Source organism: Phycisphaerae bacterium, assembly GCA_041652575.1.
Classification (GTDB): Bacteria; Planctomycetota; Phycisphaerae; order Sedimentisphaerales; family UBA12454; genus UBA12454.
Map to the genome: position 1 here is coordinate 1 of JBAZHC010000003.1, position 57671 is coordinate 57671.

At 44.4% G+C, this 57671-nt stretch carries 51 protein-coding genes, 1 tRNA gene and 1 pseudogene (1 of these 53 running past the window's edge); 21 read left to right on the forward strand and 32 right to left on the reverse strand.

Going from position 1 to position 57671, the window contains the following annotated elements; genetic code table 11:
* Nucleotides 1–160: 160 nt before the first annotated feature.
* From WC496_02910 to mdh, 4 genes are all read right to left on the reverse strand, one after another.
* Nucleotides 161–826 carry a hypothetical protein gene (locus WC496_02910; GenBank protein MFA5291965.1) on the reverse strand — a complete coding sequence of 222 codons (666 nt, stop codon included), beginning with the start codon at nucleotides 824–826 and terminating at the stop codon, nucleotides 161–163.
* Nucleotides 823–1665, reverse strand: a complete 843-nt coding sequence (locus tag WC496_02915) for a hypothetical protein (protein MFA5291966.1) — start codon at nucleotides 1663–1665, stop codon at nucleotides 823–825. The genes WC496_02910 and WC496_02915 overlap by 4 nt, the downstream gene beginning before the upstream one ends.
* 78 nt (nucleotides 1666–1743) lie before the next feature.
* A tRNA-Leu gene (locus WC496_02920) sits at nucleotides 1744–1827 on the reverse strand.
* A gap of 81 nt (nucleotides 1828–1908) precedes the next feature.
* Nucleotides 1909–2841 carry a malate dehydrogenase gene (gene mdh, locus WC496_02925; protein MFA5291967.1) on the reverse strand — a complete coding sequence of 311 codons (933 nt, stop codon included), beginning with the start codon at nucleotides 2839–2841 and terminating at the stop codon, nucleotides 1909–1911.
* Between the two features lie 343 nt (nucleotides 2842–3184).
* On the opposite strand from mdh, the gene WC496_02930 reads away from it, so the two are divergent.
* Nucleotides 3185–3523, forward strand: coding sequence for a PadR family transcriptional regulator (locus tag WC496_02930; protein ID MFA5291968.1), 339 nt, complete (start codon nucleotides 3185–3187; stop codon nucleotides 3521–3523).
* Nucleotides 3524–3775: 252 nt separating this feature from the next.
* Here WC496_02930 and WC496_02935 read toward each other — a convergent pair whose 3' ends face one another.
* Genes WC496_02935 through dinD form a run of 4 tightly spaced genes read right to left on the reverse strand, consistent with a single transcriptional unit; the run spans nucleotide 3776 to nucleotide 6426 of the window.
* On the reverse strand, nucleotides 3776–4855 hold the full coding sequence (locus tag WC496_02935) for a FliA/WhiG family RNA polymerase sigma factor (protein MFA5291969.1): 1080 nt from the start codon (nucleotides 4853–4855) through the stop codon (nucleotides 3776–3778).
* A gap of 2 nt (nucleotides 4856–4857) precedes the next feature.
* Complete coding sequence (locus WC496_02940; protein MFA5291970.1) at nucleotides 4858–5565, reverse strand: hypothetical protein; 708 nt, start codon at nucleotides 5563–5565, stop codon at nucleotides 4858–4860.
* On the reverse strand, nucleotides 5552–5716 hold the full coding sequence (locus WC496_02945) for a hypothetical protein (protein MFA5291971.1): 165 nt from the start codon (nucleotides 5714–5716) through the stop codon (nucleotides 5552–5554). The genes WC496_02940 and WC496_02945 overlap by 14 nt, the downstream gene beginning before the upstream one ends.
* A gap of 23 nt (nucleotides 5717–5739) precedes the next feature.
* On the reverse strand, nucleotides 5740–6426 hold the full coding sequence (gene dinD / locus WC496_02950) for a DNA damage-inducible protein D (protein ID MFA5291972.1): 687 nt from the start codon (nucleotides 6424–6426) through the stop codon (nucleotides 5740–5742).
* 687 nt (nucleotides 6427–7113) lie between these two features.
* Between dinD and WC496_02955 the strand changes: the two genes are divergently transcribed.
* A complete protein-coding gene (locus tag WC496_02955; GenBank protein MFA5291973.1) occupies nucleotides 7114–7683 on the forward strand; it encodes an HNH endonuclease signature motif containing protein in 570 nt (189 codons plus the stop codon).
* 69 nt (nucleotides 7684–7752) lie between these two features.
* On the opposite strand, the gene WC496_02960 is transcribed toward WC496_02955, so the two are convergent.
* On the reverse strand, nucleotides 7753–9396 hold the full coding sequence (locus WC496_02960; GenBank protein MFA5291974.1) for an Ig-like domain-containing protein: 1644 nt from the start codon (nucleotides 9394–9396) through the stop codon (nucleotides 7753–7755).
* A gap of 338 nt (nucleotides 9397–9734) precedes the next feature.
* On the opposite strand from WC496_02960, the gene WC496_02965 reads away from it, so the two are divergent.
* The 4 genes from WC496_02965 (at nucleotide 9735) to WC496_02980 (ending at nucleotide 14776) form a co-directional block, all read left to right on the forward strand.
* Nucleotides 9735–10307 (forward strand): response regulator, encoded by a 573-nt coding sequence (locus tag WC496_02965; protein ID MFA5291975.1) that lies wholly within the window; start codon nucleotides 9735–9737, stop codon nucleotides 10305–10307.
* 30 nt (nucleotides 10308–10337) lie between these two features.
* The gene (locus WC496_02970) at nucleotides 10338–12398 is read left to right on the forward strand and encodes an ATP-binding protein (protein ID MFA5291976.1); all 2061 of its coding nucleotides are present in this window, start codon (nucleotides 10338–10340) and stop codon (nucleotides 12396–12398) included.
* A 673-nt stretch (nucleotides 12399–13071) separates the two neighbouring features.
* On the forward strand, nucleotides 13072–13707 hold the full coding sequence (locus WC496_02975) for a hypothetical protein (GenBank protein MFA5291977.1): 636 nt from the start codon (nucleotides 13072–13074) through the stop codon (nucleotides 13705–13707).
* A 220-nt stretch (nucleotides 13708–13927) separates the two neighbouring features.
* Nucleotides 13928–14776, forward strand: a complete 849-nt coding sequence (locus WC496_02980) for a hypothetical protein (GenBank protein MFA5291978.1) — start codon at nucleotides 13928–13930, stop codon at nucleotides 14774–14776.
* A 29-nt stretch (nucleotides 14777–14805) separates the two neighbouring features.
* Here the strand turns inward: WC496_02980 and WC496_02985 are convergent.
* Nucleotides 14806–15908, reverse strand: a pseudogene (locus WC496_02985) (aminopeptidase).
* A 139-nt stretch (nucleotides 15909–16047) separates the two neighbouring features.
* Here WC496_02985 and WC496_02990 point away from each other — a divergent pair.
* Nucleotides 16048–17010 (forward strand): AEC family transporter, encoded by a 963-nt coding sequence (locus WC496_02990; GenBank protein MFA5291979.1) that lies wholly within the window; start codon nucleotides 16048–16050, stop codon nucleotides 17008–17010.
* Between the two features lie 363 nt (nucleotides 17011–17373).
* On the opposite strand, the gene WC496_02995 is transcribed toward WC496_02990, so the two are convergent.
* Both WC496_02995 and WC496_03000 read right to left on the reverse strand, forming a co-directional pair.
* Nucleotides 17374–17673 carry an antibiotic biosynthesis monooxygenase gene (locus WC496_02995; protein MFA5291980.1) on the reverse strand — a complete coding sequence of 100 codons (300 nt, stop codon included), beginning with the start codon at nucleotides 17671–17673 and terminating at the stop codon, nucleotides 17374–17376.
* 4 nt (nucleotides 17674–17677) lie between these two features.
* Nucleotides 17678–19054, reverse strand: a complete 1377-nt coding sequence (locus WC496_03000) for a Gfo/Idh/MocA family oxidoreductase (GenBank protein ID MFA5291981.1) — start codon at nucleotides 19052–19054, stop codon at nucleotides 17678–17680.
* Between the two features lie 158 nt (nucleotides 19055–19212).
* Here WC496_03000 and WC496_03005 point away from each other — a divergent pair, with 158 nt between their 5' ends.
* A complete protein-coding gene (locus WC496_03005) occupies nucleotides 19213–20022 on the forward strand; it encodes an SDR family oxidoreductase (protein ID MFA5291982.1) in 810 nt (269 codons plus the stop codon).
* A 2-nt stretch (nucleotides 20023–20024) separates the two neighbouring features.
* Here WC496_03005 and WC496_03010 read toward each other — a convergent pair whose 3' ends face one another.
* From WC496_03010 to hflX, 4 genes are read right to left on the reverse strand one after another with little or no spacing between them, the layout of a single operon-like run.
* Nucleotides 20025–21149 carry a PilT/PilU family type 4a pilus ATPase gene (locus WC496_03010; protein MFA5291983.1) on the reverse strand — a complete coding sequence of 375 codons (1125 nt, stop codon included), beginning with the start codon at nucleotides 21147–21149 and terminating at the stop codon, nucleotides 20025–20027.
* Between the two features lie 33 nt (nucleotides 21150–21182).
* Nucleotides 21183–21632, reverse strand: a complete 450-nt coding sequence (locus tag WC496_03015) for a hypothetical protein (protein ID MFA5291984.1) — start codon at nucleotides 21630–21632, stop codon at nucleotides 21183–21185.
* A 23-nt stretch (nucleotides 21633–21655) separates the two neighbouring features.
* A complete protein-coding gene (locus tag WC496_03020) occupies nucleotides 21656–22651 on the reverse strand; it encodes an NAD(P)H-dependent glycerol-3-phosphate dehydrogenase (protein MFA5291985.1) in 996 nt (331 codons plus the stop codon).
* A 41-nt stretch (nucleotides 22652–22692) separates the two neighbouring features.
* Nucleotides 22693–24015: a GTPase HflX gene (hflX, locus tag WC496_03025; GenBank protein MFA5291986.1), complete on the reverse strand. Its 1323-nt coding sequence runs from the start codon at nucleotides 24013–24015 to the stop codon at nucleotides 22693–22695.
* Between the two features lie 284 nt (nucleotides 24016–24299).
* On the opposite strand from hflX, the gene WC496_03030 reads away from it, so the two are divergent.
* Nucleotides 24300–24461 carry a CxxC-x17-CxxC domain-containing protein gene (locus WC496_03030; GenBank protein MFA5291987.1) on the forward strand — a complete coding sequence of 54 codons (162 nt, stop codon included), beginning with the start codon at nucleotides 24300–24302 and terminating at the stop codon, nucleotides 24459–24461.
* A 109-nt stretch (nucleotides 24462–24570) separates the two neighbouring features.
* On the opposite strand, the gene WC496_03035 is transcribed toward WC496_03030, so the two are convergent.
* Nucleotides 24571–24756: a hypothetical protein gene (locus WC496_03035; protein ID MFA5291988.1), complete on the reverse strand. Its 186-nt coding sequence runs from the start codon at nucleotides 24754–24756 to the stop codon at nucleotides 24571–24573.
* A 254-nt stretch (nucleotides 24757–25010) separates the two neighbouring features.
* Between WC496_03035 and WC496_03040 the strand changes: the two genes are divergently transcribed.
* Nucleotides 25011–25991, forward strand: a complete 981-nt coding sequence (locus WC496_03040; protein ID MFA5291989.1) for a S24 family peptidase — start codon at nucleotides 25011–25013, stop codon at nucleotides 25989–25991.
* Between the two features lie 102 nt (nucleotides 25992–26093).
* Nucleotides 26094–27227: a TRAM domain-containing protein gene (locus WC496_03045; GenBank protein MFA5291990.1), complete on the forward strand. Its 1134-nt coding sequence runs from the start codon at nucleotides 26094–26096 to the stop codon at nucleotides 27225–27227.
* 97 nt (nucleotides 27228–27324) lie between these two features.
* Here WC496_03045 and WC496_03050 read toward each other — a convergent pair whose 3' ends face one another.
* From WC496_03050 to ispG, 3 genes are all read right to left on the reverse strand, one after another.
* Nucleotides 27325–27504 (reverse strand): hypothetical protein, encoded by a 180-nt coding sequence (locus tag WC496_03050; GenBank protein MFA5291991.1) that lies wholly within the window; start codon nucleotides 27502–27504, stop codon nucleotides 27325–27327.
* Between the two features lie 19 nt (nucleotides 27505–27523).
* Entirely contained in the window at nucleotides 27524–27985 is a 462-nt protein-coding gene (locus WC496_03055; protein MFA5291992.1) for a YbhB/YbcL family Raf kinase inhibitor-like protein, read from the reverse strand.
* Nucleotides 27986–28396: 411 nt separating this feature from the next.
* Nucleotides 28397–29455, reverse strand: coding sequence for a flavodoxin-dependent (E)-4-hydroxy-3-methylbut-2-enyl-diphosphate synthase (ispG, locus tag WC496_03060; protein MFA5291993.1), 1059 nt, complete (start codon nucleotides 29453–29455; stop codon nucleotides 28397–28399).
* Nucleotides 29456–29554: 99 nt separating this feature from the next.
* Between ispG and WC496_03065 the strand changes: the two genes are divergently transcribed.
* The 5 genes from WC496_03065 to WC496_03085 are packed head-to-tail and all read left to right on the forward strand — an operon-like array spanning nucleotide 29555 to nucleotide 34197.
* On the forward strand, nucleotides 29555–30406 hold the full coding sequence (locus WC496_03065) for an alpha/beta hydrolase (protein MFA5291994.1): 852 nt from the start codon (nucleotides 29555–29557) through the stop codon (nucleotides 30404–30406).
* A 1-nt stretch (nucleotide 30407) separates the two neighbouring features.
* The gene (locus tag WC496_03070; GenBank protein MFA5291995.1) at nucleotides 30408–31355 is read left to right on the forward strand and encodes a helical backbone metal receptor; all 948 of its coding nucleotides are present in this window, start codon (nucleotides 30408–30410) and stop codon (nucleotides 31353–31355) included.
* Nucleotides 31336–32124 (forward strand): ABC transporter ATP-binding protein, encoded by a 789-nt coding sequence (locus WC496_03075; GenBank protein MFA5291996.1) that lies wholly within the window; start codon nucleotides 31336–31338, stop codon nucleotides 32122–32124. The genes WC496_03070 and WC496_03075 overlap by 20 nt, the downstream gene beginning before the upstream one ends.
* Nucleotides 32121–33107, forward strand: a complete 987-nt coding sequence (locus WC496_03080) for an iron ABC transporter permease (protein ID MFA5291997.1) — start codon at nucleotides 32121–32123, stop codon at nucleotides 33105–33107. The genes WC496_03075 and WC496_03080 overlap by 4 nt, the downstream gene beginning before the upstream one ends.
* A 46-nt stretch (nucleotides 33108–33153) precedes the next feature.
* Nucleotides 33154–34197: a 3-deoxy-7-phosphoheptulonate synthase gene (locus tag WC496_03085; protein ID MFA5291998.1), complete on the forward strand. Its 1044-nt coding sequence runs from the start codon at nucleotides 33154–33156 to the stop codon at nucleotides 34195–34197.
* Here the strand turns inward: WC496_03085 and cysK are convergent.
* Nucleotides 34192–35079 (reverse strand): cysteine synthase A, encoded by an 888-nt coding sequence (cysK, locus tag WC496_03090; protein ID MFA5291999.1) that lies wholly within the window; start codon nucleotides 35077–35079, stop codon nucleotides 34192–34194. The genes WC496_03085 and cysK overlap by 6 nt on opposite strands.
* 135 nt (nucleotides 35080–35214) lie before the next feature.
* Between cysK and lepB the strand changes: the two genes are divergently transcribed.
* The gene (gene lepB / locus WC496_03095) at nucleotides 35215–36717 is read left to right on the forward strand and encodes a signal peptidase I (GenBank protein ID MFA5292000.1); all 1503 of its coding nucleotides are present in this window, start codon (nucleotides 35215–35217) and stop codon (nucleotides 36715–36717) included.
* Between the two features lie 7 nt (nucleotides 36718–36724).
* Here the strand turns inward: lepB and WC496_03100 are convergent, their stop codons facing one another.
* From WC496_03100 to WC496_03140, 9 genes are all read right to left on the reverse strand, one after another.
* The gene (locus WC496_03100; GenBank protein ID MFA5292001.1) at nucleotides 36725–38392 is read right to left on the reverse strand and encodes a response regulator; all 1668 of its coding nucleotides are present in this window, start codon (nucleotides 38390–38392) and stop codon (nucleotides 36725–36727) included.
* Nucleotides 38352–38825: a response regulator gene (locus tag WC496_03105; GenBank protein ID MFA5292002.1), complete on the reverse strand. Its 474-nt coding sequence runs from the start codon at nucleotides 38823–38825 to the stop codon at nucleotides 38352–38354. The genes WC496_03100 and WC496_03105 overlap by 41 nt, the downstream gene beginning before the upstream one ends.
* 44 nt (nucleotides 38826–38869) lie before the next feature.
* Nucleotides 38870–39304 carry a response regulator gene (locus WC496_03110; protein ID MFA5292003.1) on the reverse strand — a complete coding sequence of 145 codons (435 nt, stop codon included), beginning with the start codon at nucleotides 39302–39304 and terminating at the stop codon, nucleotides 38870–38872.
* 161 nt (nucleotides 39305–39465) lie between these two features.
* Nucleotides 39466–41760, reverse strand: coding sequence for a PAS domain S-box protein (locus tag WC496_03115; protein MFA5292004.1), 2295 nt, complete (start codon nucleotides 41758–41760; stop codon nucleotides 39466–39468).
* A gap of 7 nt (nucleotides 41761–41767) precedes the next feature.
* On the reverse strand, nucleotides 41768–42886 hold the full coding sequence (locus WC496_03120; protein ID MFA5292005.1) for an ABC transporter substrate binding protein: 1119 nt from the start codon (nucleotides 42884–42886) through the stop codon (nucleotides 41768–41770).
* Between the two features lie 44 nt (nucleotides 42887–42930).
* On the reverse strand, nucleotides 42931–44865 hold the full coding sequence (locus WC496_03125; protein ID MFA5292006.1) for an ATP-binding protein: 1935 nt from the start codon (nucleotides 44863–44865) through the stop codon (nucleotides 42931–42933).
* Nucleotides 44865–45479 (reverse strand): YfiR family protein, encoded by a 615-nt coding sequence (locus tag WC496_03130; GenBank protein MFA5292007.1) that lies wholly within the window; start codon nucleotides 45477–45479, stop codon nucleotides 44865–44867. Before WC496_03130 ends, WC496_03125 begins: the two co-directional genes overlap by 1 nt.
* 248 nt (nucleotides 45480–45727) lie before the next feature.
* Complete coding sequence (locus WC496_03135; GenBank protein MFA5292008.1) at nucleotides 45728–47959, reverse strand: TonB-dependent receptor plug domain-containing protein; 2232 nt, start codon at nucleotides 47957–47959, stop codon at nucleotides 45728–45730.
* A gap of 459 nt (nucleotides 47960–48418) precedes the next feature.
* Entirely contained in the window at nucleotides 48419–48676 is a 258-nt protein-coding gene (locus tag WC496_03140; protein MFA5292009.1) for a hypothetical protein, read from the reverse strand.
* Between WC496_03140 and WC496_03145 the strand changes: the two genes are divergently transcribed.
* From WC496_03145 to rpsU, 4 genes are all read left to right on the forward strand, one after another.
* Complete coding sequence (locus tag WC496_03145) at nucleotides 48633–50792, forward strand: TonB-dependent receptor plug domain-containing protein (GenBank protein ID MFA5292010.1); 2160 nt, start codon at nucleotides 48633–48635, stop codon at nucleotides 50790–50792. The two genes, WC496_03140 and WC496_03145, sit on opposite strands and share 44 nt — an antisense overlap.
* Before the next feature lie 311 nt (nucleotides 50793–51103).
* Nucleotides 51104–53446 carry a TonB-dependent receptor gene (locus WC496_03150; protein MFA5292011.1) on the forward strand — a complete coding sequence of 781 codons (2343 nt, stop codon included), beginning with the start codon at nucleotides 51104–51106 and terminating at the stop codon, nucleotides 53444–53446.
* Between the two features lie 131 nt (nucleotides 53447–53577).
* Nucleotides 53578–54729 carry a radical SAM protein gene (locus WC496_03155; GenBank protein ID MFA5292012.1) on the forward strand — a complete coding sequence of 384 codons (1152 nt, stop codon included), beginning with the start codon at nucleotides 53578–53580 and terminating at the stop codon, nucleotides 54727–54729.
* Nucleotides 54730–54817: 88 nt separating this feature from the next.
* Nucleotides 54818–55006, forward strand: coding sequence for a 30S ribosomal protein S21 (rpsU, locus tag WC496_03160; GenBank protein MFA5292013.1), 189 nt, complete (start codon nucleotides 54818–54820; stop codon nucleotides 55004–55006).
* Between the two features lie 59 nt (nucleotides 55007–55065).
* On the opposite strand, the gene WC496_03165 is transcribed toward rpsU, so the two are convergent.
* Together WC496_03165 and WC496_03170 are read right to left on the reverse strand one after the other, a co-directional pair.
* Nucleotides 55066–56886, reverse strand: coding sequence for a glycoside hydrolase family 15 protein (locus WC496_03165; protein MFA5292014.1), 1821 nt, complete (start codon nucleotides 56884–56886; stop codon nucleotides 55066–55068).
* On the reverse strand, nucleotides 56876–57671 hold the final stretch of the coding sequence (locus WC496_03170; protein ID MFA5292015.1) for a bifunctional alpha,alpha-trehalose-phosphate synthase (UDP-forming)/trehalose-phosphatase. It continues 1373 nt past the right edge of the window; only the last 796 of its 2169 coding nucleotides appear in the window; its start codon lies beyond the right edge, outside the window; it ends in the stop codon at nucleotides 56876–56878. The genes WC496_03165 and WC496_03170 overlap by 11 nt, the downstream gene beginning before the upstream one ends.

The window sequence follows — 57671 nt, forward strand, 5'->3', positions numbered from 1 at the left end:
AATAATTCATTATACCAAATTTACCATTAAAAATGGCAAAATATAACAGGACAATATATATATATATACCGGATACTGATTCTTTTGTCAAATAAAAATCGGCAAAAATAACCTCTATATTTTACTATTCACCCGTTCTTCGTATTTAGCATTCTCTGTTTTAAAGTTTCCAGTCCGAAGCGCCTTTGACTAATTTGTTCTGGATGACCATACCGACAAAGGTCGTGAATATCAGTATCGCAGGCATAAACCAGTTATATTCATTGACAAGCGAATATACGAAATTTCCATCTTCAGTCTGAAATCTTTCATACAAACGCGCCAGTGCGAGCAGCCCCATAATTATCAGCATTGCCCCGCCCAGGCTCGTAAAAAGCATAACGGAAATTCTGAAGACTATGAATGAAATCATTCCGCCCGCCACAACGCCTATTATAGCTCCCGCCCAGATATATTGCTGAGGCAGTCCGAGAGCATACCAGACGCAGCTTGTTATTATTCCGCCTGCCACTGCACCCAGCGCGCTTACCGCCCAGTGCATAAGCGGAACCGAAAGAACCGCCAGCAAAATAAGGCCTGTAATGCCGCCCCAGAGGATAGAGCCGATTCTTTCGCCGAGCTGCATACCGGCAAACAATCCTACCATTCCGAAGGAGACGACCGCAAGAACTTTAAAGATTCGCCAGCCGTATATGAGATAGACGGCGCCGAAAGAAACCGCTACGAGCGCTTCGAGCCAGCTCAGCTTGACTATCTGTTCCCATATTACATCCATCGGCATAATCTGAGTTTCACTCGTTTGGGCAAGTACAAAAAGCATATTCATTTTTTATCTCCGTCTTTCTTGTCCGGCATATTTTCTTTAGTCTGTTCCGCTACCGGCGGTGAAAGAACAAGCTGCACTATAGAACCAAAAGCTGCCATAACTGCCAGGACCATTATATAGAAATGACTTTTTTCCGCGATATAATTTACAGGTTTCGAACCCTTATAAAAAAGCAGCATAATCATTCCTGCGAAAATAACCGCTGAACCCAGCGAAGAAGAAACAACCGCGATAAATGTTCGCGGTATTATAAAGGCGGCGAAAGCCGCGGCGAGCATCACAAAGGCCGCCGATGCAAAAGCCCCTGCCGAAGACGATTTAATATCATCGAATATTTTAGCCATAACATATGAAGCCATTTGCCTTGTTATATCAGCCGCCTGCGGCGGACTTATAACGATATCCCGCTGTTCGTATTCCGGCCATCTCGGGCAGTAACGCTGCGACAAAATGTCTTCTTCCGTCGGTTCTTGTAAGCTGTTCAGATATTCGATATCGCTGTATTGTTTTGCTCTAAGATTTGTCGATATTACGACAAGGACAATAACAGCGGCCGCAGAGGCCCCGAAAATTCCCAGCATAACTTTTTCAATCAATGCTCCGATTACGGTTCCGATGAGTATCACAGCCAGGACAATTCCCGTACTATAACTGCCGATACTTACTGCCAGCGCAGCGAAAAATCCGCCCCCTGCCAGAGCGCCAAGTATTTTTCGCCATCGAAGTCCTGCCAGCCAGACACAAAGCCCCACTATGACTACAACGATTCCCGGGACAGTCAGAATTCGGCTGTCAAACTTTTCAGCAAGACTTTGGTAGTATTCAAGTGCTTCAAACATAATTACGGTATAGTTATTATCGGTTTTTGGGGTTTAAAGTCTTGAATTTAGGCAATTTCGGGGGAAAGGATAATTAAATGCGGATGAGAGGAGTCGAACCTCCAAGAGCGTAAGCTCACAGGTACCTGAAACCTGCGCGTCTGCCAATTCCGCCACATCCGCAAAGTTTATCCGTAATGCTGTAGCGGGAAACACTTTAGCAAATTAAGCGCTGCGGTCAAGCAAAATCACGCCTGCGGCGGCCTAAATGAATTTCTGGAGTATTTTTACCAGTTCTTTGACGTGCTCAACCGATACGGCAAGCTCGGTTTTCTCCTTTTCGTTAAGGTCAAGCTCGATGACTTTTTCGACTCCGCCGGCACCGAGAATCGCCGGAACACCGACAAAACAGCCGCCGACATTATACTCCTTATCGCAATAAGCACAGCAAGGCAGGACTGTCTTTTTATCGAGCAGAATAGCCTCGGCCATTTTGACCGCCCCTGCCGCCGGTGCGTAAAATGCGCTTGTGCCCATCAGATTGACGACTTCGATGCCGCCCATTCTTGCCCTCTGAACCATTGCCTCAATCGACTTCTCGTCAATAAGTTCGGTAATCGGTATTCCTGACACCGTAGTAAATCTCGCCAGCGGAACCATATCATCGCCGTGTCCGCCCATCAAAACACACTTAATATCATTAACGTTTACGCCGAGTTTTTCGGAAATGAAGTACGCGAATCTTGCAGTGTCCAGCGCCCCTGCCATTCCCATTATCTTATTCTTTTCAAAACCGCTTATCATCGCCGCGGCGTTTACCATCGCGTCAAGCGGATTGCAGACGACTATGATAAAACTGTTCGGCGAATATTTTACGATTTGCCCCGTTACGCTTTTGACAATCTCAGTATTTTTAGCCAGTAAATCGTCTCTGCTCATACCCGGCTTTCTCGGCATACCGCTTGTTATTATTACGACATCGCTTTCAGCCGTTTGTGCCCAGTCGGTTGTACCTGTAATTTTGCCGCCGTATCCGCACAGACTCGACGCCTGTGCCATATCGAGAGCCTTTCCTTCGGCAAGACCTTTGACAATATCAATAAGTACGATATCGCCAAGCTGCTGCTGTGCCGCCAAAAACGCCGTTGTCGCTCCGACATTGCCTGCGCCCGCTACGGTAATCTTTTTTTGTTTCACGTTTGCCTCCGTATTTAGCAGCCACCAAGGCACTAAGACACAAAGAAATAATACATTAAATAACTTCGTGCCTTTGCGTCTTCGCGACTACGGTTAAGAGTTCATCTTATCATACTTATTAGTTATTTCAACATTTACATGGTTTTAATTTTTACCACCGAGCCATCCGCCGTCGCTACGAGCTATGGCGGACAGGCAGAACTCACAGAGAATTCAGACACAGATAATTCTGGAAAAAGCTTGATTTGCTCCCGAAAGGTACTATGCTCGTATGAAGTATACTACATACGAGCATAGATACTAGTTAATTTTGATATAAGGCTAAAAATGAAGGAGTTGTTGTATGGATTTTAATAACTGGATAACGCAGCTTCGCAAGGGGCTGCTGGAAATGGTGACAATTAATGTTCTGCAGAACGGGAAAATTCATGGTTATGACATAGTACAGAAACTTAAGCAATTAGACGGCCTTAAAATCCGTGAAGGTAACATTTACAGGATTTTAGTAAGACTTAGAGTAGACGGGATTGTTAAAAGCAGCGATGCAGGCACTGAGGGCGGGCCACCAAGAATATATTTCGAACTGACAAAAGAGGGCCGAAATATTTTAGAGAAGATGAATGATCACTGGGATACCGTAAAAAAAAGCATTGAAACGGTACAAAAAAGAAAAATCAAATAAAAGCCAATAACAGATGCGGGATGAAATTACGATGAGAATCTGTAAAAAGATTAAATTATACCCACTATACTCGTATGCAGTATACTGCATACGAGTATAGTAGCTGAAGATTTTATATATATGGATTTAAGATTAAAAATTGCAAATTTAAGAAAAATAACGTCGCCGGCACGGCGACGGCTAAACACGATGAGATAGCCGAAGTGCACAGGGTAACCTCCGCCTATTTATTTCCAGAGGTAGCCTTCGTTTTTAAAAGTCCTCTTTTCGAGTATTCATAGATATTTTTAGACGTGCTATAATAGACGAATGCATTTGTGCAACCCTTGATTCAGACAAATCAAGGACTGACCCTATTTGTTTTATTGTCATTTCTTCATAATAATATAGGATAAGAATCTGCCGTTCGGCCTTGGTTAGGTCTTTAGTTAAAAAACTCTTAAGATCACGTTTTTGAGCTTCGACCATCGGATCTTTGTTTTTCTTGTCCTCTATGTCAATCTCGCAAATATCATTGTCGCCCTCAGCGTCAAAACTATTGATCAAAGGCACCATGCCAGCAGCAGTTGCATCCAACTGAAGACGATGAAACTCCTCTATGTCTATCTTAAGCTCTTTGGCGATTTCCTGTTCTGTTGGAAGTCTGCCGAGGTGTGCCTGAAGCGTTCTCATAGCATTTCCAAGCAGATGAGCACTGACCCTTGTGCTGCGCGGAACCCAATCCATACCCCGCAGTTCATCGAGAATAGCTCCCCTTATACGCGGTGTACAATAAGTTGCGAACTTTACTCCCCGTTTGGGGTTGAAAGCATCAATTGCGTCCATCAAGCCAAATATTCCAGCGCTAACAAGGTCATCGATTTCAACTTTATCCGGCAATTTGACATACATACGTTCCGCCGTGTACTTGACCAGCGGTAGATAATGTTCCATCAGTTTGTTGCGTAGCTCTTCAGACCGTTCCTTAAAGAATTTTTCCCATACTTTTTCTATTGAATCAAGTTGGTCTGCCGTGCAGTTTAGGGCTTCCTCACTCTTTGCCTTAATTTCTCGTATAAGTAAAGGATTCGTTTCATACTTTGATGGACCAGGGATAATACCAAGTCGCCGGGCAAATTGTCTTCCATCTGGTGATAGCACCCAACCTTTATCTCGTTTTCTGACTAATCCATGCCCTTCTATTAATGCAAGCAGTTCTTCTCCCACTTCAATTGTTGGTTTTTGGTCCATACAAACATCAGCAAACCATCTACACAAAGAAAGATCGCTAAGTATAAGCGCTTCTAAACCATATTTATCATAAGTATCTAAACTGGGAAATTTTGTTTCCATGGCTAAGTAATTGCTCCCTTAAGAAGATTTCTTACATATACTTTCCTTCTTAATTTTTGCGTTATATCTTCTGCTTTTTTTACTATTTTATCGGGAAGATCATTAACATTATAAAGTTGCACATCAGAAACTTTCCTCATTCTTTCCCAATCTTGCCCAGTAAGTGATTCTTTGATTTTTGAATACATCTCTTCTTCTACAAAGATAATTGCTTTCTGTGCGAAACAAGGATTATCTATCATGTCATTCATTAATATATCTCGTTCACTTTGAGTTCCTCTTGTTCTATAAATCATTATAATGACATGCGCCTCTTGGGCTTGCATCACAATTTCTGCTAAAAGCTCATCACTCCATGCTCCACTTTGTATGCTCAACTCTTCTGGAAAAAATGCGCCATGTCCTAAAGCTTGGAGTTTATCTCGAATATTGCATCTGGTTTCGTATTCAATTGTACCATCATTACTTGGTCCCAGAATTAAAATGCGCAACGGATATGTCTCTCCTTCTCTTCTCCTTTGATTGAGTGTAGACCAGATGTTTTCTAAATATTTGCTTTGATCTTGCATATAAAAGTAATAAGGGACGGTTACCTGTTTTTCTTTTTCTCTTATGGCTTTCAGTTGCCTTCTCAGGGCATCTCGACAAATTATAGCCATAAAAATCGTGAAATCAAAGGGGAAAAGAAATCCGGGGTTATTTTTTTTCATTTTGCTCTGCGATAAGGCCTTTTGCGGTTTGGTCGTCCAATTGCAGCTTCGGTTTAACGCTTTTAATTCGTTTTTTAACCTGTTTTATATGCTCGGCAGGAGGAATACTCTCCGGCATAGTTCCGCCGATACGCTTTATCGCATCCCGCACTTCCCTGCCAACATTTTTGTGCGTTAAAATCGCTTTTCCTGACTGCTTACTTTCTCCTTTTGCAGTTTTTCACGGGTCTGAGTCATTCTAAACTGGTTGGCGGCTAATTCAGTTGTGTTCATCCTGTCCATCAGGTTTTCTTTTTTATCAATCCCCTTAGATTTCTTGATGTCCTCAACACCTTTGCCGGCGTAGAGGCCTTTATAACCCGCATCGTGAAAAACGCCGAACATTTTATTCTGAACGCCTGCGTTTCGAGCTGCGCCGGACAATGCCCTGAATTCTTCGGACACCTGCTTTCTTATTTCCAGTCTTTCCATATCGGCGGTCAGAATGTCCGAAACTTCCTGTCTGCGGGTTTGAACGGCAAAGTATTTCTGGGCGGCGGCAATTTCCTCTTTGCGAGGGTCGCCGTTTTGGGCGATAAGATAACAGGCAAATCTGGAAAGGTGGTAATCAGCAACTTCCTGAACAGCCCCTTTTCCGCCCACGATCGGTTTGCCAGCGCCGGCAAAGTGATAATCGGGCTCATTTCCTGATTGACGGCAGGACATAATCGCTCTTTTTATGGCACCTTCAAACCGCCGCCATTGGGCATAGCCCAGCGAAGGCTGTAATTCTCTTGCGCTCCAGTATTCGGCGCCGAATTGATTGATTTTCTTTAGTTCCTCAAAGGATTTATGGCCATTTACCGGCAAATTATTATTCATAATATTTTCCTCTATATCCTAAAACAATGTTTTCATACCGCGGCAAATTATAGCGTTAAAACTCGTGAAATCAAAGGGGTTAAAAGTATGAAAAGTAAGAAAAGCGTGAAAAGTGAGAAAGAAATAGACCCTTCGACAAGCTCAGGGTGACTCTTTTTTTACGAAAAAAGTGTCAATTATCGGTTTACCGGCGCCGGCAAAGTGATGGTTTGATTAAGCAAAAAGGAACCTGCCGAGTAAATCGGCAGGCTTTTGGAAAATCGAAAAAGACGAACCCTGCCAAAGTGTTGGCAGGGCTAACCGATTTAATCATAATTTTTTTTATAAAAAAATGGGTTTTTATTTGACTTTTATTAGAAATATGGTAAAATACCCATATAGTTAGGCGAAAAGTTAATATTTCACGTAACTCCTTATTTTTACGTAGAATAAGCGAATAATCGCATTCCAGATTATTCCATTCCTGAATTTAAATCCGCAATTTTTTCAAGAGGAATCACTCCGTTGATAGAAAAATACTAAATCCAAATCACGCCGAAGGCGGACAAGTATCTAAATTTGAAACAACTTCAAATAACAAAAATTAACCAAACAAAAGCTCTGCCATTTATGGCAGAGCCAACCCCCCCGGCACCCGCCTTCGATAAATCTACGGACGGACAGGCAGGTCCGGGGGCTAAATAAAGCATGATTAAGAAACACGATTATTTAATAAGAAAAGTGGCGGGACGAGAAGTCAAACTCGATGCGGAAGATTTCTATAATCGGAAAATTCTAAACTCCACCCTTCTAATCACCGAGACAGGACGAGTAAATGTTCGAAACAGAAAGACAAGGAAAATCACTTCTCTGGCAAGAGTTATTCTTAACCCCCCAAAAGGACAAGTAGTTGACCATAAAAACAGAAACCCCCTCGATAACCGCAAATGCAATTTGCGAATCGTAACCAATCGACAAAATATGCTAAACCGCATACTGGAAAATTCAACAGGGTTTATAGGCGTCAGTATAAAAAGAACAAAAACAAAGAACAATGAACCAGTTTACTACGCCAGATATTCGAACGGAAGTAAAATGGTAAGTTTCCGCAGCCCATTAACGAGAAACGGACTGATACTTGCCGCGATGGCGAGAGACAAATTCATAATACTAAACAGCGATGAAGAATACGCCCCACTGAACTTTCCAATATTCAAGAAAGAGCCATTTAAAAGTATTTTATTGAAAAGCGATTTGCAGGCAATGAAAAGAATTTAGCCACTAAGACACCAAGACACAAAGATTATAATATAATTCAAAAAACTTAGCGCCTTTGTGTCTTCGTGGCTACTGCTTGGAATTTATCTCTTCACTTTTTGTTATCAGTTCTTCATCTATTTCCGTGGGGATATTATCTTCGGTTATCACCGAAAAAACAAGAACAAACGGCCTGCACATTTTGCCTGAAGCGCTGCGAAGGGCCGGTTTTAAATTTTTTGCGTCTTTTACGGCATCCCCGCCGTTAAAGGCAATCGCATAAACTTTACCCGGCTCCAGCGCAACCGGCAGCGTCCACTGTTTCCCTGACGAATCGAAAGACGGCGCACCTGTCGCCTGCGGCAATGCCCCCGGCGAAAACGAAGAATAAAACCAGCTCGACGTATCCATCGGTTCGCTGAATGTAATTGTTATTTTGTCGAATTCGAAGTCAACATCTTCAGTAAACATTTCCGGCTCTGAGCCGGTAATCGTAGGTATTTCAGCCGGCTTGTCTGCCCTGCGTTTCGCTGAGCCGGAACGAATGTCCTGAACCATTTTAAGCGACCGCAGTGCGGCGATTCGCTGCGATGGGAAATTCGCCAGCACATATTCGAACTGCTCGATGGCATCATTGCTGTCGCCAATCTCGAAAAGACACATACCCTTGCGGTAATGGGCATGGGCAAGATATTTCGGCCCGGCTTGGCCATCTGCGATTATTTTCGAATAGATTTCAGAGGCCGAGGCGTATTCGGACTTGGCTTCCAATGCGAGCCCCCTGCGTAATCGCACACTTATATCATCATAACCCACTTTGTACTTCGGCAGTGCCTTTAGCGGCTTATCAGTGTTTTCATTCGGCCCGGATTCAGTTTGGCTTTCTCTCTCCGTCGATTCGAGTCTTTCCATAATACGGAGGTATTCTTTTTGCGCATTGGTTTTTTCTTTTTCATAATCGAAAAGGTATTCATTACTGTCGGAAAAATACACCTTCAGCGGCTCCCAGTTGTCCAGCCACAGGGGCAGCAATTCATTATTCAGAAATTCCACACGATTATATTGCTGTCTTTCAACCAGTTCGTACTGTCTTTGCTGCCTGATGGATTCAAGTAAATACAGCATCTGTTTTCCATCAAGAACATACTGAACGGCCCGCTGGTCAATTTCATTAAAACCTTTAAATTTCTCTACGTCCGCAGGCAGATATAGAATTATACTCACCCTCAGTCCATCAAGAATTTTTTCCACGGCCTGGCAAAAAAGCTCATATCGCACGGCGGAATGCCGCCTTTGTATATCTGTAGTTATATCATTCGCCTCTGTTTTGAGCGATTTTAGTTCCAAAAGGCAAAGCTGTTTTTCATTCCTCTGGTAAAAAGCCTTAAGATTGCCCTTCATATTCCCAAGACAGATGGTAACGTCATCAATGGATTTGAAATACGCCTGTGCCCTGAAGTAAAATTTATCATTGCCGACTACGCGCCAATCCACGTTCTTCCACGCGTCAATTCCCTCCGATTTGAGCAATGTATTTTTTATGTCTTCAATAAAGCCGCGAAAAGACTGTGAAACATCCGGCTCCTCTTTCAGGCTGCATGGGTCATAGAGTCCTTCGAACATTATTTTTCCGGAACCGTTCGGATTCAGGGACACTACCGCCTGGCCGCGAATGCAGCCGGCAAAGAAAATCAGCGGCAATAACAAAAATAACAAATATTTTGTTTGTTTCATCTGCTTTCAATCTCAAAAAATGCCCATAACTTCACAATTTTTCGTTCTCTGTTACAGAGTCTAACGCAGTGATGAATTTTTCTCAACTTTTTTGAGACATACTTTATAACTCTTTTTAACTACTTTATCCAAAGCAGGTAATAACACTTACAAAATAAACACTAACTATACCGGATATTTCATATAACAATATTAACCCTCTGCAAACACAGGATTTTTAGATATATTTTCACAATTTTTTTTTAAATCTTGACAAAAACAAGGTCCGATAGTTAAATTAGGAGGAAAAGGTAACTTAGGAGGCACCGAATATGGATATTCTTGAGAGGAATTAAGGTATGGATACGACTAAAGAGCTTTTTACAACAGGCGAGGCGGCAGATCTCTGCAGCTTGAGCCAACAGACAATCATTCGCTGTTTCGATTCGGGAAGGCTGCGGGGATTTCGCATACCCGGCTCCAAGTTTCGCAAAATTCCGCGAGACAGTCTCCTGAAGTTTATGAAAGAAAATAATATCCCGATGCTGAACATGCAATCGGGCAAGAAGCGTCTGCTTATCGTTGACGACGATGCTGAAATTGTCGAACTGATGACAGACGTATTCGCCAGAGACGGCAGGTTTGACATCCGGACCGCGTCCACCGGTTACGATGCCGGCATTATGACTCAGAAGTTCAGGCCCGACCTTATCCTGCTCGATTATATGCTGCCGGACGTAAACGGCAATATCGTCTGCAAAACGATAAAACAAGACCCTGAATTTGCCAGTACAAGAATAATTATAATCAGCGGCGTCATAAACCAAACCGAAATCGACGACCTTATGAAGGCCGGCGCTGAGGCATTTGTCAAAAAACCTTTCAATATAACGGAGCTTATTGACAGGATAGCTGCTGTTCTTGAATTATAATTCATACAGCGATAGGAAGAAGAACAATTAATGACGAGTCTTTTATCAAATGTCTCCGCACGGAGCGCTGCATTTGCTCTGTACCAGCTCGATTTGCCTGCCGTTAATCCCGACAGTATAGCCCGCTGTGTAAAATCCATAATAAGCGACAAGTCGGACCTTTGCAATCTGCTGGAAACGGACCCTGCCGCGGCGATTGTATTCATCGACCTTTGCAGACAAAATAATATCGAGTTGGCGTTCGATACTCTGAATTTCAGGCAAAGCGTAAGTAAAGTCCCAACCCAAAAACTTCTTAAGACATTTCTCAGCCTTAAAACCTTCGACCTTGAAAATCAGCACACCCAGCTCCCGATAGCCGAGATGAACGGTTTTTCGGCAGCGAGGGCTTTTGCGGCAAGACTTATCGCGGCAAAAACAGGACAGGCTCCCGAAAAACTTTCGTTTTTCGCCGGTCTTTTCGCCGATATCGGTCTGCTTGCGATTGCGGAACTTTATCCCAAAAGTCTTGTAATGATGCTCGAAGAGTCGCGAGGAGATAATTCCGCTCTTTTACGGCTCGAAAAGGAAAATCTCGGCATAACCCATAACGTACTTTCCCGCCGGCTTGCCCATAAATGGCTGCTGCCAACCGCTATTGCCGATTCCGCGTGGCTCTATTGTACCGATGCGGCCGATGGGGCTGACAATATTCCGGGCATCGAAATTATTCAGACCGTTCGACTGGCGGATATGCTGGTTAAAAGTATCACCTCCGGCGGCGAATCACCGGCAATCCCGGCAAAAGTTTCTATAACCGTTCAGGACGTAAATGAAATAACAGATAAACTGAAAAGTTTTATTGCTGAAATGAATGTTAAGGCGGCAGAACCGCAAAAATTTGATACGGAAACCGCCAAACAGGTCTGTATGCCCCTGCTCGAAAACTCATGGGAGCGGAAATTTTCAGATTTCCTGTCGGCGATGTCGGCTTCATTGAACCCCGCTTCATCGGCAATCGATGCCGCGGGAACAATTTGCCGTCTGATATGCAGAATTTTAAACGCGGAGAAAGCTTGCATATATCTTCTCCCGCAAGATTATAAACAATATGAAACCGCTACGGCGGCAGGCGATACATTACAGTTTTCAACCGTTGCTAATCCGTCATCGGCTTCTGATATGGGTTTCGACCCGCAAAATACAGAACATACAAAACTGCAAATCGGCAAATATACTATCGGCGAAATGTTTTTACAAATTAAGAACGCCGGCTCACTGCCGGAAGTTTCTGTCATAGCCTCGTTTGTCTCGCAGTTAATCGCCGTAAAGCTTGCCGGCGAGCACGACCAGTCGATAGCTCAGGCAGTTATCGATAATTTTGCCCAGACGCCGAAAGAACAGCCACCGCAACTATCTCAGCCGGCCGCAGATGTACGCGAAACAATAGCCGAGATTGCAGCCGGCGCCGCACATGAATTGAATAATCCGCTGGCCGTTATATCCGGCAGAGCGCAACTGCTTATGGAAAGTGAAACTGACGAGACGAAGAAACTCATCATGCGTCAAATCGTCGAAAAGACCGGCGATGCTTATGAAATGGTCGGCCAGCTTATGAGTTATGCCCGCCCCGCCAAGCCGCAAATCAGGACGGTTTCGCCATTTATAATGGTCAATAATTGCCTCGAAAAAGCAAACGCCCGTTATCTCTCCGAGCCGATAGATGTAACTGTCGAAAACATCGAAAACCTGAGCGATATTGAAGTCGATCCCGAACAGATTGCCGAGGCGATTGCCCAGATAATTTATAACGCGCTTGAATCCTATGAAAGCGGCAACGGCCCCGTTCGAATTATCGGCAGTGAGCAGCCGCAGAGCGACACTATCGAAATTGTCATCAAAGACCAGGGCTGCGGCATGAGCGAGGAAACCCTGCGCAAAGCCGCCGAACCATTTTTCTCCGATAAAGCCGCCGGCAGGCAGCGCGGCATGGGTCTGGCCCTTGCGTCAAGTCTGTTGAAGAATAACGGCTGCACTATATCAATCCAGAGCCAGCCCGACAAAGGCACAACAGTAACAATCCTACTGCCAAAAACAAACAAGTCCGAATAAACCTTTAGCCACTAAGGCATCCGCCGTCGCTAAAAGCTATGGCGGGACAGGCAAAGACACAAAAAGAATTCTTAATTTTTAATTTTGAGTTTTTAATTGAGGAGTTCGCTTAACGGCGAGACCTTGTTTTTATACTTTGAAATCACGGATAGCTATGCCACAAGTTACGCGAATAATAATAGTTTCACGATTTGATAATTACCAAACGGGTGTCAATAATCTGGATTCCCACTCCCTAAGGGATAAATTTCGCGGGAATGACTGACGAGATTCCTCGACTGCGCTCGGAATGACGAACCCCGCACCAATTCACGGCAGTGGCCTAATCGATGTGGGACAAGCCCTGTTGAAAAACTGAGAGAGAAAACCCGCCGTGAAACGGCGGGCTAAACACGGGGAAATCATCCCCCACCATAGGTCGAGCAAGTCCGAAAATTCCTGACCGGCCTAATCCGTTCTTTTCCCGGAACACAAAAAACCATTACTGACGCCTGCAAATCTGTTCATTATTGGACGTTTGAATATTCTGCCAAAATGACTCCGGTATCTTAAACCCGCCTTTTTATTATGCCGAAATGCATAATGTATCCCGTTAGAAATCACATCGCTAAGGGTTGCAATAGAAAAGAAGATTTCTAACGGGATAAAGACAACTGCTTTTGGAGATATTCTGTTGAAGGAAGAAAAAAACTTAAGATTACGCCGGCTTGTCAGGAAGCTCAATCAAATCAGAAGAGCCCAGAAACAACAGATTGATATTCTCTGCAACGATATTCTGACGGCACACGGCGATTTTATAAATCATCTGAAAAATTTCAGGTTTGCCGCCGATTTTTATGAAAGTATTCTCGGCATAAACGACCCCGACCTTTTCGCAAAAACCGTCGGCGAATTTTTCACGAATAATCTTAACGGCACAAACACAGCGGCCGTATTTATGGCGAGCGGCCGGCCGCAGGTTCATATTTACGCGACAGACCCGAACATCGAGGAAATACCTTCTCAAATCGGTCCATACCTGTCGGCAAGAATGGTACAACTGGTTTGTCAAAGCGGAAAAATATGCACGGCCGACGACCTTTGCACGATGGGATTCTTCGCGGGCCCTGCGGTTTTGAAAAAGATTTCTCTTGCAGCCATCGGTCTGAATAAATCCGGCCCGGCTCTGGGAATGCTGATTATTTACCGTTCCGCCGAGCAGCCTTTAAGTCAATCCGAACTGGCACAGGTATCTTCAGTAGTTGGCGGACTTTCCACGGCGTTAAAAAATATGCAAAACAGCGACGCCGCCTGCGACAATTACGCATAAATAGCATTTAGTCAAACTGCTCAAATCCTGACGACTATTTTCATCCAGAATTCACCTATAAAAGCTTTGCATCCAAGCCGGCAGATAGTAATATCGAAAAATAAATGGCAATTCAGGGAAATTTTTGTATTATTGTGTATTGAAAGTCTTGAAACTCGAATAGCACGTTATCCCAATAAATTATAGTGTTGCGATTGCATCCAACAAAACTGGAGACTATATGGATAATGGCAATCCTGCAAAATTTATCTGTTCCGCCTGTGGGCGGAAATATACATGGAAGTTGGAGTTGGCGGGGAGGCGAGCCAGGTGCAAGTGCGGTACCATCATTCAAGTGCCTCTGGATCCCCCGGTCGTGAAAAATGACTGTATCCCTTTTAGTGCCAGAGAGAAATCTCTATATCAAATGCAACCGTCGGCCATTGGCCAGAATCAGACAGGTTCACTTCAGTCCCAGACAATGCAATCGCAGGCGAACTCATCCAGTACAGACTGGGAAGTGATGCTCAGCACCGGGGAGCGGCTCTTGCTCAACGAAAAAGACGCAGTGCCTTTACTCCGCCATCATCTGCTGATGGGCAAGGCGAAACTGAGTAATCGCTGCCGACTGCACAAGCCTGTCACGAAGACTGCGGATTCCGAGGAAGAATCTCAACAGCATAAGACACCCACTGAATGGAAGCCACTGCAGGAATACGCCGACCATGAGTTTAACCTGTGTATATTATACAACCCCGCTAAAGCATGGGCAGATTGCGGCGCCATGATATCATTTTTCGTGATGATTGTGCCTGTGGCAACTGTCTGTAATGCATTCTTTCTAGTCCTATATGGTGTTGAAACTGGTGCCGCCATTTTCTGGGGGGCACTCTTGTTTGTCTCGACACCCACTGTTATCGGATTTCCCATCGTAGCTATCCTGATTGCCAAAACCTACAGTATCAGTGCCTTTTGGATAGTCATGCTCACCCCCCCGATATTATTATTTGTTAGCGTGCCTATTGCTTCTGCTCCAGGCTATATCATCGGTTGGGTTCTTGGCCTGACTCGTCCGAAACTGCTGGAGTAGATGGCAAAATTTTCAGGAACAGATGCTACCTACCTTATTATAAATTTCCCTTTATCGTAAATAACTTCGCCGTCGGCAAGTATTTGGCCGTCTTTCATATCCGCCAGTAAATCCCAGTGCACCGCCGATTCGTTTAGTCCGCCTGTTTCCGGGTACGCGGCGCCGATGGCCATATGAATCGTTCCGCCCATTTTCTCGTCGAAGAGCATATTCTTCGTGAATTTGTTGACTCTTTCGTTATTTCCGATTGCCACTTCGCCGAATCTTCTTGCGCCGGGAATTTCGAGAACTTTATCCAAAAGCTCCTGCCCTTTTCCGGCTTTGGCGTTTACAACCTGGCCGTCTTTAATCTCGAGCGTTATGTCCTCTATCTCCTGGTCCATAAAAATTCCCGGATAGGAAAACCGAACCTTGCCGTTTACCGAATCTTCCACCGGCCCGGTAAAGACTTCGCCGCTCGGCATATTGTTTTTGCCGGACGAATTAATCCATGTTCTGCCGTCCGTTCTGAATTTGACGTCGATATTGCTTCCCTGTAATGTATTTCTTTTTTACTGTTGAGCAAATCCACGATTTTCTGCTGGTCTTTCTCTAACTTGTTCCAGCAGCCGATAGGGTCGTTTTCATACAGGAAGCAGCAGTTATAAACAAAATCGGCGTATTCGCTTCGGCTCATTCCGCATTCCTGGGCCTCGGCGTTTGTCGGAAAGACGCACAGCGTCCACCGCAGTTGTTTCGCAGCCGCCCTTTCCATAAATAATTTATTCAAATCCGCCCTTGCGGCGTTGGATTTTTGTTTTTTCTCGGCCGGGGTGTTCTGCAGTTCCTTGACATTGAACGGCGCAAGAACGTGCAGAACCGCATCATAATTTTCATAAACATATTTACTCAGCGGGGAAACATATTCGAGCTGGCTGTCGGATGCGTTGTCGTAGAAGATTTTTTCCGCTCCGTTGAGTGCGATTTTAAACTCCGGATGAGCCCCAACCGCCAGTGCCTGCGCGTAAACTTCCTTAAGCAGTTCTTCAGCAAGGTAAGTGGAACTGATAAGCAGTTTATCGCCCTTTTTCAGTTCAAGCGAATATTCGACCAGCAGTTTCGCGTACTTTTTAATAATATCGTTCGCTGTCATAGAATTTTATCCTTGTAAAAACGGTAATTACATAGAGAATATTACTCTATCCCTGTCATTTTCGACTTCGGCGACTTCATCGCCTTCGCTCGAAATGACAATACAATGAGAATATAGCGTTTTAAAGGTTTATTTCAATATGATAAATATTTTTACAAATTCTTTCGGCACAGCTTTCGAGGCGGTTTTCCAGATTTTGCTAATCGCTATCGTTGCCGGGGTACTTATCAGAAAGCACATCCTGACGCAGGACCAGCTGAAAGCCATTTCCGCGATAGGCGTTCGGGTATTGCTGCCCTGCCTGATATTTTCGAATATTATTAAGAATTTCGACCCGGCCGGCTTCAAAATCTGGCCTTTGGTTCCGCTTGCGGCGGTTTTAATGGTCGGCTTCGGCCTTTTGTTTTCCGCGATTCTATTTTGGCCGAATTTAAAAGAGAAAAAATATCTCTTCGCTCCGGCCGCTTTGCAGAACGCCGGCTATTTAATCCTGCCGCTCGGCAAAATACTCTACCCGGACCATTTCGACGAATTCGCGATGTATTGTTTTCTTTACATCCTCGGCATCAGTCCCCTTTTATGGTCGCTCGGCAAATATCTCGTGAGTTCGCAGCCCGACGAAAAACCGACAATTCAAGGGCTTTTCACTCCTCCGTTTGTCGCCAACATTGCTGCGATTGCGATTGTACTTCTCAAATTGAAATTTCTTATTCCTTCTGCGGCTCTTAACGCCGCCGACCTTCTCGGCACGGCAGCAGTTCCGATAGCCACTTTCATTTTGGGCGCGGTGCTCGGCAGTATTTCATTCAGCATAAAATCTTATGTCACAGATACGATGAAGGTTCTTATTATCCGGCTGATTCTTATTCCGATTGTTACCATTGTGATTCTTCTGCTGACCGGACTTTACAAAAACTATCCGCTTTTGTGCAATCTGCTCGTGCTTCAGTCGTCCTCGTCTCCTGCCACGGCGCTGATTTTACAGGTCAAGCACTATGGCGGTAAAGAACAGGAGCTTGGCTCGATTTTAATGTTATCTTATATCGCCTGTATAGTAACGATTCCATTCTGGCTGGCAGTCTGGATGGCGATAACGGTATAAATTTGAACCACGAATTAACACGAATTAGAAAATATTCAATACACCGTTTCACGGCAGGATATTGCCTTGCTCCCTGTAACTACACCTTCTTGTATTTTTTTTTACTTAACTTCGAATGCCTATATTTTTATCGTCTATCGTTATTTACCTCATTCTATTAAGTAATCTGCTTTAGTCTGCCGGCAAATCAAGGAAACAACCTCTACTAAAAATTATACAACAGGAAATCCTTTCAACAAGTAAAAAACCGCCGGTAAAACCGGCGGCTAAATATTTGGATTCCCGCCTTCGCGGGAATGACATGTTTATGTATATTCGTGTTCATTCGTGGTTCATTATTTTTGCGTCTTAGAACCTTCGCGGCTAATATTTTTCCGGCCAGATTGGGGTAAATTTTGTTCTCGTTCTTTCGCCGAGGATCATTCTTTCCGCTTCGCTTCGCCATTTATTGTAATGTGCAGTCTGCTTATGATGCACGACGCCGGTTTCGTCCGTGTATGCCTCGACAAGAACGAAATGAGTAGGATTTTCGGATTGCTGGAGAACGTCGAAGCGTTTTATCCCCAGTTCTTTTACACTGTTTTGCGCATTTTCAATACATATCTGCTTAAACTCTTCGATATACTCCGGCCTGACCTGGATATTTATGTGAACTACAAACATAATTTCACTTCCATATAGTAATTGTTGAATTTCTCTTTGCGTCACTTATATAAGGAATATCTTCATCTTCGCCCGGCATTTGGGGCAGTCTCGGCCGGTCGATGTCTTTGACAAGGTCGGCTATTTTTATCATTTGTCCGGTCGCCATGGATTTGTTGGCGGCAACGCCTGTAAGTATCGAATAAGCTCCCTGCGAAAAATCCGCCGCTCTCATAAGCGTATCGCTGGGGTCAGGCGTGCCGAAAATATCGTTTAGCATTACGGCATCGCCGCCTCCGTGTTCGCCTTTGCCTGTTTTGACCTCGATATTATACGCGGTCTGGAAATGCGGGAAAAATTTTATGTATGTGTTCTCCGCGACAAGCGCACCCTGAATGCTGCCGTCGCCGTTGATATATGACGATTCCTGGCAGCCGTGTTCGAGTCTGCCCTTTGTGCCGTTGAACGCGATTTTATAACCTTCGTAAGGCATAAATGAATTAAGGCTGTAACTCATAATCGCACCGGAGGTATACTGAACGACAACGTTCATCGTGTCTTCGATATCTATATCGTTTCTGAATACACATCTGTCCCTGAAATATCCATCGTATTTTTCATTGTCGGCGTAGAGCGATTTGAGCGCCTTAAAATCCTTCATATTCATATAGAAATTGCATTTTGACGCGACCGGACAATCGCTGCATCTGTCCGAATGATTTTCGAGGCCGTATCGCTTTGCCTGTTTTGCGTTGTAAAATGCCCTTGTCCCTCGCGCGAACACAAATTCCGGCACGGAGCTTAGCCACCAGTTTACAAGGTCGAAATGGTGCGTAGCCTTGTGAACCATCAGCCCGCCGGAGTTGCTTTTATTACTGTGCCATCTCCTGTAATAGTCGGCGCCGTGATTGGTATCGAGAAGCCACTGAAAATCAACGCTGATGATTTTGCCGATGAGTCCGCCTGTCAGCAGTTCCTTGATTTGTGTTCTCGGTGGAGAATAACGGTAGTTGAAAGTAACCCTGACGTTTTTGCCGCTCTGGTTCACAGCGTCGATGATTTTTTGGCACTTGACCTCATCGATAGTCATCGGCTTTTCAGTGATGACATCACATCCTGCTTTGAGACTTCGGCAGATATATTCATCGTGCGTACTGTCTTTTGTGGTAACGATTACGCAGTCCGGCTTTTTCTCGGCGAGCATTTTATCGAAATCTTTTGCTTCGTAGCCGGCGATATCAGGCAAAAATTCTTTTAGTTTATTTACCGCCAGGTTCAATCTGCCGATGTTGCTGTCGCAGACGGCGAGCAGTTTTGCCGTTTTCTTAAAATCCTTCGTCAGGGCGATGGTGAACATATCCGACCTGCCGCCCATTCCTATCTCTGCGTATGTTCTGACCATTGTTTATTTTCCAAAACTAATCTTTGATTTGTACCGGTAAATTTTATAACATAAAATTGGTACAATAAAAAGACCATTTTGACGAATTTTAGGTTGCAATTTTGGGCCAAATAAGTTTAATACATACTTTAAATTACGTTTAATAATAGGAGTGTAAAATGTCGTATCTTGATAAGAAATATGGACTTACAGGTAAAACAGCTATTATAACCGGCGGCGGCGGAACGCTGTGCAGCGCCATTGCCGAGGGCTTTGCCCTTGCCGGCGCAAATATTATTCTTTGGGATATTAATCCTGCAGGTTTGAAAGCCAAATCTGAAGTCATTGCCAAATCCTGCGGCGATAAATCCAGAGTCTCTACGGTTGAAGTTAACCTGATGGACGAGAACTCGATTGCGCAGGCACTGGAAAAATCCGTAAAAATTTATGGCTCGGTCGAGATACTTTTAAATGGCGCCGGCGGCAACCGCGGCAAAGGCCCGCTTATCGACGTTAAGGCTGAAGATTTTGATTTTGTTTTGAAATTGAATCTCCTTGCCGGCTGTATCCTGCCAACAAAGCACATTGCAAAATACTGGATAGACAACAAAATAAAAGGCAACATTATCAATATCGCCTCGATGGCAGGCTTCAATCCTCTTTCCGGAATATGGGCATATTCGTCAGCCAAGGCCGCGGTGATGAATCAGACGATGGGCCACGCAAAGGAACTGGCCAAATACGGCATAAGAGTCAACGCGATTGCTCCGGGCTTTTTCGTCGCAGACCAGAACAGGAAACTTTTATTGAACGATGACGGCACGCCGACACAGAGAGGCAAAGACGTTCTGGCGAAAACCCCGATGGGCGGATTCGGTCTGCCGGAATATCTTACGGGTTCCACGATATTTCTCGCTTCTGACGCTGCGCAGTTTGTTACGGGAGTTACGCTGCCGATTGACGGCGGTTATTTGTGTGACAATATCTGATTTCAGGCTTTCGGGAGCTGCTGAGTTTTCAAAAAGTTTGTCCGGTTCTCCGGCAGGAGGAGTTTTTCCATTCTTTGCGGATGGGTCGCATAACTTAAGGCGTCGCTTCTTTCGATAAAGCCTTTGAAATACAATTCCGCGATGCTCGTATCCATTTCCTGCATACCGAGTTTTCGCGATGTGGCGATAATATTGGATATTTCGTGAATTCTGTTTTCCCTGATGCAGTTTCTCACTGCCGAGTTGCATATAAGAATCTCGACTGCGGGCACCATTCCCGGTTTGTCGATTCTTTTGAAAAGCGTTTGTGAAATAACCGCCTGCAGTGTATTCGAGAGCATAGCACGAATCTGATTTTGCTGGGCGGCAGGATAGATATCTATTATACGCTCTACCGTTTGGGCAGCGTTTATGGTATGCAGTGTGCTGAAAACCAAATGCCCCGTCTCGGCGGCGGTCATCGTTGCGCTTGTCGTTTCGAGGTCCCGCATTTCTCCGACAAGTATCACTTCCGGGTCCTGCCTGAGCGCGTGTTTGAGTCCCGAAGCGAAGTCCGGACAATCGGAGCCTATTTCCCGCTGTTCAATCATCGACATATTATTTTCGAACGCGTATTCGACCGGGTCTTCGAGAGTTATTATTCTTTTTCGGGATGTATTATTAATCAGGCCTATCATAGCGGCAAGCGTAGTACTTTTTCCGCTTCCGGTATGGCCCGTAACAAGAACCAGTCCCCTCGGCAGTACAGCGAGTTCCTCGGCGATTTTCGGCAGATTCAACTGATTCAAATCCGGTATTTGATTTGGAATAAGCCTGAACGAAATAGCAATGGTATTATTTTGATAATGCGCGTTTACCCTGAACCTGTTTCCGTCATCGAGAGTTGTGGAAAAATCGCAATCGCGTTTTACCTCGAAGGTTTCAAATCTTTTCGGGCCTATCATACCAAGCAGCATATCCGCGGCCTGTTCGGCCCTGACCGGTACGGTTTCCATCGTGACGAGTTCGGTATTAACTCTTATCACAGGAGGCAGGCCGACATTAATATGTAAATCGCTCGCCTGCGCCGCCACGGCGGCAGCAAGCAATTGTTTAATGTCCATTTTTTCGATTAGCGCGGTGTCCATTATACTGTTTTATCGACAGAATTGCGGTGCGACTTATGCCGGCGGATTTATGGATATTTGCTGCTTGTGACGATATTTTTTCGGACGAAACCGATAATATCCTCTCAATACACAAAAACTTATCAGGATGCCTGTGATGCCGTTTACGAATATACGGTGGATATCGAGCTTGGCATACCATATATGTTCCCCTGTATTTTTCCGTATGCCTGAATCGACAACAAGATATCGACAGGGAAACCCGAAATGCCATCTTATGCCTTCAAAAAAATCCGGCGGCGTCCGCGATACTGTTTCGTCTGGTTTGGGAGCATTCAATGAACGAAACCGCACATATCTCAAATGATGAGAGTCTATTTCATCCAGCCTGGCAGTCCACAAATTTTCAATAGAAAAAGCAACACGGCCTTCTCTGCCTGGAATACTAATGAGAATTGCTATGAATATCAGATTTAATGCGGTTATTTGTAAAACAGTTTTCAAGTGCCAAAATTCCTAAATATGTATTATTCGGCTTTTAGTTGCCTTGTCATCAGGTCGCCTATCGCAGCCGGGACGCTCTTGCCATCGAATAGTATTTGATAAACCGCTTCCGTTATGGGCATATCTATTCTGTATTTCCGTGCCATGTCCATAACCGATTTGCACGTAGCGGCGCCTTCGACAACGGACTGGGTCGCTTCGGCCGACTCTTTAACGGTTGCACCTTTTCCGATTCTCTGTCCGAAGCTTCTGTTTCGTCCCATCGGCGATATGCACGTTGTTACAAGGTCTCCAAGTCCGCTCAGGCCCGCGAACGTTTGTTCTCTGGCGCCGAGCGCAACTCCCAGTCTTGTAATTTCCGCAAGCCCCCTGCAAAGCAGAGCCGCCTTTGCGTTGTCTCCTATTTTTATTCCATCGACTATGCCTGCCGCGATAGCTATGACATTTTTCATCGCACCGGCAAGCTCAACGCCGATGACATCGCTGTTTCGATAGACCCTTAAGTATGACGTATTAAAAATTTCCTGTACCGTCCCTGCCAGTCTTTCGTCTTTGGATGACGCCGTTGCCGTCGCCGGCAGTTTTTTCGCGATTTCTTCGGCGATAGTCGGCCCCGACAGTACTACGACTTTTATTTTTTCTCCGAGTACACTTGTGATTATCTGGCTCGGCCGAAGCAGCGTATCATTTTCGATTCCTTTTGTAACTGAAACAATCGGCACTGCCGTATTTACGTATTGTTTAAGCCGCTGCCAGACCGGCCGCATATACTGGCATGGAACTGCCGAGATTATCAGGTCGGTGTTTTTAAGTATTTCGCCGTCCCGCGGCTCGAAAATCAAACTGTCCGGAAGTTTATAGCCCGGCAGGAATTTGAAATTTTCCTGTTTTTCTTTTATCTGCGAAAGCTGTTTTTCGTCATAGCCCCACATACGGACGTCAAGCCCCTTTTCGCAGAGCAGCATCGCGCAAACACTGCCCATCGCCCCATCGCCTATTATGGATATATTTTTCATCATTAGTATTTAACCAGAGAGATGCCGGTTTTTCAATCGAATAATTATTCGTCCAACTGTTCGATTTGGATAGGCTTGAATCTCTGCATTTCCGAGAACTGATTTTTGCCGAGCCTTACTTCCATAACGACGGTATTGTCGCCGGTATAGTCCTGTTTCAGAACGGTTGTATTTGACTTGAGATAGCTTTGAATTTTTCCATCGCCGGCACTTGCCGTTATCCTCACAAGCAGCATACCGCCGGTATAAATCTGGATGACTTTTTCTTTCAGGATATCCAGGTTCAATCCCGTCTTGGCGGAGATACTTATCGCATCGGGATAAATCGTCTGCATAAGTTCGAACTGCCCCTGGCTCCTGACAACATCGGACTTATTAAGCAGCATCAGCGTTTGCTTTTTGCCGCATTTTATTTCTTCCAATACCTGCTTAGCGTTCTCTATCTGATTTTCTGCGTCCACACTCGATACATCGACAACATGCAGCAGTAAATCGGCGTTGATTGCCTCTTCGAGCGTAGCCTTGAACGACGCGACGAGCTGATGCGGCAGATTTCTTACGAACCCGACCGTATCGCTAAGCAGCGCCTTTCGTCCGCCATCGAACATCCACTGTCTTGTTCTCGTATCGAGCGTCGCGAAGAGCCTGTCCTCGACATAAACACCCGCATCGGTAAGGGCGTTCATCAGGGTACTTTTGCCCGCGTTGGTATATCCCACAAGGCAGATTTTAAACAGTCCCCTTCTTGTCTCGATTCCTCTTACTATACGTTTGTCGATGCCGGCAATTTCTCTTTTAAGTTCGGTGATGCGTTTACTGACAAGTCTCCTGTCGATTTCGAGCTGTTGTTCGCCTGTTCCGCGTGTTCCGATACCTCCGACGGCGCCTGCCATCGGCCCGCCTACAGCGCCGGTTACGGTATCAAGATGCGACCACATTCTCGTAAGTCTCGGATATGTATATTCGAGCTGGGCAAGTTCCACCTGCAGTTTCGCCTGTTTCGTCTGTGCCCTGCTTGCGAAAATATCCAGTATCAATTCTCCGCGGTCAACGACTTTAACTTCTATAATCTCCTCAAGGTCTCTTATCTGACCGGGCGAGAGTGCATCGTCGAATATGACAACATCGGCTTTATTTCTCTTTACCCGCTGCCTTATCATCTCCGCTTTGCCTTTGCCGATGTATGTTGATGGATGTATGCGTGTTATTTTCTGCTGGACCCTGTCAACTACTATCGCTCCTGCGCTTTCAGCCAGTGCCGTCAATTCCGCCAGTTCATCGTCGTTTTTTGCATCTTTTTTAAGAATCGCCCCGACGAGTACGACTCTTTCATGCCTGACAGCTATATTTTCACGAAATTTTTCCAATTAAGTTTCAAACTCCTTAAAGTTAAGCAGCGGCTATTATAATGATTACCGCTGTGCAATTCAATTACAGTCTGTTTTCAGTACCGGCAGATTAAACTTCGTTTTAACGGTTTTTTTAACTTTTTTTTGCCGTTAACGGCCCGGTCTGCCCTGTTTTCTCTGCTTTTTGACTTTAAAATATTTTTAAAATCTTTCTTGCTAATGAACCGCGTTTTGGTATATTTACCGCCTTGTATTTAATGTTCTAACCATTTTTTTATTATGTCAATTTTGGAGACAGTCAAGTGAGAGATTTTAATCAAGGGGGCAGAAGAGATTTCGGACCACGCCAGATGTTCAAAGCAGTTTGCGGAGAATGCGGTCAGGAATGCGAAGTTCCATTCCAGCCTAAAGAAGGCAAGCCGGTTTACTGCAAAGCCTGCTACGCAAAAAAGAGAAATTCTTAATTCTCTGCGTACCACACTGTAGTCCTTGATTTTAGTGCGGTTTTTGCGCTGCATCTTTTCAGGTGTAGATTTTGAATCTGTGGTATCCTGCGGAGGATATGAGGGTGTATTATCTTCTCCAGGCGGCCTTACGGACCATTAGAGGCGGTAGTTGGATGGTCTTGTTACTGTTTGGGCTGGACTCGCCTACCGTTCCCCTATTGCTCGGATACCATACGAATCCAATACCGGCTTTTGCCGGGCCTAATAGACGGCTCAAAAATCCCCATTTTCTTGTTTTTTCTACAGTAACCATAATATTTTAGCCCTATATGATGTTCAATTCGGTTAAGGCTTTGCCTGTTTACTTATCGGTTGAAATATAAGCGGGCTTAACAGTTAATTTCCCTAAACAAGTTCTATACAAGAGCTTATTGGTCGCCATTTTCTCCCCCACTCATATCCGTCTATCCATTGACTAAGTTTAGTATTCTGGTATTATTCAGAAATTGTGAAATTTCACGATTAAATATTCGTATTTGCGTAATTGTGAACTTTTTGTGTTTTACTATGAATATTAGTGAAAAAAGCATAATAGAGCGGATAATTGTCCTTCGCAGGGATTTGGCAGGTGCCCGAGGGCGGAAAAAATTCGCTGCCTTACTTGGCCTGAACCCTTCTACATACAGTTATTACGAAAAAGACCGTGTTCCCCCTATTTCGATATTGCTCAAGATTTGTCAGTTATGTAATGTTGATATCGGCTGGCTGCTGACAGGGGAAAATATCGATAAATCCGAAAAAAATGGTCAAATTTCGGCTCAAAACAGTCAAATTTTCTCAAAATTCTGCAAAATTATCGAAAATCAGCCTGCTTCATCGGAAGCGATATCAGCGTTTTTAAATCTTCTTGAAGAAAAGGCCAATCTTGAGCGGAATCATAACCAGCCGCAGGTTTCATCGCAAGCCAGGTTCGGCTGGATTCCTGTATTAGGCAGAACCGCCGCGGGCGTTCCAGGTTTTTGGAGCAAGGCCATCGGCACAGATTCAAAGATTATCGAAACCCATCTCGAAGAGCTGGTGCAAAGACATATAAACGCTTCAATCGTTAATTCAATAACCGCTAACATCTCTGTCGATTCAGAGGTTAAATCCGTAATCCAGGCTTTAAACAATGCCCAGGCAAACCTTATACAAACTGCCGGCCGGGATGAAGAGCAAATCGTTCAATTCGTAGATTGCCCGCGGATGCACAAATTATTCCCCGACTGTTTCGCATTACAAATCGACGGCGACAGTATGGCTCCGCGTATAAACGATGGCGATATAGTTATAGTCAGCCCTTCCACGCCGGCCAGTTCCGGATTCCCTGCCGTTGTTCGCATCTCAGAGGCAATAGGCGTAACCTGTAAACTAATAAGGACAGAAGACGAGATGGTTCATCTTGTTCCAATAAACGAAAAATATGACGCAAAAATTGTTAAAAGAAAGGACCTTTTATGGGCCCTTGCCGTATTATGTCATATAAAACTGAAAAGCGTGGACTCTTAAGGGAAATTTGCCGATATTATAAGTATATTAAATAAATAAATTTACAGTTGTATAATATAAATACAGTAAGTAAAAAATTTATAATTATTTGGAGTAATCATTATGTTATTAAATTTCATTCGATTCATTTTTATCCTTGTAGTTTTCGCCGCCCTGTTCGTCAGCATCACATCGCAGGTTGCAGACCCGGCACAAGCTGAAAAAATCACACAAAATGAAATATGGGTAGCAGTTGTCGGCGGTCTTACGCTGGCAGTTCTGGTTTTGTTCATAGACTGGCTGCTGCCGAAAAAATCACTAAGTGCCCTTGCCGGTGTGTTCTTCGGCCTTATCGTCGGAATATTTTTCAGTTGGGCGATGTCATTAGTGCTGGATATGGTCAATGACGTGTTCAAACTCGGCCTTATGGACAGTAATCTAAAACTCACAAAATGGATTATGGGTATATGTATCTGCTATTTCGTAATCAGCTTCGTTATGCGCACCAAAGATGACGTTCGTTTCATTATTCCATACGTTGAATTTTCCCGCCAAACAAAAGGAATAAGGCCTCTCGTACTCGATACGTCAGTTATAATCGACGGGCGAATAGCGGATATCTGCCAAAGCAAACTATTCGACGCCCCGCTCGTAGTGCCAAGGTTCGTTTTGAATGAACTCCAGCTCATAGCGGATTCAGCAGACAAACTAAAACGCGTACGAGGCAGACGCGGCCTCGATATACTTCACAAACTGCAGGAAAATACGCTGATAGAAGTACAATTAGACGATACTCCCCCGCCGGGCGTTGATGCAAACGCTCCCGTCGACCAGAAGCTGGTAGCCTTTACCAAAAACTGCGACGGCAAACTTGTAACCAACGACTACAACCTGAGCAAAGTCGCGGCGGTTCGGCAGGTTGACGTAATAAATATAAACGACCTTACAAATTCGCTGAAAACAGTCGTACTGCCGGGCGAACCGATGACGGTACGGATAATCAAGTCCGGAGAAGAAGCCCAGCAGGGAATCGGATATCTCGACGACGGCACAATGGTGGTTGTCGAAGACGGCAGAGGCAAAATCGGCGAAAAAGTTCAAATTGTCGTAACAAGCGCACTGCAGACATCGGCAGGACGAATGATATTCGGCAAATACGAAAGACCTGTCCGCGACAATAATAACAACGGACAAGATGATGATAACGGCCGCGATGACAGACAGAACAATTTCAGACAAAAGAAGCAATATAGTTAGCCGATAACCGGTAATTAAATATTCCAGCCCCGACCTTAAACAGTCGGGGTTTTTTATTCGCAAATTGGGAATATGCGGGGATTTAGACCGAGGGATTTTATTTTTTAGATTTTGATTTTTTTCTGCATTTTCCTGACTTGCGTTTCAGGCATAAGAGGCATCTTTCATCGCTGCACATCTGGCAGAAAAAACAGTCTTTGCAATTATGCTTTTTAGTGCCGCCGCCTTGCGGTTGGTAAACTTTGCCCGGAATACCGGGAATTCGTATAAAAGCCATAGCAAATCCTGTCAATCCATTACTGCCGCTGGTACTTGCCCATCAGTGAACCTTCGGCGAGAATATGTCCCTTCATAGCGTCAAGCAGCTTCTGCTTGGTTGTCTCGTCCGGCAAATCAAGCATCGTATCCAGGGCATATATCTTGAAATAGTACCGATGTACTCCTCTGGGCGGACAGGGGCCGCCATAGCCGTATTCTCTGGAATCATTAACGCCCTGCCGGGAGCCGTCTGGAAGTTCTTTTACGGGCTGAATATTTTCCGCAAGTTCATTTGCATCAGCGGGAATGTTCCACATTACCCAATGAATCCAAATTCCTATCGGGGTGTCTGGGTCATCGCTAATCAGTGCAAAACTTTTCGTACCCTTCGGAACAGGTTCCCATTTCAGCGGCGGCGAAACGTCTTCGCCATCGCAGGTATATTTTGCAGGTATCATTTGTCCTTCTTTAAAAGCGCCAGATGTAATCGTGATAGTCATTTTCTCATCCCCTTTCTGTGCAATACTATTTTGACCAACACCGCACAATGAAATAAATAACATAAACATAATATAATATTTTTTATTCATAGCCGCACATCCAAAAAACAATTTTTTTCTGCCAAGCAAGCTCGGCTTGTTTCCATACCGAAGTAGTTTATAATCTTCCCAGGTGGCGTTGACGGTGCTTGAGTTGAGAAGCGAGAAATTATGCATGGATAAGACTGAACTGAGAGCTTTTTCCACGACTGACTGACCTACGCTATAAATGTGGAGTATTTGGCAGAAGAACCCCATATTTTTTCACTCCTATTTTTTTATCTAACTGCCATAAAAAATCAAAATATTCTCCTGTCGCTTTCGCTCCAGGCTCTGAACCCCCACCACAGGGGTGGGGGCTAAACATTTTTTCTAACCGATTTTTATAATTTCCTTCTTTAGGGCGGCGAAAAGTTTTGCCTGTTTAACTACGGCGATTTTTTTGCCTTTTTTATATATAAAGCCTTTATCTGCGGCGGCGCAAACGGCGATATCGGCATCGGCAGCCTCGCCGGGGCCGTTGACAACACAGCCCATTACGGCAACTCTTAACGGCTTCTTAATACCTTTGAGAAGTTTTTTTACCTGCTGAGCAAATCCAATCAAATCCCACTGACATCTGCCGCAGGTCGGACAAACAACTAATTCAGGTTCGCTGTTTTTATAAAGGCCGAGCGATGCGAGAATTTTTTTTGCGATTTCAACTTCGCCTACGGGGTCGCCTGCGATACTGATGCGAATAGTATCGCCAATGCCCTGCCATAAAAGCGAACCAATGGCGACTGAAGCGGGAACAATAGCATCTTCGGCAAGACCTGCGTGAGTCAGGCCGAGATGTATCGGGTAGTCGAATTTTTCAGCGATGGCGCAATTCGATTCGATGGTTCTTGCGACGTCGGAACTCTTAACGCTTAAAACAATATTATTGAAACCTCTTTTTTCAAAAAACCTGACATAGCCTGCCATTTCCTTTATCATAAGGCCTGTTCGTTTGGCAGGCTTTGTGTCGTGAAGAAGATTCCTGATGCTCGCCTCGTTTATGCCGACGCGGATGGCGATTTTGTGAGCCTTTGCGCAGTCGATTATCCGATAAATATCGTCTTTGCTTTTTATATTGCCGGGGTTGAGACGGATTTTTGCGGCGCCTGCCTCGATAGCCTCGATTGCCCTTTCAGGTGAGAAGTGAATATCGGCTATAAGCGGGATTTTTACCTTCCGCACAATTTTCGCAAAGGCGATACTATCCGGCCTTGTCGGAACAGCCAGTCTTACCAATTTTGCACCGGCGTCCGCGATGGCGTTTATCTGTTTTACGCAGCCTGCAACGTCAGTCGTGGCCAGTTTTATCATAGACTGAATTACAATGGGGCTGCCGGAGCCGATTTTGACTTTTCCTGCTAAAACTAAACGTGTTTTTCTTCTTTTTATCATAACCCTAAATTCTATCTTGTTTTATTGCTTTGGGCAAATTAAAATGGCGGCCTCTTGAAGATTAGTTATCTATATATACGATGTAAGAAACCATTAAAAATGCTGATAACCCCTGTTTTATTATTGCTGATAGCCTATATAGGGCTGGGAGCGGTGCTGTTTTTTATGCAGCCATCGTTTACATTTCAGCCGACAAAGGATTTGCTCTACAATCCCGGCGATATCGGGCTGGAATACGAGAAGGTTCAGCTTAAAACTCCTGACGGTCTGATACTGTCGGCGTGGTTCATACCGGCAGAAAAAGCGGAGTTTACCGTTCTTTTGTGCGACGGCAACGGCGGGAATATGTCGCATCGGCTCGACCTGATAAAAATCTTAAACGAGATTGGACTTAACTGTCTTATCTTCGATTATCGCGGTTACGGCGCCAGCGGCGGCAGGCCGACAGAGCAAGGCGTATATATCGACGCACGGACCGCATACGACTGGCTGATAAATGAAAAGAAGATTGAGCCGGAAGAAGTAATAATGTTCGGACAATCGCTGGGCGGCAGTATCGCGGCGCATCTGGCGAGCAATGTAAAAGTGCAGGGATTGATTATCGAAAGCGGCTTTACATCATATACCGATATCGGCCGGAAATTTTATCCGTATATGCCGGTAAAGCTGTTCGCAAGGTATGGGTTTAAGACAAGCGAATATCTGCAAAAAGTCAACTGCCCGGTACTTATTATTCACAGCCGAAACGATGAAATTATACCGTTCGAGTTCGGTCGGCGGCTTTATGAAGAGGCGGCAAAGGAGCCAAAGGAATTTCTTGAGATTACCGGCGGTCATAACGATGGTTTTCTGCAGTCCGGGCAGATTTACCGCCAGGGACTGAGCAACTGGATACAGTTTGTTAACAAATACAGACAGCAAAATGCTGTTAAGATAAAGATAGTTTCCTGATATGGCAAAAGAAAACGTAAAAATACTTATTCTCATTTCAGTAATCGTATTTGCCGGTTGTTTGATATTCATCGGTTTAAAAGAACACCGTCCGGCTGTGTTCGTTGATAATTCTTCGCCAAAAGCATGCGAAAGAATCGTTTCTCTGGCACCGAGTACAACCGAGATGCTTTTTGCGATGGGACTGGGCGACAAGGTTATAGGGGTTTCGGAATTTTCCGATTATCCGCCCGATGCGCAAAAAATACAAAGGGTCGGCGCGCTTCTTAATCCGAATTACGAAGCGATTGTGGCGGCAAAACCCGACCTTGTGATTGTGTTTGACGATATGGCCGGAATGGAAAATAAATTTGCGGCACTGGGGATAGAAACGCTTACGGTAAAACACGACAGCCTGAACGAAATACTCGACTCGATTGGAATAATAGGTCTCCGCTGCGGCAAAGAAGAACAGGCAAATGCGATTGTCAGTGAAATCAGAAATAAGATTAGTAAAATACAAAGCGAAACCGCCGATTCAAATCGTCCGAAAGTGCTTATATGCCTCGGACACGATTATTCGCAGGACCCGGCGACAAGGCCGCAGAATATTTATATCGCAGGCGACGACGGATTTTACAGCGAGATGATTAAACTTGCCGGCGGTCAAAACGCGTATACCGGAAAAATATCCTTTCCGCAGGTAAGTTTCGAATCCATAATCTCGATGAATCCGCAAATTATTATCGATATAGCGCCTGTCCAGGCAAAACCGACTGACAGCGAAATAACGATAAAACAGTGGAAAAATTTCAGCCAGGTCGATGCCGCCAGGAACGACAGGATATATGTTTTTCTGGAAAACTATACGGCTATACCGGGTCCGAGATTTATACTGACGCTCGAAAAAATAGCCCGTATAATAAATCCACAGCTTAATCGGCAGGAAAATGAACCAAACAGTAATTGAAATTGAAGATTTAAGTTTCGCGGCAACCGGCAAACAGATACTGGAACGGATTCGCTTTTGCGTATCCGCCGGGCAGAGACTCTTCATCGTCGGCCCGAACGGCGCGGGCAAAACAACGCTGCTTCGCTGCATGAGCCGAATAATTACCAACTGGCACGGCATAATAAACATAAAAGGGGTAAACATAAAAGACTATCCGCAAAAAAAACTTGCGAAAATATTAACTTATGTGCCGCAGGTTCTGCCGGCCGATATTGCCTTTACCGTGCATCAGTTTATTTTGATGGCAAGGTATCCACATCTGAGTCCGTTTTCGGTTATAGGCCCGGAGGACGAGAAAATCGCAGGCCAGGCGATGGAAATGACGCAAACCGCCTGCTTCGCGGACAGGGTTATGGCGACATTAAGCGGCGGAGAAAGACAGCAGGTAAGCATCGCCGCGGCAGTGGCGCAGCAGGCTGAAATTTTCCTGCTCGATGAGCCTGCCACGTATCTGGATTATAAACATCAGCGGGATATACATTCGCTGCTGGCAAAAATAAATAAAGCGTACGGCACAACAATCGTCTGCGTAACACATGATTTAAACTCCGCTGTGCTTAGCGCAGATACAATCATCGCGCTTAAAGACGGGAAAATTGTCTTCGAAGGGACAGCCGAAGAAATTATGAATGAAAATACGCTCGAAGAGATATACTCCAAAAAATTCGATTTCGTACAGCATCCGGCAACGGGCCAGAAAATTATTGTTCCTGACGTGATAAAATGAAAAGAAAAATCGCTTTTATACTGATAATCATATTCGCCCTGCTGGTGGTGTTTTTCACTCCATTTATCGGCTCGACAAAGATACCATTCTCTGTGCTGAAGAGTTTCGACCTTGCGACGACTACCGCACAAATTTTTTATTCTTTACGCCTGCCGAGGGTTCTTACCGCATTTTTGGCCGGAGCTGCCCTGGCGTGCTGCGGAGTGGCACTGCAGGCGATGTTCAGAAACCCGCTGGCTACGCCTTTTACGCTGGGCATATCGGGCGGCGCAGCTTTCGGAGCGGCGGTATATGTTATATTCGCGGCATCCATACCGATTATATACGGCGGGATAATGTTCTCTTTCGCGGGAGCACTCGGCGCGGTGCTTTTAGTCTATGGTCTGACGAGAATTAAAAAAGGGTTTTCCGTCGGCACAATGCTGCTTGCCGGTATCGCAGTAAATTTCTTCTTCTCGAGCCTGATACTGTTTCTTCAGTATAAAAGCGATTTTACACAGTCGTTTAGAATTATTCACTGGCTTATGGGAAGCGTCAACGTTACGAGCTTTCAGACGCCGATGGTTTTATTTGTTTTCACCGCGGCAGGAGCGGCAATCATAACTGCCCAGGGAATGAATCTTAACCTGATGAGCATAAGCGATGAAATAGCAATCTCAAGAGGCGTCAATATACTAAACACAAGGAAAATTGTGTTCATCGCGACATCGATAATGGTCGCAGGCGTTGTTGCTTTTTGCGGGCCGATAGGTTTTGTAGGCCTGATGGCGCCCCATATCTGCAGACTGCTGGTCGGACACGACCACAAGATTCTAACGCCCGCTTCGGTACTATTCGGCGGAGCGTTTCTGGCCCTGTGCGATACAATAGCCAGAACAATCATAGCCCCTGCGGAAATGCCGGTCGGCGTAATAACCGCCCTTTTAGGCGGACCATTCTTCGTCTGGCTGCTGCTGAAAGACAAAAGCATATCAAACCTTTAAACAAATCCTTTGCAATAAACGTCATAAACTGTTAATATATCAGGATATGGAACTTACAGATAATCTAAATATTGTAACTTTCAAGCCGCTGATTACGCCTGAGCAGCTAAAGGAAAAATATCCTGAAACTGAGCAGATAGCTCATCTTGTGGCTCAGTCCCGTATGACTATTCAGTCAATCCTGACAAATAAAGATAAAAAACGAATTATTATTACGGGCCCATGCTCGCTGCACGATAAAAAAGCCACACTCGATTACGCCAACAGATTAAAAAAACTTCAGGAAAAATACGCGGATAAACTTCTGTTTGTGATGCGGGCTTATTTCGAAAAGCCGCGAACAACCCTGGGCTGGAAGGGAATGTTATACGACCCTTATCTTGACGGTTCGGATAATATCGAAGAAGGCTTTAACAGGGCTCGTGAAATTATGCTTGAAATCGGCAGTATCGGCCTGCCCTGCGCGACGGAATTTCTCGACCCGATTGTGCCGCAGTATATCGCAGATTTAATTTCGTGGGCGGCAATCGGGGCAAGAACGGCCGAATCGCAGATTCACCGCCAGATGGCAAGCGGACTATCAATGCCGATAGGCTTTAAAAATTCAACCGACGGTAACCTCTCGCCTGCAATCGACGCTGTGAGGGCCGCGGCAAGCGCCCATTCTTTCCTGGGCGTCAGCCGAAACGGACAGGTTATCATCGCCGAGACCCGCGGCAATAAATTCGGACATATCGTTATGCGAGGTGGGTCGAATGAGCCGAACTACTCGGCTGAATATGTAGCCTTTGCAGGCATATTGCTTAAAAAAGCAGACATTCCGAATGGCATCATTATCGACTGCAGCCATGCGAACTCAAACAAGGATTACAGGCTCCAGCGAAAAGCCATTTTGGATGTTGTTAAACAGGTTGAGAACGGCACAAGTCTGATTTCCGGCGTAATGCTCGAAAGTTTTATTACCGAAGGCAACCAGAAACCCGCTAAACCGGAAACTCTCGCATACGGTCAATCCCTTACAGATGGATGTATCGGCTGGGAAGAAACAGAAGAGCTTATCAATATTTTTGCCGGCGCGGTAAAATTATAAAAGTGCCGTACTGAAATATCTTTCGGCCCTGTCGGGCAGGACGGTTGCTATATTACCCTTATATTTTTTCGCAAGCTGACGGGCCGCCCATACATTAGCTCCGGAAGAAATGCCTACAAGCAGGCCGAAATTTGTGCTTAATTGTTTGGTTGTGTCAATCGCATCCTCATCTGTAACTTCAAGCACCTCGTCTACAAGCGAAACATCCAGTACGGCCGGGATAAAGCCGTCGCCTATGCCCTGAATCTGATGCAGGCCTGGCTCGTGGCCCAAAAGAGCACTGACGTTTTTAGGCTCGACCGCAACGATTTTAGTATCTTTTTTATGTTCCTTAAGAAATTTACCTACGCCCTGCAATGTTCCGCCGCTGCCGACGCCTGCGACAAAACAGGCGATATCGCCGCTCATCTGCCGCCATAGCTCAACCGCTGTCTGCTCGTAATGGACGCGGGGATTATCAGGATTCTCAAACTGCTGCGGCACAAAGATATGTTTGTCTTCGGCGGCCATCTGGTTTACCTTTTCGACAGCACCGGCAATACCGCCTTCGGCACTGGTCAAAATCAGTTCGGCTCCGAGTGCGCGGATAAGTTTTTTTCTTTCCTCGCTCATATTTTCAGGCATAACTATTTTGACTTTGTAGCCTTTGAGTCTGCCGACAAGTGCAACACCGATACCAGTGTTTCCGCTGGTAGGCTCGACGATTATGGAGTCCGGCTTTAATCTGCCGTCGCGTTCGGCGCCTTCGAGCATAGCGAGAGCGACCCTGTCCTTTACACTGCCGCCGGGGTTCAGAAATTCGGCCTTGGCGTAAACATTTTCTCCCCTGAGCCTTATAAGAGGCGTGTTGCCGATTAAATCAAGAATGTTATCTGTGAGCATATATGTCCTTAATTTAAAACCGACAGAATATCGCTTTTTCACAGAAGCGTCAATTAGTTTTATCATAACAAACAACTCTTGCAGTAAAATGTGTTTAAGGTTATATTTACGTCCTTGTTTATAAAGGATTTTTAAATGGCAGATAAGTCAACCGCAAAGCCCACAACGGCAGAATCGGTAGCTAATACCTTCGAATGGCTGATAACGGCGTTTATACTTGCCTTTGTATTCAGGGCATTCGTACTCGAGGCCTTCCGCATCCCGACAGGCAGTATGGCAGATACGCTGATGGGCGACCATTTCTGCGTTCGCTGCACCGAGTGCGGCTACAGCTACGAATATAATTTCAATCCTTACATTCAGAAAAACTATAAAACATCCGTCGGCGGCGGGCTTTATAAACTCGTACCTTCGCCGCGATGTCCGAGCTGCGGTTATTACGAAAAAGCAAATACCGTCGTTCCAAAAGCAAACGGCGACAGGATACTCGTATTCAAATGCCTCTACCAGTTTGTCGAGCCGAAAAGATGGGACGTAATAGTTTTTAAAAATCCGACCGGGCCGAAGGAAAACTATATAAAAAGACTAATCGGAAAGCCCGGCGAGACGGTTGAAATAATCGATGGCGATATATATATCGATGGGAAATTAGTAAGAAAGCCGCCGAAAGTTCAGGAAGAAATGTGGCTGCCGGTCTATAATAACAATTATCAGCCGATACAGCCGATGGAAGGCAGATTTAACGAGCACTCCTGGCATCAGCCTTTTACCAACGATATGAATTCCGAGTGGCAATTCAAACCTTCAAGGCCTACAGAGTTTACCCTCGAAAGCGAGCCGGAAAAGATTAATACGATGTTTTACGATACGCTGAAGGGAAATAATTTCCAGGCCTGCTACGCTTACGGCGACCCGAGATTCTACAGGTATCAGCCCTACTGCAGCGATTTGATGATGAAATTTTACGCTAAAAGAGGCGATATACAGGGCGTTATTGGAATCGGTTTTACAAAATATCAGACGCTGTACAAGGCCCGATTCGATGCGGCCGGCCTGATGGTTATAGAAAAGATTGACTCAGCCGGCAAGAGTATCGAACTTGCCAGAAAAGAAATCCCCCGTGTCCGGCCGGACAAGGATTTTTTTGTTCGGTTCTCAGATGCCGACCATTTACTCGTATTTGAAATTAACAATTATAAACTTACTTATGACCTCGGCACAGGCAGGGATGATATGGGACCGCGGCTCAGCGATATTGAGCCAAAGGCCGTAATATTCGGTTCCGGCAAATTGACCGTCGAAAATGTAGAGCTTTACAGGGATATTCATTATCTGAGCACAAGATCCGATGCGAAGGATGAGGTGCTGCGGGCAGGTGAAGGAAATCCATTTACACTTGGGGCGAAAGAATACTTCGCTATGGGCGATAACAGCCCTGACAGCGCTGATTCGCGTCTGTGGTCGGTTGAGGGAATCGGAAATAACGGCATCAGTTACAGAATGGGTATTGTGCCGCGAGATTACCTGGTGGGTAAAGCGTTTTTCGTCTATTGGCCGAGCGGATTCAGAGCTGGCAATTCCAGAGTTGCTCTTATTCCAAATGCGGGGAAGCTGAGATTTATTTATGGCGGGAAATAAATATATTCTACTCGCTGACCGAAGAGACAGGAGTCAGATATTTGCTGATTACCTCTACTAAATGACCTCGGTCGATTGGTTTGGCGGTATAATCATCACAGCCGATTTCAAGGCACTTTTCTTCCGCTTCCTCCATAACATCTGCCGTTATGGCAATTATCGGAGTTTTAACTCCCAGATTGCGCAGCCGTTTCGTGGCGTCATAGCCGTTCATATTCGGCATCTGCATATCCATAAAAATCAGGTCAAATACATGTCCATTGACAGCTTCAACGGCATCGAATCCGTCTTTGGCTATCGTGACCACAAAACCAAGTTTTTCAAGCAGAAGTTTTATAAGAGTTTGATTGGTAGAATTATCGTCCACAACAAGCACCCTGCCTGAAAATTGGTTTTCCAATTCCACATTTTCCTGATTGCACTCATTCTTAATCCCTTGCGTATGGGTAAGATTTTGGTCTTGCTGATACCCATTAGTTACACCATTTACAGGTACATTAAACGTAAAGGTTGAGCCTTTGCCTTCCTGGCTTACGAAACTTATATCACCGCCCATCAGTACAACAACCTGTTTAGTTATGGCCAATCCTAATCCTGTTCCGCCGTATTTTCGAGTTGTACTGCCGTCGACCTGCGTAAACGACTGGAAAATTGCATTTTGTCTGTCAGAAGGAATTCCAATGCCTGTATCTACAATCTGAAACTCTATAAATTGTTTCTCTTCTTTCGTTATAAGTCCTACGGCCAGTTTCACATATCCATTTTCGGTGAACTTTATCGCATTACTGATAAGGTTAGTAAGACACTGTCGCAGCCTTATAGGGTCAGTTATTATCGTCTGGGGGATGTCTGACGCACAGGTAACTGTAAAATCGAGATTTTTCTGTTTGGCAGCCGGCCTCATTACTGATTCTACATTTGTAAGCATTTCAGGAACGCTGCATTCGATATTTTCAGTTTTTGTCCGGCCGGATTCAATCTTTGAGAAATCGAGGATGTCATTTACCAAACCAAGCAGATGCCTGCCGCTGTCGAGAATAAGTCTGACATATTCCTTCTGTTCATTTGCCAGCGATTCTTCAAACAAGACTTCGCTAAAACCGATAATGGCATTCATCGGGGTTCTTATTTCGTGACTCATATTCGCCAAAAACTGACTTTTGGCGGTATTTGCCTTATCAGCTTCTTTAGCCATTTTGTTTGCTGTGGCGGTTGCCTTTACCAGTCTTGCGTTTATTTGTTCAAGTTCAAGTTTGGCTTCAAGAAGGCTTGATTCGGTCTTTTTTCTTTCAATGGCGTACCTTATAGTTCTGACAAGCGTATATTCAAGCCCGCTGCCCTTTACAAGATAATCTTCTGCACCGCAGCGTATCGCCTCAAGACCTACTTCTTCGTCATCGAGGCCGGTAAGCACAATAATCGGGACATTCGGCACCAGACCGGATACTTTCTGGACGTTTTCTATTCCTCTGCTGTCAGGCAGATTCAAGTCGAGAAGAACGATGTCGAAACTCGAAGCCTTAAGCTTCTCCATCGCCTCGCTGAGTACAGGCGCAGAATCGATATTGAACCGTATCGTATCTGAAGCCTGGATTAAAACCAGCTTAACCAGTCTGCGATCAAGTTCGTCGTCATCAACTAATAAAACATTTAGTGTGTTGTCTGTTTGGCTCATGAGTTATCCGTTTACATATAGTAAACCAGTAGTCACTTAAAGTCTGCATAACAGCATGAAAATCGGGAAGCGTTACAGGCTTTTTGATATAACCGGCGGCCTGAAGTTTGAAACTTTCAAGTATATCCTTGTCAGAATCACTGGTCGTAAGAATCACGATCGGTATAATCTCAAGGTCAGGGTCCGATTTTATCTGCCTTAGGAACTCTCTGCCGCCCATGCCGGGCATATTCAAGTCAAGCAGAATCAGGTCAGGCATTGCAACTCCTTCGTCCGTTTTACATTTATGCAGATATTCAAAGGCCTCTTCGCCACTGCCTGCAACAACCGGCGCATTTGTTATACGCTGATCTTCAAGCGACATCTTTATAAGTTTCTGATCGCCTGGGTCGTCCTCGACCAACATTATTGTTACCGCTTTATATACTTTCATCTTGAACTCCTGATAATTTTAGCGATAATATTAAAACTTTTAAATTAACTGCTTAGCATAGCTGCGTTTGCAAGCCAGTAACGGGCCAGCTTTTCAAGAATCTCGCTGAACTCCCGCGGAGCAGCAGACTTCTGAACATAACCGGCAGCATGCATCGCATAACATTCTTCTATGTCCACTTCCGAATCGGATGTCGTAACAATGACAACCGGAATTGAACATAAATCATCATCAGCCTTAATTACTTTCAAAAATCCCTTACCGCCTATTCCGGGCATATTCAGATCAAGCAGTATTAAACCCGGTCTTGGATACTGCCACGAATCTTTCATGCCCGACCGCAAATAATCCAGTGCAGCCTCGCCGCTGGAAACAATTTCAATATTAACCCGGGCATTTTGGCTTAAAACAGCCGTTTTAATCAGTTTCTGGTCTCCCGGGTCATTTTCTACCAGAAGAATATTAACTTGTTTTTCCATACTTTCCATGTCGACCCCTTTCTATTCAGCTTATTTATATTAAGCTGTGAATCCAGTCCTCCGTTGCCGGCTCTATTAAACCGGCACCGTAATTATTCGAGATACTTATTTCAAAAAAAATCGACAGGTGTTTTTCATCTATTAGTTATTTCGTAAAAATCTCATTCCTCCTTAACTTTCATTTCGGCAGTTACTGATTTCTCTGCGACCGGTATTGTAAACCAGAACGTTGAACCCTTGTTCTCTTCGGATTCAATTCCTATCTGGCCGCCATGACGTTCAACTATCTTCCTGCAAACTGAAAGGCCAATGCCTGTGCCTTCGTACTCATTATTGCTGTGCAGCCGCCTGAACATCACAAATACCGACTGCTGATACTCAGGCTTAATGCCTATGCCGTTATCCTTTATCTCTATCTTAACCATACCGTCAACGGCAGATTTGCTGGTTATTGTTATGCGTGGAATATTATCCTTCTTCTGATACTTTATTCCGTTGGCGATGAGATTCTGCATAAGCTGACTTATCTGAACAGGGTCAACTTTAACATTAGGCAGAGGTTTCGGGATATCAATAACGACCTTCTTTTCCTGAAGTAATACGGAAAGTTCAATCTGTCGCAGTTGTTGAACAATTTTATTAAGGTCAACGACCTGAGGCGTATGTGTTTTTGTACTTACTCTTGAATAGGCAAGCAGCCCTTCAATCATACTATTCATTCGCTGAGCGCCTTCTATCATAAAATGGAGATTTTCAGCGTTATCAGCGTCAAGTTTCCCTTCGAGAGACTTCTGCAGCATTGAGCCGAAAGAAGAAATTTTCCGTAAAGGCTCCCGCAAATCATGCGATGCTATAAAGACAAAATTCTTCATCTCCTCATTTGTATCTTCAAGATTATCATTGAGTTGTTTCAGTTTCTTTTCGGCTTCTTTGCGCTCCGTAATATCGATAAAGGCTTCAAGCAGAATCTCTTCATCGCCGAGCCTGAGTTGTACAACGTTTTTAATAATTGGAATTACTTTTTTGTCTTTTGTAATCAATTTTCTTTCGGAATGGTCAACTTTCTGATTTTTATCAAGAATAGGACAATTGTTCAGTTCAGCCGGACACAAAGTTTTGTTGCACAACTGTCCCACAAGCTCATTTTCGCTAAAACCTGTAAGCTGTTGAGCAATGGCATTGGCCTGTCTAATTTTCTTGTCTTTCCCAATAACTACGACCCCAAACGGCATCGCATTTATCATATCCTGCAGAACTTTTTTGGACGTTTGGATTTCCTCTTCCGCTTCCTTGCGTTCTGTAATATTTATATCTGAGCCTCTATAGCCAATGAGATTGCCGTTATCATCGAGGATAGGAACTCCGCTGGTCATCAGCCAGATAACTCGGCCGTTCTTGTGTACATTCGCATTAACAAAACCTTTAAAAGGCTGTTTTTGCGCGAAACCTTCAAATGACAACCTTTTTAATTCATCTCTGTCTTTATCCAAAAACAGGTCATAAAAGTGTTTCTTCCCGACCATTTCTTCTGGTTTATATCCGAGCAATTCTTCAACAATCGGACTTGAATAAGTATATAAACCATCCGCATCGACTTCCCATATCCACTCGGTGGCATTGCTGACAATTTGCTGAAACCGTGTTTCGCTGCATCGCAGTTCGTTTTCCACTTTTTTACGCTCGCTGATTTCACGATTAAGACAGTCTATCGAGGTAGTGGTATGCTGCAGGTCGGCGGTCATCATATTAAAAGCATCCGCAATCTGCCCGATTTCATCGTATGTATTAATATTAACTCTTTTTTGAAGGTCCCGTGTTTTAGTGATATCCTTCATAGTATTTAATATGACCGTCAGAGGTCTGGTCAGCATAGTTGTCAAAATAACCAACAGCAATAAAGCACCCAGGATAAAAGTAGAAAATAACACAATATTGCATTTGTTGATTAACTTTAAAATATTGCTATTAATGATGCTGGCCGGCGAAGCTATCACAACAGCGTATTCTGAATGGTCCGGATTATCACCAAAAGGAAGGACGGCAAAATAAATATTCTCACCTTTCTCGGCGATGGAATAAACTTCTGGTTTTCCTGTATGGATGGATGAAATTATTTTCTGATGAAGAAGCTTTTTGCCCTGCTGGGAAGGGTCGCTATGAAAAATTATCGTCCCATCCCTGTCAATTATCATTGCCCGTGTGATATTTTCATTTTTTCTTACAATATCAAGACACTGCTGGTCGAACCCTTCGATATCCCTGGTTGATATCCCCAATGAAGTAATTCGTTTCAATTGTGTCTGAAGATTATCTCCCAGTATCAGTAATTTCGAATGCAGAGCGGCGCTGTAGTCTTTTCTCAGAATTTGACTGATAAAAAACAGATTCAGCGCGCTTGTGATAATCAGCGTAGCTGCAAAAGCCAACAGAATTTTTGTTCTTATACTCAGTTTCATCAATAACTCATTTTAACGTGATATCCTGTATGACTTTAGCGGTCAACAGTATATCGGCACTTGGTTTAATATTCAGTCTTTTGGCGGTTGCCAGATTAATAAGCGGGATTCCCTTTTCCGTAGAAATCATCGGAAATGCGGAAGGACTTTTGCCGTCAACCAGTATACCTCGGGCATATAATCCCGCCTGATATCCCTGCTCATATGCAGATACTGAAACGGTACACAGTGTTCCTTTCGATATCCTGTCTTCCCAAAATGAGAAATCCGGAAGGCTGCTGTTTGCCTGAAGCCATCTAAAAACATCTTCTATCGACACATTCTTTCCGGTTTCATCCTTAAATTCGAAAATACCCAAAAACCCCAAAGCGTCAACCTGATTCTGGTAAGCCAGAACCTTCTGTTTGAATTCAGCAAATGTTGGTATGACATCAAAACTAAGAATCTCTATATCCGAGAACTCGCCCTGCTGCTGTTTCATTTCCGCAATCAGAGCCGGCCACATCGCTCCGGTATCGGTAATCATCACAACTTTTCTGACATTGGGCACCAGTTTTCTGAGCAGACGAAAAGTCGCCGCATAATGCATTTTTTCCAGTACACCGGTTACATTTTCAGAACCGGTAAAACCGTATATTGCCGGATCTGCGTTAACCGCGCTGAAAACAATCGGAATTGAAGAATTAACATAATATTTTGTGACATATAACTGGGCATTATCATCACTGGCAAAAATAAGGTCCGGCTTGGAAGTGTCGATAGCACCGCGTATTTCTTTTGCGATTTCGAGCTTCCAGGCTTCGTCGCTTTTCCGCTTTGTATCCATCTGCATAACGTGGTACTGAACATTCAGCCCCTGCAGAGCATTCTGGAATCCGCCAAGCTGATTATCCGTCCATTCCCATGGCGAATTATAGCTCATAATATGAAGGATTTTATACTGTCTGTCAGGAATTGTTTTTATCACCTGCCGCTGGGGCCACAAATCGTTACTGGTATTATCATATGCCGAGGCTTTGAATGGGTCGAATTTCAAAAACAAAAATGTGCCGACGACAATAACTATTGCTGCTGCGGCAATGACGCCTATTCGCTTCCAGAGCATATTACTTTTGGAATTTAACATAATTGTTCTCCCAAATAGAATTCTGCACTCTTTACATTAATCATCTATGAAACTTTTTCTGCGGCAACTTCTGCTTCAGCAGTTACTGCTGCATCGGTAACAGGTATCGTAAACCAGAATGTTGAACCCTGATCCTCCTGGGATTCAATTCCTATCTGGCCGCCATGACGTTCAACTATCTTCCTGCAAACCGCAAGACCAATCCCAGTGCCTTCATACTCGCTTCTTGTATGCAGGCGCTTGAACATTACAAACATACCGCCCTGATACTCAGGTTTAATACCTATGCCGTTATCAGTTACCTCTACCCTTACCATACCATTGGCGGCAGGTTTACTGGTTATAGTTATGTGAGGAATATTATCTTTCTTCTGATACTTTATTCCATTAGCGATAAGATTCTGCATAAGCTGACGCATCTGTGCAGGGTCAACTTTAACAACAGGCAGCGGCTGTGGTATTTCCAGAGCAACATTCTTTTCCTGCAGCAGCACCGAAAGTTCAACCTGTTGCAGTTGTTTGACTATCTCATTAAGGTCGACAACCTGCGCCACCTGCGATTTCGAGCTTACTCTCGAATAGACAAGAAGTCCTTCAATCATTTTATTCATTCTCTGGGCGCCATCTATCATAAAACGAAGGTTCTCTGCGTCGTCAGTAGCAAGTTTGTCTTTGAGAGATTTGTCGAGCATAGAGCCGAAAGCGGTAATCTTCCTCAAAGGCTCTCTCAGGTCATGCGATGCTATATAGACGAAGTTTTTCATTTCCTGATTGGCTTCTTCGAGCTTATTTACGGCCTCGGCAAGGTCATCGTTTAATTTTCGAAGCTGTTCGTCCGCTTTCTTTCTATCGGTAATGTCCTCATAAGTTCCAATGATTCCGACTACATTACCGTTTTCATCGTGCAGCGGCACTTTATTCGTGTCAAGCCATGCCCGTTTTCCATTAGATTGCTGCTGCTGTTCAGTGATATGATATTGAGACGTATTGGAATCCACAACCCTGCGGTCGCATTCACGGAAGGAGTCTGCTTCTTCCTTTTTCCACCCCAGGTCATAATCCGTTTTCCCTATTATATCTGTAGGTTTATCAAGGCCTGCATCTCTGGCAAAATTGGTGTTACAGCCAAGGTAAACCAAATTTCTATCCTTCCAGAATATGGACTGAGGTATATTGTCCATAACAACCTGCAGCATTTGTTTGGCCTTGCTAAGTTCTGCGGTACGCTCCTGTACGTTTACCTCCAGGCCTTCTTTGGCATCGAGCAATTCCGAGTCTCGTTTTTGGATTTGCTCAAGCATTTCGTTAAACGCGTCAATAAGCAAACCAATTTCATCATTACTCTCTTTTAAGGCACGGCAGGAATAATCCTTCTTCTCTGAAACAGCCTTTGCGAGCTGGGCCAAATTTAAAATCGGTTTGGAAATAACCGCCTGAAGCCGCGTTGACACCAAAAATACCGCGAGTAAAGAAATAAATATTACAATTATGATTATCTGGATGCTGCGTTTCAGCGTCGTATACATAAGCTTTAAATCTGACTGCAGACAAACCGTACCAATTATTGCGTTATCAAGAATAACCGGGCTGGACACTGTCAGAAAGCCGTCACCAAAACTAAACCCTGTTTTCTTAAACTCACGAGGAATTGTCTTAATCTTATTATCAGGGCGATAATATGCCGCAAAAAGTTCGTTCTTGTCGTTATAAACACAAGCAAAGGTAATGGAAGTGTCCACATGAAGAGACTGCAGTGTTTTCTCTGCGTCTTTGTTGTCCTGAAAAGCCAGAGCCGCTTTGCAGTTATCCGCTATCATTTCCGTCCGGGTTGATAAATTTTGCACTATTGTATTGCGAAACATATTTTGCTCCCAGCCTATAAATGCCACTCCGGCCATGACCAATCCTGTGAGACATGCGAGCATGACAATCGCCATAAGCTTGTATTTAATCGTTATGTTTCGCAAAATACAGTTCATTATTGTTTAGCCTTCTTCAAGGACGCTTCACCGATTACATTTTTCGCCAGCCTTAAAAGCTGAGACCTGATTTGAAGTTTGGCTTGCGCAGCGGCCGCAACATTGATTTCAAATCGAATCTTTCCCTCTTCCATTATGAAATTGATAATTCCGCCGCCGGCTTCAAGGAAATCCGACATATCTCCAACCGTCAGGACTCCATAGTCTTTAACCAAATCTGTGATTTCCTTTGCAGCCGCCTTCTCTGAATTGCAGATGAATAATAAATGACATTTTCTGAGAGCCTCTATTGTCTTATCCATCTCGGCCTTATCCGATTTTTTTAGTTCTTCAAGTCCCTTAAATCGTTTTACAATTACTTTTCTATCCTTGGCCTGTTTGTCTTTTATGGGTTCAAAGGCGCCTTCAAACGGGTCTTTGCCAATGATACCTATAACTATGGGCTGATTATTGTCGCCTAGTTTTTCCTCCGGCCAATCCACGAACATAATAAAGTTATACAGGAATGCCGCCTTAACCTGGTATTCACGGCTGGATGCGGATTCGGCGCGGGTTTGCACCCCAAAGAGCAAGACCAAAAACAAAACTGCAAAAATATAAGTTCTAATTTTCATTTTTTGCTAATAGCTTATAATCCTTGCTGTTAAATACTAATCGGCACAAAAAAGGCGGCTATTAACGAAGCATTCGCTGTTTACGCATAAAAATGGGGAAAATCACCTTAATCAAATCATTATAGGTCGTTTTGAAATGACTGGTTTTAAATCTGGACCAGTCGAATATGCCAAAAACTCCGCTGTCCGATAATCATCCATTGCCCTCATATATTTATAGAGGCTGTTCTGTCGCAGTGATACTAAGTTTAGAATGTATATGTTACTGATACGCCAAACGCCGGCGACACTATATTGTACTCTTCGTTACTCCAGCGATCACTGAACGACTTAACTGCGTTGAAATCCTTTTTGAAAAAGCCCAGGATATTATAGGCATCAAATCGTACAAGGAGGTTTTTACTCGCCTTATACTGAGCGCCAAGATTAAGGAACGCACCGCCATTATAAATGTGTTGGTCATTTATCCATCGGGCATAACCAGGATCTCCCGGATTAAGGTAATGTCCTAAGGACCTTCTCCATGCGACAAAATCTTTCTTACCCGGACAACCCCAGTCGACCTGTATTGAGCCATCGACGCTCAAGCGATCGGTAACGTCATACTCCGCACGCAGCTTGGTGCAATGATTGTCAAAGTTAGCAAAGTTCATACCGTAGCCCTGTCCTGCGGCCGTAAGGCCCGTCCATTCAACGTTGCTTGCGGGGCTGTAACTGAGCAGTTTTGTATAGGCATGCGAAAATGTGATGCGCATTCGGTCTGTGCGATAGGTTGCCTCAAGTTCGGCGCCGATGGACCGCATCCTGCCCAGCGGCTTCTGTGAACCATTGCCAATTCCAGTATCTATCTCTTCCTGAGAGCGGCCGCCCCAACCCATAGGTTCCTGGATATTATAGAATACAGAACCGGCCAGCCACAGTTTTTGAGTCTGTTGACGTTCGTAACGCAGTTCGTACGAATCGATAGTCTCGAAATCGGCGAGGTCCGGCTTACCGATAGCCTGATTCGCAAGATAACCCGCACGCAGCGTCTCATCATAGTTGGACCGGCACGACCTGGTGTACATCAGTTTGATGGTATCTTCCTCTGTAGGAGTCCATACCAGGGCCGCACGAGGAGAAGGCATCATATTATGCAGATAATTATTCCAGTCGATGCGTCCGCCCAAAAACATTGTCCATGCTTCAGACATACGCCACTGATACTCACCCATAAAACTTTTCAAATCGGTACAGAAAGGGTCACCACCAAGATTATTATATGTCGAGTGGTCTTTCAGTCTTGCCCAGTCCGGTAACGTATCCCAGCCCCCAGGCAGGTTGTTAACAGCGTGCGACCACTCGCCGCCGACCGTAACTTGATGATTGTCATTTGGTGTCCAGTCTAACATTAATTTAATGTCGAATTCATCACGCCGCCAGCTATACGCATTGGCCATATTATACAAATCATAATCCTCATGGATGTCGAAACTGAAAGATGGGGTTAACGCGAGTGTCGGACCAATTTCGAAGCGATTGCCAATATAGCCGGTAAGCTTTCGATATGCGTCCGCATCAGATAAAAATTCTGCCGGATGATCGGGGTTCGGAACGCCCGGGGTATAACGATAATGACCGCCTTGTGTATACCGTATCCATGTTTCGAGTCCGCCCAAGTTGTACTGGGCATGTACCTTGACCTTCGGCCAATTGTCAGTGGACCGATTTCCAAAGCCGGCACTGCCGTATCGCTTTTCGCTACTCTCCCGAGTATCGCCCTCGTATGTGTACACCCGCTGGGCATCATCCCCGCTGGCGCCGGGGTAATGGCTAAAGCCTCCATACAAGAACACACCCTCGTCGTCGGAGATTCGGTGACCATATTTGAGTTCACTGGAGTAATACTCTTCAATGGAACCTAATCGGGCTGTAGTCTCCAGGCCCTCGAATGTCAGGCCGTTATCTGTAATAATATTTATCACCATAGCGATTGCGCCGGGACCATACAAAGCCGAACCTGGTCCGCGGATGACATCAATGTGGTTAATATCTTTGAGCATGGGCAAGTCTCGCTCGGCCATAGCGCCATAAAAAAATCGTTCATTCATAAGCCTGCCATTAACAAGCAGCAGATATTTATCATCACGGTCACTCATAATGCCCCGGATACCTATATCTTCATATTCATTCCGGTGGAACTGTTTTTGGAGTCCCGGCACTGTAATCAGCAGAAGTTCATCCAGGCTGCGGGCGCCTGTTCGCTGGATGTCATCCCTGGTAATAGTGGTCATAGTTGCAGGGACTTTTCTTCGAGTCGTCTTCGTCAAAGATCCTGAACCGGAGATTTCGGTATTCATTAACTCCTCAAGAGACATCTCAAAATAATTTTCTTTATTGTTCGGGTCCTTCTCTATGGCAGATGCTTTCACACTCAAACCGCAAATCAACCCTGACATCAATAAAAACAGAAACCAGCTTGTTCGCTTTTGTGTGTACACAACCACTTCCTTTCAATTATGTATTACTTTCTCAAGTAACTAAAAAACAAAAGAGCTTGCCTACGCGGTATTCTTTTTTTTACTTAATTTGAGCTTCTAATTATGAAACTATAAACATTGTATTATGTATCGACTTTATTAGTGGTTTTATTTAGGCAATTTTATGAGAACTGCGATAAAAAACCGGTTTTTAACAAACGAACACAAAGCGAGCAAACGATAAAACGACACAAGAATCTCTCTTGATAACTTCCCCCCAAAAAACAACGTTACCAGTACTGAAAACGCTGTTTTCGCGAGATGCGAAATATATGCCATGTTATTTGGCATTTTAACCCGCTATTTTTACATATCTCTATCATCACAAAAAAGCTAAGTCAGTACCAATAATAAGACGATACAGAATATATTCTTATGGAAACCAAACAAAAAAGAGGTGTAAAAAATGAAGGATCAAAACTACAGTTCTAAGTTGTTCTTTTGTGTTGCCATAACTCTACTAACAATTTCAGCCATTTCATTTGATGTTTTTGGCGCCGAAGCATCGGATACAAACAACTTATTTAGTATGTCTCTTGAAGAGTTAATGCAAGTAAAGGTTTCGAGTGCGACGCTGACAGAAACCTCGGCCAGGCTGACTCCGGCCGCTATTACCACCATTACTGCAGAAGATATAAGGTTATCGGGCGCCCGCAGCCTGTTTGAACTGTTGGACATATACGTGCCCAACCTGGTATGGCTGCGAAACCACTTTGAAGGCGACTCTCTTGGTCTGCGTGGGATTATTGGCGACCGAAATGATAAGTTTCTTCTGCTCGTCAATGGACTTGCGATGAACCAGAAAACCCATGCGGGGGCAATGAGCGAACTGGACACGGTGATGCTCGGCGACATTCATCATATTGATGTCGTGCGAGGTCCCGGCTCCGCAATGTATGGTCCCGGCGCCGTATCAATGGTGATTAACATTATTACCTTCAGCTCTGATACATTTCAGGGCACAGAGGTAATAGCCCGCACCGGCGCCATTGAAGAGTTCTACTCAACAGAAGTAAGGCACGGATTTAAATTCAAAGATGGAGACGGCGGTATCTTTCTTTATGCCGGTGTTGCCGATTATATCGGTGCAAGCACATTTGATGCGCCACAGATTTATCCATCTACTTTTTCTACACATTCGGAATTGTTCGACGGCCATAACAATTGGTGGCCACCGGCGTGGGGGCGAAATCCCATAACTGCCCCTGCGGGTGCCCTGCCGGGCGATGGCATCAAGGGTGGTGAACCGGCGACAGGTCCTACAATGAAGCGCGACGAAGCAGCCGCCAGGAGTCTGGCACCCCTAAAGTTGTATACCCAGATGAAGAAAAACAACTGGGATATCTGGGCACGTTACACCCGTGGCGGCAAAGCACGCAACCCATCCATCGAGGATATGGCCCGCGTCCCATGGGGATACAGCGACTGGCATCACTGGAGCTTCGACGACTGGAGCAATTTAATAGGGTCGCCGATATCTATAAATTCCAGCTTCTATAGTTATCAGCAGGCAACCGTTAATGTTGGATATAAACAGGAACTGTCTGAAGCTCTCAGCATCGATTATGCATTCCGATATGGTATGACTGATTTTGTGCGATACATAGATAACTCGACATTTGATGCCTCTCGCGAAGACCAGTATTACGCCAAGACGCTATTGCATTGGCAACCAAACGAAAAGCATAAGTTCGCCTTTGGTTTAGAGTATACGCATATGGAACTTGGCCTGAAACCCATCGACTGGGCTGGTCATGCGGTCTCCTCACAGCAGACTTCAGGAGGTACCGGCGGCTGGAAATCAGGGAATGCTATGCCCCAATGGGGTACCAATATGTATTCCGCGTTATGCGAATGGCAGTGGAATATCAACGATGAATGGACGACATTCGTCGGCGCCCGGGTTGACAAACATACATTTACTGACTATATGTTTTCTCCTCGCACAGCAATAATTTACACGCCCAATAAAAGAGACACGTGGAAGCTTATGTGGTCGCAGTCGGTACGAGCAAACTTTGAGGAGAACATGAAAAAAACGTTCGACACCACCGGCAAACGAAGCAACCCGGAAAAACTTGACAGCATCGAGTTGCGTTACGAAAGGCAGCAAAACAATAATCTCGACTTAGCCGCATCGATATTCGTCCACTATAAACTGGAGGCAATTGCATGGAGCGGAACTCAAAGTGACATCAGCGGCACACAAAGGGAATACGGAGTCGAGCTTGAGGCTGCTTACCATACCGAAAAAACACGTCTGACTATTTCCCATTCATTTACACAACTTTACGGTTACTTCCTGGCGTCTGGCCAAAGCACAGCTATCACCGCCAAGCCATACGGCTACGGCAACGACCTGACCAACTGGCCCAATCACATCACCAAGATAACATTTCAACACAAACTTGATGAGAAGTGGACATTCGACGCATCGTTTCGCGTCTATTGTGGATTCCCAGGTATGAAGGATTATGATAAGTACAATCCCTACGCCACGACGGAAGGTACCTACACTGGTTATTACCGTGATGACCCCAGCTTTGGTGCCTATGGGCCTTTCCCTGTTATCGGAGAAGGGTGGGAGCGTACATATCGCGGCAGCTATTTCCTGAACCTCGGTCTGCAATATAAGCCGAGCAAAAACCTTACCATAGGTGTGAACGGCTACAATCTGCTTGGTATTTTCAACGCGGATTTCAACAAGCGTAACTATGTATCTGTCGGTAATGGCGCCGGTGATTTCCGCAGCGCTGCTACGGCGGTCGCTGTTACGGTAGCCTATACCTTCTAACAGGGTAACCGAAAGATTGATTATTTTTCGTTGCCCAGTTATGACATATTCAGTAAATGCCGAAGGTCTCCCCCTAATTCTGCTATAAGCTACCTGATTGCCTTCTGGCAAGCCCGCTGTTGCTGCGTTATCAGTACTGAAAACGCTGTTTTTGCGAGACACGAAATGTATACCATGTTATTTGGTATTTTAACCTGCAATTTTTACATATCTCTATCATTACAAAAAAGTTAAGTCAGTGCCAATAATAAGACGATACAGGATACAAGCATAATAATGTTTATTATTAAGTTAAAAAAGAGGTGTAAAAAATGAAGGATAAAAACTACAGCTCTAAGTTATTCTGCGTTGTGGCATCTCTGCTGATAATTGCAACTGTTTCGCTTGATGTTTTTGGCGATGAAGCATCGGATACAAAGAACTTATTTAGTATGTCTCTCGAACAATTAATGGATGTTGGTGTATATGCGCCGGGAACTCTCACAGAAAGGAATCGCTTAAAAACCCCTGCTTCTGTAACTGTTATAACCGCAAGGGATATAGCCATAACGCCTGCCCGAAATATATTGGATTTGATGGAAATTTATGTCCCAGGAATGTTGTATATGAATCACAGCGCAGGGCCTGAACCGGGTATTCGCGGAATAATCGCCGACAAACCATACAAATTCCTGGTCAATGTTGACGGCATTAATGTCAATATCAAGTCGACATACGGTGCCCGTCTGGAGTTATTGAATTGGGAACTGAGCGACATTGACCGCATTGAAGTTGTGCGCGGTCCCGGCTCAGTTACTTATGGCCCAGGCGCTATCGGCGGAGTTATAAATATTTTCACCAAAAAAGCCAAACAGGCTCAGGGCTGGGAATTCGGCGGACAGTACCTTAACAAATACGAAAGCGTCGGCAATTATGTCAGCTACGGAAAAGTCAAAGATGACTTCGAACTTTACACCTATTTCAGCGTTACTGACACGGAAGGAACCGGCCCGGACCTTTTCGGCAGCGACAGAGGAACAGTAAACGGGGTAAAAAATACACCGAGAACTGGATATCTCGGCAAAGGCGGAAACTCACCTTACAGCCCCTATCCCCCTTCCACGTATATGGGAGATTTCTTTGAACAGCCCGGAATAAAAGCACATCTAAATATTAAATTCAATGACAACTGGCGGTTCTGGGGGCGTTACGCAAGTGAATCTTCCGGACTAATGCAGTCGTCTGCGAGACAACAGTTAGTCAATGGCCAGAACAGAGACATTTTCCTGTCGCAATTCCGTTATTTTCAACTTGCCCTGGAAAACAAAAGCCCTATCAATAAAGATTGGGAGTTAAAATCTACATTCGGTCTTAGTTCAACAGATATACGCGATATTCAACAAAAGTATGTCCTTACCGGCGACCCGGAAAACAGTCTGCTAAATTACGGCTGGATGTACTCGGAGTGGAAATACTACGCTCAATTCATGTTAAATTATAAGCCGGATGACAGTAGAATTAAGGGAGCATTGGGCTTCGAGTTGAGTTATGATTTAATTCGCCCGTCATGGGGTAAGAATAAGGACAATGGCCTACGGCTTGGAAGTGATTATGGAATCATCAGCGGTCCGTCTTCAGATGCCTTTGGAACAGGAAGCGGACAAATTGATTCGGACAGCGATGACTACTATCCTGTAGGCGCAGGTTTTGAAACCTTGAGCCATGCCATTATCGGTGAATTGAATATAGAATTAACTCCGAAATCATCAGTGATATTATCCGGCCGTTTTGATAAAAACACATATACCGATTATCTGTTCTCGCCGCGGTTTGCCTTTATTCATGAACTTAAGAAGAATGAATATCTGAAGTTCATCGTCCAGAGGTCCGTCAGAATGAATACTCTGGATGAATTATATATAAACAATAAAAATGGCATAACTAACTTCCCTGAAAAGCTGGACATGCTCGAACTTATATGGTCCAAAAAAGTAAACGAAAACTGGTCATTTCAGAATTCCGCATTCTGGAGTAAAAATAAGGCTATTGGATGGGATTCGACTTCCCGAAGCGCTGCTCCTCTTGGAACATTGGAACTTTTCGGAGTAGAAGCTGAAATAAAATACCAGAAAGACAATTTCGAGTTCGGAATAAATCATTCAGTTGTGAAACAACTGTCCTGGAAATTAGCCGAAGGTATTACAACCTCCGGTATCAGCAATTCTGATTACTTCGGTAGTTCTTCAACACTGCCCGGCGGCGTAGGGTCAAAAGGAAATGATTTAAGCAACTGGGCCAACCAGTCGACGAAACTTTATACTAATATAGACCTTCTTGAGAAAAAGATTACCCTTCACGGAGATGCGGTAGCCTTTTGGGGCTTCGAAGGCTACAAGGATGGTTTGGATGCTTTTGAGGAAGCCGGTGGAGATGCCGCCAGTATCCAAACAATTCGAGACCACGATGCCTTTAAGCCCGAGATAAGAGCCAATATTTCATTAACATGGCACATCAATAAATCAGCAGATTTCACTGTGTTTGTTCAAAATATCCCGCTCCTCGGAGATAATAAAAGATACTCATACTCTTCCGGCCAGAAAAACATCTATGCGGACAAAACTGCCTGGGTTGAAGAGCCGCTTGTTGTGGGATTCAAATATAAAATACGGTTCTAATCTCTCTCGTAATCGTATCAATACAACAGCCGATAAGATATGTCGGCTGTTGTATTGCGCTGAAATAAATGATTATAAAATTTTCTGCTCAAGCCTCTTGCTAAATTAAATTCTCCGTCTATATTCAATTTATGCTTGTCGTATCAAAACCAGACACATTCGAAAAACTTCAGCTTCTTAGCCGTGATTCGCAATACGACCTTGCCTGTGCCTGCGGAAGCAATAAATTCGACCGCAGGACCCGCGGCAGCAACGGCAAATGGATATACCCTGTAACGTTGCCCAACGGCGGCAGATCCCTGCTTTTCAAAACGCTTCTCTCGAACGTCTGTTCCAGCGACTGTAAATACTGCCCACTTCATAAAAACGCAGATATTCCGCGTTGTACGCTTAACAGCGACGAGCTTGTTAAGACATTCCTGGATTATTACAATAATGGCGAGGTCTTCGGCCTTTTCCTCTCCAGCGGCATAATAGGCACTGCAGAGGCAACAATGGACAAACTTATTACCTGCGCTGAAATACTTCGCAAAAAACACCAATTTAAAGGCTATATCCACCTGAAAATCCTGCCCGGGGCAAGCCCTGCCGCTATAGAAAAGGCTATCTCCGTTTCAAACGCCGTTTCATTGAATATTGAAACGCCGGGTAAAGAATTTCTCGAAAAACTATCCAGTAAAAAGGATTTTCTGCGGGATATTGTCGAACCGATGAAACTCATAAGCCGACTTACCAGCCAGAGCCGGCGAAGAGTAAAACAAACCACCCAGTTTATCGTTGGTGCCGCCGGCGAAAGCGACCAGCATATTGTAAATTATACGGCAGCTCTGTATGAAAGAATCGGCATTAACCGGGTTTATTTTTCAGCTTACCAGCGAAATAATGCCGAAAACGAAAATAATACTGACCCACAGGAAGGTTTTACACGGGAACATCGTCTTTATCAGGTTGATTTTCTTTTTCGAAAATATGGCTTTACTCAATCTGATATAATATACGACAATTCTGGTCTTTTGTCCGTTGAAACTGACCCTAAAGAAGTCTGGGCAAAAAATCATCCTGAGTTTTTTCCCATAAAGGTAAACACAGCAACACGATACAACCTTTTGCGGGTACCCGGCCTTGGTCCAATGGCCGTTGAGAGGATATTAGAAAGGCGAAAAGTGGCAAAAATCAGCTCGATTGACGATATTGATAATGTAAACAAAAGGCTCTTAAAAGCGGCGAAATACCTCGATTTTGGCGGTGTGTCGCAAAATAAGGCATTTTTGTTTAATTTTTGACTTGAAAAAGGCCTGAAAAGCACTATTATGCTCTTCTTCTGTCGTAAAATAGGTTTGTAATTTTTCTCAAGATAAGGATTCCATTTATATGATTAAGGTTAAATCTCGCCTCGGCGAGTCAGTAGAACAGATGGTTAAACGCTTCAAGAAGATGTGCGAAAAAGAAGGCATCATTCGTGATATTAAGCGGATGAGCTACTATGAAAAACCTTCTGAGAAAAACCGCAGAAGAAGACGCAAAGCAGCAAGGTCGGCGAAATTTTCAAGCAGATACTAATGCTGCGTTATATTTTTTGAGTCAACCAAAACCGGGTGTAATTAAAACATCCGGTTTTTTTATATGCGCTCATTATTTTTATCTTCGAGCCTGTCCTGATTTTTACCGGTAATTGTCATTGCCGCGTCAATCAGAGCCAGATGGCTGTACCCCTGCGGAAAATTCCCCAATAGTCTCTTGCTTTTGAAATCCATATCTTCGCTGAAGAGCCCAAGATGATTGCTCAGGCCCAGGATTCGTTCGAACATTTTTACCGCCAGTTCTTTATCTCCTATTCGATAAAGACTTTTTATCATCCAGAACGTACATACTATAAAACTTGACTTTGGAGTGCCGAAATCGTCCGGACTCTTATACCTGTACATCAGCCCGTCAACACACAACCTTTTATACGTTTGCCGGACGGTATCGATATAAATCTGGTCCTTCGCTCCGAGAAAACCGAAATGCTCCGCCAGCAGATTAGCGGAGTCAAAGTAATGTCCGCCGTAGGTTTGCACCAGAGATTTTAGTTCCGGGTTATATCCTTTTTTAAGGACATCCTTTTTTATTTTGTCGCGAAGCTGTGCATAGCTGACAGCGTCGCCGGGTTTGTTAAACATCTGGGCGATTTTTACGGCCCTATCCATAGCGACCCAGCAGAGAATTTTCGAAAACGTGAAATGTTTCCTTTCAGTTCTGAACTCCCAAATACTCGAATCGAGTTTTTGCCAGTTGTTTCTGACGTGCCTTGTTAATGTTCGTACAACGGTCCAAAGGTCTTCCTGATTGTCAATAGACTGTTTGAAATTACACAGGCCCTGATAGATAACATCCATCATTACGCCATAAATGTCATTCTGCTTCTGCTTAAAGGCTGCATTGCCGATTCTGACGGGTTTAGAGTTTTTATAGCCTGCCAGCCAGGGAATGGTTGATTCAACAACTTTTTTATTTTTTTGAATCGGATACATAATACGGATTTTTTCATCTTTATAAGGCACTATATCGAGCACGAACTGCAGGAACCTTTTTGCGACGTTGAAATGCCCCAATTGGATGAGAGTGCTGATAGTCATTGAGGCGTCTCTTATCCAGCAGTATCTGTAATCCCAGTTTCTGACATCGCCGATTGTCTCCGGCAGAGACGTGGTCGGCGCGGCAATAATCGCTCCTGTTTTCTGATATGCCAGAAGCTTAAGAACCAGAGAACTTCGTTCTATCTGGTCCTGATATTTGGGAAACTGCATATTCTTCGCAATCCAGCCCATCCAGTAAGCCTTGGTTCGTTCCAGCTCCAGTCTGATTTTGTCGATATCCGGCAGGATAATCTTCTGATTGTAGCTAACCACAAGATAATGGTCTTTTTTAATAGTGATAGGCCTTTTCTTTATTATGTCCGCCAGTTTCAGGTCGGAATAAAGATAAATAGATTCGTATTTCCCGCCGTTGGTACAGTATTTTATAAAATCATGCTGAAGGTCGGATTTAGTAGGATATTGCGCAAATCCGGGTCTGGGTTTATAATCAATTGTTACGGTTGGTTTTCCGGAAATCCATCTTATATAACGAATAATATCAGGCGGACAATGATAGTTGCCATTGTCCATTTTATATCTTGGGAAAAAATCTATTACTTCAAAGACATTTTTGCCTTTTGTAAATTTTGTGACAAGGATATTTGTTTTTCTTAAATACTGTTGTGTGATTTTATAATCGCCTTTGGGAACAATAGAGAAATGCCCGCCCTTGTTTTTATCGAGAATGGCGGCAAACATCGAAGTAGAATCAAAAAAAGGCATACAGCACCATTCGATGCAGCCTTTATCGCTGACCAAAGCGGCGGTAGAACAATTTCCAATTATTCCGTAATTCATATTATCGGTATTCTTACCTGGCATTTCGTATCGCTCCAGACAGGATGTTTACAAATTCTTTCGGGTTATCTATACGAAACTCGGCATTACTTTGCCCCTGCCCTATTTTAATTTTGAAAAGTCTTTTGTCTGCCAGCTTAAACATACTTTCATCCGTCTGGTCATCGCCGGCACAAAGCACAAAGTCATATTTAGTCTTTCCGCCGATAAATTTCATTAGTGCAAGTCCCTTGTTGGCCTGCATTGAGCTTACCTCAATAATTTTCTTTCCGTGATGGACTTCAACCGGCAGGTTAGAAAGCATATCCTGCAGCATAGCCATAAGCTGTTGAGCGTTGAGCATTCCGAACTCCGGGTCTGCCATTCTGTAATGCCAGACAACCGATGATACTTTTTCTTCGACAAAGCTGCCCTGTGTAATGCTGACATACTGCTCAAAGATTTTTTTTACCGATTTCTTCCACGAAAGATCCTCATTTCTGCCGGATTTGAGCCACCTTCGGTTTTGCGGTCTGTAATAGCTGAAGCCATGCTCTGCAATCAATGTTATATCGTATTTGCCGAACCACTTTTCAAGTTCAGGCCCTTTCCTGCCGCTGATAAGAAATGTATCAATACTTTTTTTATCGCTCAGAGCATCGAGCAGTTGTTTTACCTGTTCGTCAGGCCCGGCGTTATCAGGGTCATTCTGTAAATCGGAAAGTGTGCCGTCATAATCGATAAAGAACGCCATTTTTTTGGATTTCCTAACGCTCTTTACAAGCTTATTGCGGACGTCGCCTTCTTCCTGAACAGTTACCTGTTCAATT

Excerpts from the sequence above, each read along its gene's own strand:
- ispG (MFA5291993.1), bottom strand. The coding sequence starts at position 29,455 with ATGATAAAAAGAAGAAAAACACGTTTAGTTTTAGCAGGAAAAGTCAAA.
- WC496_03105 (MFA5292002.1), bottom strand. The coding sequence starts at position 38,825 with ATGAAAGTATATAAAGCGGTAACAATAATGTTGGTCGAGGACGACCCA.
- WC496_02910 (MFA5291965.1), bottom strand. The coding sequence starts at position 826 with ATGAATATGCTTTTTGTACTTGCCCAAACGAGTGAAACTCAGATTATG.
- WC496_02935 (MFA5291969.1), bottom strand. The coding sequence starts at position 4,855 with ATGGAAACAAAATTTCCCAGTTTAGATACTTATGATAAATATGGTTTA.
- WC496_03140 (MFA5292009.1), bottom strand. The coding sequence starts at position 48,676 with ATGTCCAACAGTTCAAACAGGCTGCGGGCGCCCGATAACCTTATATCT.
- WC496_03165 (MFA5292014.1), bottom strand. The coding sequence starts at position 56,886 with ATGCCAGGTAAGAATACCGATAATATGAATTACGGAATAATTGGAAAT.
- WC496_03010 (MFA5291983.1), bottom strand. The coding sequence starts at position 21,149 with ATGGACACCGCGCTAATCGAAAAAATGGACATTAAACAATTGCTTGCT.
- WC496_03125 (MFA5292006.1), bottom strand. The coding sequence starts at position 44,865 with ATGAACTGTATTTTGCGAAACATAACGATTAAATACAAGCTTATGGCG.
- WC496_03130 (MFA5292007.1), bottom strand. The coding sequence starts at position 45,479 with ATGAAAATTAGAACTTATATTTTTGCAGTTTTGTTTTTGGTCTTGCTC.
- WC496_02940 (MFA5291970.1), bottom strand. The coding sequence starts at position 5,565 with ATGAAAAAAAATAACCCCGGATTTCTTTTCCCCTTTGATTTCACGATT.
- WC496_03005 (MFA5291982.1), top strand. The coding sequence starts at position 19,213 with ATGTCGTATCTTGATAAGAAATATGGACTTACAGGTAAAACAGCTATT.
- WC496_02930 (MFA5291968.1), top strand. The coding sequence starts at position 3,185 with ATGGATTTTAATAACTGGATAACGCAGCTTCGCAAGGGGCTGCTGGAA.
- WC496_03080 (MFA5291997.1), top strand. The coding sequence starts at position 32,121 with ATGAAAAGAAAAATCGCTTTTATACTGATAATCATATTCGCCCTGCTG.
- WC496_02955 (MFA5291973.1), top strand. The coding sequence starts at position 7,114 with ATGATTAAGAAACACGATTATTTAATAAGAAAAGTGGCGGGACGAGAA.
- dinD (MFA5291972.1), bottom strand. The coding sequence starts at position 6,426 with ATGAATAATAATTTGCCGGTAAATGGCCATAAATCCTTTGAGGAACTA.
- lepB (MFA5292000.1), top strand. The coding sequence starts at position 35,215 with ATGGCAGATAAGTCAACCGCAAAGCCCACAACGGCAGAATCGGTAGCT.
- WC496_03035 (MFA5291988.1), bottom strand. The coding sequence starts at position 24,756 with ATGGTTACTGTAGAAAAAACAAGAAAATGGGGATTTTTGAGCCGTCTA.
- WC496_02995 (MFA5291980.1), bottom strand. The coding sequence starts at position 17,673 with ATGTTTGTAGTTCACATAAATATCCAGGTCAGGCCGGAGTATATCGAA.
- WC496_02915 (MFA5291966.1), bottom strand. The coding sequence starts at position 1,665 with ATGTTTGAAGCACTTGAATACTACCAAAGTCTTGCTGAAAAGTTTGAC.
- WC496_03070 (MFA5291995.1), top strand. The coding sequence starts at position 30,408 with ATGGCAAAAGAAAACGTAAAAATACTTATTCTCATTTCAGTAATCGTA.
- WC496_03100 (MFA5292001.1), bottom strand. The coding sequence starts at position 38,392 with ATGAGCCAAACAGACAACACACTAAATGTTTTATTAGTTGATGACGAC.
- WC496_03075 (MFA5291996.1), top strand. The coding sequence starts at position 31,336 with ATGAACCAAACAGTAATTGAAATTGAAGATTTAAGTTTCGCGGCAACC.
- WC496_02970 (MFA5291976.1), top strand. The coding sequence starts at position 10,338 with ATGACGAGTCTTTTATCAAATGTCTCCGCACGGAGCGCTGCATTTGCT.
- WC496_03000 (MFA5291981.1), bottom strand. The coding sequence starts at position 19,054 with ATGGTCAGAACATACGCAGAGATAGGAATGGGCGGCAGGTCGGATATG.
- WC496_03045 (MFA5291990.1), top strand. The coding sequence starts at position 26,094 with ATGTTATTAAATTTCATTCGATTCATTTTTATCCTTGTAGTTTTCGCC.
- WC496_03115 (MFA5292004.1), bottom strand. The coding sequence starts at position 41,760 with ATGAAACTGAGTATAAGAACAAAAATTCTGTTGGCTTTTGCAGCTACG.
- WC496_03085 (MFA5291998.1), top strand. The coding sequence starts at position 33,154 with ATGGAACTTACAGATAATCTAAATATTGTAACTTTCAAGCCGCTGATT.
- WC496_03120 (MFA5292005.1), bottom strand. The coding sequence starts at position 42,886 with ATGTTAAATTCCAAAAGTAATATGCTCTGGAAGCGAATAGGCGTCATT.
- WC496_03110 (MFA5292003.1), bottom strand. The coding sequence starts at position 39,304 with ATGGAAAAACAAGTTAATATTCTTCTGGTAGAAAATGACCCGGGAGAC.
- WC496_03020 (MFA5291985.1), bottom strand. The coding sequence starts at position 22,651 with ATGATGAAAAATATATCCATAATAGGCGATGGGGCGATGGGCAGTGTT.
- WC496_02990 (MFA5291979.1), top strand. The coding sequence starts at position 16,048 with ATGATAAATATTTTTACAAATTCTTTCGGCACAGCTTTCGAGGCGGTT.
- WC496_03050 (MFA5291991.1), bottom strand. The coding sequence starts at position 27,504 with ATGGCTTTTATACGAATTCCCGGTATTCCGGGCAAAGTTTACCAACCG.
- WC496_02980 (MFA5291978.1), top strand. The coding sequence starts at position 13,928 with ATGGATAATGGCAATCCTGCAAAATTTATCTGTTCCGCCTGTGGGCGG.
- WC496_02960 (MFA5291974.1), bottom strand. The coding sequence starts at position 9,396 with ATGAAACAAACAAAATATTTGTTATTTTTGTTATTGCCGCTGATTTTC.
- WC496_02965 (MFA5291975.1), top strand. The coding sequence starts at position 9,735 with ATGGATACGACTAAAGAGCTTTTTACAACAGGCGAGGCGGCAGATCTC.
- WC496_03150 (MFA5292011.1), top strand. The coding sequence starts at position 51,104 with ATGAAGGATAAAAACTACAGCTCTAAGTTATTCTGCGTTGTGGCATCT.
- WC496_03155 (MFA5292012.1), top strand. The coding sequence starts at position 53,578 with ATGCTTGTCGTATCAAAACCAGACACATTCGAAAAACTTCAGCTTCTT.
- WC496_03065 (MFA5291994.1), top strand. The coding sequence starts at position 29,555 with ATGCTGATAACCCCTGTTTTATTATTGCTGATAGCCTATATAGGGCTG.
- WC496_03040 (MFA5291989.1), top strand. The coding sequence starts at position 25,011 with ATGAATATTAGTGAAAAAAGCATAATAGAGCGGATAATTGTCCTTCGC.
- cysK (MFA5291999.1), bottom strand. The coding sequence starts at position 35,079 with ATGCTCACAGATAACATTCTTGATTTAATCGGCAACACGCCTCTTATA.
- WC496_03055 (MFA5291992.1), bottom strand. The coding sequence starts at position 27,985 with ATGACTATCACGATTACATCTGGCGCTTTTAAAGAAGGACAAATGATA.
- rpsU (MFA5292013.1), top strand. The coding sequence starts at position 54,818 with ATGATTAAGGTTAAATCTCGCCTCGGCGAGTCAGTAGAACAGATGGTT.